The sequence below is a fragment of the Arthrobacter sp. KN11-1C genome (assembly GCF_052180225.1).
Classification (GTDB): domain Bacteria; phylum Actinomycetota; class Actinomycetes; order Actinomycetales; family Micrococcaceae; genus Arthrobacter.
The window spans coordinates 4383736-4438708 of sequence record NZ_CP197467.1 but is presented as its reverse complement, the minus strand read 5'-3'; the positions used below and the strand labels follow the sequence as shown (position 1 = coordinate 4438708).

Sequence of the window (54973 nt, the reverse complement as noted above, 5' to 3'; positions counted from 1 at the left end):
GAGTAGTCGGCGGCGGTCACCATGGAGGCGGGCACGACGACGACGCCTGAGCCGGCAGCGGCAAGCTCACCGCCCGTCGTGAAGAGCTCGAGGGTTCCGCCGTCGGCCGTTGTGATGTTCTCGCGCGTCATGCTTCGAGCCTAACGGAGCCGCAGGATTCCGTCAGTCCTTGAAGTAGCTGGAAATGTCCGCCACGAGTTCCTTGACGGCGGCAGGGATGGAACCGTGGAAGCCTTTTGGCGACACCACCAGCGTGCTTCCGGGGACGGCTGCGTACAGCCGTTCGGCGGTGACCTTGTAATATTCCGGGCTTTTGCTGCCCACCATGAACCGGGTGTTTCGAGGAAGCACCGAGAAATCCCGGGGGAGCGCGGCTTCGTCGTAGGCCGCTTTGAGTTCGGCGACGCCGGTTGGCATGAGTTCCTTGAGGACCTTGTTGACCTTCGTATGGGAAACGAGCGCCATGAGTCCCGCCAGAATGGGCTCGGGGATCCGCGCCAAGGCGGTGCCTGGCTGCATGCCCCGCTTCATCCGGGCCAGGGCATGGCCCACCTTCCCGCTATCGACGGATCGGGCAAAACCGTCCAGCCAGCCTGTGTCCACGCTCCCGTCGATGTTCACGGCGGCGTCGTACACGGCAAGCTTGTCCGGCTCGTAACTTGTTCCAGCAAACTCCTGGACAGCGTTCAGTGCCACGGAGCCGCCGAGGCTGTGGCCAAGGAGGTTCCTGGCGCCGGTGGCGTCCATGATGCTGCGGACGTCGGCAATCTCCGTGGCCATGGAGTAGTTCGCGGGCAGCTCCGTCGAACTGCCGCGACCCCTGCGATCGTAGACGTCGACTGCCCAGCCTTCGCCGAGTCCCTTGGCCAGGGCCATGGAAAAGGGTCGGTAAATGAGTGCGGTCAGGAAAGCGCCGCCAACCAGCACCACGCGCCGCTCCCCGGGCGCATCCACCGCGCCGTAGCTGTACAAGGCGAGCTTGCCGCCGTCGGGCGTAGGGACCTCACGTTCTCTCACCGCTTCATCCTAGGGTGAAGGCGCCTTCGCCGTTCCTTGTGCGAGGTAGCGGGCAATTCTCACTGCGAGCTGCTTCCCCGGACGGAGGGGCCCTTCGTGGAACTGCAAGGGGACCACCGCGAAGTCGACCACCGGAACGGCAGCTGCGAGCTCCCGGGCGATTTCGGCAAAGTATGCGGGGCTCCACCCGCCACTGAGCATCAGGGTTGGCGTTTTCAGTTCCGCATAATCCTGGATATGCGAGTCGGTGTCGATGATCGCCCGCATCTCGAGCACCGCCGTCGGCAGCAGGTCCCTCATCTCGGATCCCAGCCTCGTCTTGGCGGAGAGGATGCTGATCATCCGCAGCGCCCCGAGCGGCAAATACGAAATCGGGCCGGCCGTGCCGAGCCCCTGGACCAAATGCGCCCACCCATGGTCGAGTTGGCCGGCAGTGACGGCTGCTTCCAGTTGCGGCCGCCAGCGCTCGTTCAAGTTCCCGGAGAGGGAAACCGCGGCGTCGTAGGTGACGAGGCGGGAAATGGGCGCCCGCAAGGCTGCCTGGAGCGCGACGAATCCGCCATAGCTATGCCCGACAACATCCGTGGATCCGCTGGCTTCCATCACGGAAATCAGGTCGCTGGTCTCCGTCGCAGCGGAGTAGTCGGCGGGCTGCGGTGCCGAACGGCCACGGCCGCGCCGGTTGTAGGAATGCACCGGCCGGCCAAGCAGGACGCTGAGGTTCCGGGCGAATGGCCAGTAGAGGGAATCGGTCACCAAGGTGCCGTGAACAAGCACGACGCCGGGCGCCTCCGTATCGCTCGAGGCGCCGGGAATCGACCCCGCGGCCGTCGGTCGGAAGGAGTGCACCTCGAGGTGGCCGCCGTCGTCGTCGGTTTCAACTGTCCATGTCTCCACAGCCCGAGTCTATGTTGCCGCAGGGGCGGGAGGGGAAGATAGGGAACTCTAAGGAATCCCCGGTAAACTTGTGGATTGTGACTTCCGCAAACACCCCATCCCCACACACCGCCGAGCCCGCAGACGCCAGCGAACAGATGCGCATCCGCATGGAAAAGCGCAGCAAGCTGATCGAGCGCGGCACCGAGGCCTACCCGGTGGGTGTTGAGCGGACGCATTCCCTCGCCGAGATCCGCGAGAAGTACGCCCATCTGCAGGCTGACGAGACCACCGGCGACATCGTGGGCATCACCGGCCGCGTGGTGTTCGTGCGCAACACCGGCAAGCTCTGCTTCGCCACCCTCCAGGAGGGCGGTGTGGATGGTAAGGGCGTGCGCCTGCAGGCGATGCTCAGCCTGGCGAACGTCGGCGAGGAAACCCTCGCGGACTGGAAGGCGCTGGTAGACCTCGGAGACCACGTCTTCATCAAGGGCGAAGTCATTTCCTCCAGGCGTGGCGAGCTCTCCGTCATGGCCGATTCCTGGTCCATGGCCTCCAAGGCCCTGCGCCCGCTGCCGGTCCTGCACGCCGAACTGAACGAGGAAACCCGCGTCAGGCAACGCTACGTGGATTTGATGGTCCGCGACGAAGCCCGCGAAATGGTCTACACCCGCGCCGCAATCACCCGCTCGGTTCGCGACACCCTGGACCGCCGCGGCTATGTCGAGGTGGAGACCCCCATCCTGCAGCTCGTCCACGGCGGTGCCACGGCCCGCCCGTTCGAGACGCACATGAATGCCTTCGACCAGAAGATGACGCTGCGTATCGCCACCGAGCTCTTCCTCAAGCGCGCTGTGGTGGGCGGAATCGACCGCGTGTACGACATGGGCCGCGTCTTCCGCAACGAAGGCGTCGACTCCACGCACAGCCCCGAATTCACCACCTTGGAATGCTACGAAGCGTGGGCGGACCAGTTCGTCATGGCCGAGCGCATGAAGGAAATCATCCTGAACGTTGCCGACGTCGTGGGCACCCGCACCATCCAGACTGACGCGGGAGAGATCGACCTCGACGGCGAATGGGCTTGGGTCGCTGTCTACCCGGGGCTCTCCGAGGCGATCGGCGAGGAGATCACTCCGGACACTACGGTGGCGGAACTGCAGGCGATCGCCGCGAAGCACGAGGTCAAGGTGGACCCCAAGTGGGACGCCGAAAAGCTCGTGGTCGAATTGTTCGGCGAGATCGTCGAACCCACGCTGCTCAACCCGACCTTTGTCTATAACTACCCGCCCTCCGCGCAGCCGCTTGCCCGCCCGCATCGGGAAGACGGCCGCCTGATCGAGGCTTGGGACCTCATCATCGGGGGCATGGAACGCGGCACGGCCTTCTCCGAGCTGATCGACCCCGTCATCCAGCGCGAACGCCTTACGGAGCAGTCGCGCCGTTCGGCCGCCGGCGATGTCGAGGCCATGCAGCTGGATGAAGACTTCCTGCGCGCCCTTGAGTACGGTGCTCCGCCCATGGGCGGCATCGGCTTGGGCATCGACCGTCTGGTCATGCTGTTCACCGGAGCAGGCATCCGGGAAACCATCTTGTTCCCACTCCTCAAGCCCGAAGGGCACTGACCATGGAATACATTGCCGTTCTTGCACCGTCCGTCGTTGTCGGACTTCTCTTTTGGTTTGCCATGAAGGCTATCTTCAACGCGGACAAATCAGAGCGCCAAGCAGAAGCCCGCGCCCAGGAAGAAGCTGGATTCGGAATTGCCAAGCCGGCGGACGACGGCTCGACGCCTGCCAAATAGCTCTTTCTCCGGCCGCCCCGGGGATTTAATAGTGCCTTGCCGGTGTCTTTGACTATCTCTTTGGCTGTCCCTTTGACGGCGTGCCATCCGCTGGACGATAATCGTTAATTAGTAGTCTAGCTATTCTGCATATCCGGCCCCTCCAAAAGAGAGTCTTTTCATGGCACAGAAAGTCAAAATTATCCTCGTTGACGACCTGGATGAGGGCTCCGCGGATGAAACTGTCCGCTTTGGCCTTGATGGCGTCAGTTACGAAATGGACCTGTCCAGTGCCAACGCTGGGAAGCTCCGGGACGCACTTGCGCCATTTGTAGCCAAGGCGCGCAAGACATCGACCGGCCGTGCAACGCGTAGCCGCGTTGCCTCAGGGAGAAACCAGGACTCCGCGCAGATCCGTCAATGGGCGCGCGAGAACGGTTATACCGTAAACAGCCGTGGCCGTATTCAGGCCGAAATTCAGGAAGCGTACCAGAAGGCCAATTCCTGACACCAAGTATCAATACCCCGGCCCTAGGGCCGGGGTATTGTCATTTAACCGCCTGTTTAGGAGGTTAACGGTGTCGTGCGCCACTATTCCCCGGAAGGCTTGGAACCGACTGGGAATGCCCGGTGGGCAATCGCGACGCTTGCTGAGAAGAACGACAGCGGCAGGCCGGCCCGCGCGGACGGCGGCAGAAGGGCCGCCCCATGGTGGAAGCCCCGGATCTGGTCTCCGCCGCGACCCCGGGGTCCACGGGCGAGTCGGGTGAACTTATTCCCGGTGCGGCCATGTTTCCCCTGTGGCGAACACGCCCCAAAATTCCAGCGTTGCCACGTAGCATCAAAGTACGTCGTAGCTAGGAGTGTGGCGAAATGTTTGAGAGATTTACGGACCGTGCCCGTCGCGTTGTTGTGCTTGCCCAAGAAGAGGCACGCATGCTCAACCACAACTACATCGGTACCGAGCACATCCTCTTGGGTCTGATCCACGAGGGTGAAGGCGTTGCCGCCAAGGCGCTTGAGTCCCTGAGCATTTCGCTCGATGGCGTCCGCGAGCAGGTACAGGAGATCATCGGCCAGGGCCAGCAAGCCCCGTCCGGCCACATCCCCTTCACCCCGCGTGCCAAGAAGGTACTTGAGCTCTCGCTCCGCGAAGCCCTGCAGCTCGGCCACAACTACATCGGTACCGAGCACATCCTGCTCGGCCTCATCCGTGAGGGTGAAGGCGTTGCCGCGCAGGTCCTCGTCAAGCTTGGCGCCGACCTCAACCGCGTCCGCCAGCAGGTCATCCAGTTGCTCTCCGGTTACCAGGGCAAAGAAACGGCCGGTCCCGGCTCAGGCCCCGGCCAGCAGGAAGGCACCCCGGCCGGTTCGGTGGTGCTGGACCAGTTCGGCCGCAACCTGACCCAGGCCGCGCGGGAGAACAAACTCGATCCCGTGATCGGCCGCGAGCTGGAGATGGAACGCGTCATGCAGGTCCTCTCCCGCCGCACCAAGAACAACCCGGTGCTGATCGGTGAGCCCGGCGTCGGCAAGACCGCCGTCGTCGAGGGCCTCGCCCAGGCGATCGTCCGCGGAGACGTCCCGGAGACCATCAAGGACAAGCAGCTCTACACGCTTGACCTCGGTTCCCTGGTGGCCGGTTCCCGTTATCGTGGTGATTTCGAAGAGCGCCTGAAGAAGGTCCTCAAGGAAATCCGCACCCGCGGGGACATCATCCTCTTCATCGACGAAATCCACACGCTCGTGGGTGCCGGCGCTGCCGAGGGTGCCATCGATGCAGCCTCCATCCTCAAGCCGATGCTGGCCCGTGGTGAACTCCAGACCATTGGTGCCACCACTTTGGATGAGTACCGCAAGCACATCGAGAAGGACGCCGCGTTGGAGCGCCGCTTCCAGCCGATCCAGGTCAAGGAGCCTTCCGTCGCGCATGCGATCGAGATCCTCAAGGGCCTGCGTGACCGTTACGAGGCGCACCACCGGGTGACCATCACCGACGGCGCCCTTGCCTCTGCCGCAACACTGGCTGAACGCTACATCTCGGACCGCTTCCTGCCGGACAAGGCGATCGATCTGATCGACGAAGCCGGCGCCCGGTTGCGCATCCGCCGCATGACAGCTCCGCCGGAGCTCAAGGCCATGGATGAGCGCATCGCCGAGGTGAAGATGGAGAAGGAATCGGCCATCGACGCCCAGGACTTCGAAGGTGCTGCCTCACTGCGCGACAAGGAGCAAAAGCTCATTGCCGAGCGGGCCGAGAAGGAACGCAACTGGAAGTCCGGCGGCATGGACGATATCTCCGAGGTAGACGAGGAGCTGATCGCCGAAGTTCTCGCGAACTCCACCGGCATCCCGGTCTTCAAGCTCACCGAGGAAGAATCCAGCCGCCTGCTCAAGATGGAAGACGAGCTGCACAAGCGCGTCGTCGGCCAGGACGAGGCCATCCGTGCCCTCTCCCAGGCCATCCGCCGCACGCGTGCAGGCCTCAAGGACCCCAAGCGTCCGGGTGGCTCGTTCATCTTCGCCGGACCCACCGGCGTCGGCAAGACCGAGCTCGCCAAGGCGCTGGCGGAATTCCTGTTCGGTGAAGAGGACGCCCTCATCACGCTGGACATGTCCGAGTACTCCGAGAAGCACACGGTTTCGCGTCTCTTCGGTGCCCCTCCGGGCTACGTCGGCTACGAAGAAGGTGGCCAGCTGACCGAGAAGGTCCGCCGTCGTCCGTTCTCCGTGGTGCTGTTCGACGAGGTGGAGAAGGCCCACGCCGATCTCTTCAACTCGCTGCTGCAGATCCTGGAAGACGGCCGCCTGACCGACTCCCAGGGCCGCGTGGTGGACTTCAAGAACACGGTGATCATCATGACCACCAACCTGGGCACCCGCGATATCTCCAAGAGCGTGGCGACGGGCTTCCAGTCCGGCACGGACACCACCACCGGTTACAACCGGATGCGGGCACGGGTCACGGAGGAGCTCAAGCAGCACTTCCGTCCCGAGTTCCTCAACCGCGTTGACGACGTCGTCGTGTTCCCGCAGCTCACGCAGGACGAGATCATCGAGATCGTGGACCTGTTCGTTACCCGCCTCGAGGGCCGCCTCAAGGATAAGGACATGGGCATCGAGCTCACCACGGCCGCCAAGGTCCTCCTTGCGACCCGCGGTTACGATCCCGCCATGGGTGCCAGGCCGCTGCGCCGGACCATCCAGCGCGAGATCGAGGACCAGCTCTCCGAGAAGATCCTCTTCGGCGAACTGCACCCGGGCGACATCGTGGTGGTCGACGTGGACGGCGAAGGCGACGAGGCAAAGTTCACCTTTGCCGGCAACGCCAAGCCGCGCATCCCGGAGATCGCTCCGAGCGCCTAGGCTCCGGTTCGGCCGAGTCCCAGCTCAAAGACCCCGCCTGCTCCCGAAAGGAGCAGGCGGGGTTTTTGCGTTCCGGGGTTCGCAAGATCTGAAATGAGTGTTTCACTCTTAGTGAACCTTCTGTGATCTGCGGCACATCTCGTGTTGAATCAGAGCATGGATTCGAATGCCTCAGAGACCCCGAGCACGCAACCCGAAACTCCTTTCCACGATCTCGACCACTACCTGGCCATCCCCCGGGTCGGTGGCCTGGCTCTCAGCGCCGACGGAAACCGCCTGGTCACTACGGTTTCCACCCTCAATGCCAAGGGCACTGAATACGTCACTGCCCTCTGGGAGCTTGATCCTTCCGGAAAGAAGCACGCCCGTCGCATCACACGCAGCGCCAAGGGAGAGACCGGCGCCGTGTTTGCCTCCAACGGCGACCTCTACTTCACCTCGGCCCGGCCCGATCCGGACAGCCCCGAAGCGGATCCCGTGAGCGCTTTGTGGCTCCTTCCTGCCGACGGCGGGGAGGCCCGGGTGGTGCACTCCCGCGCCGGAGGCGTCGGAGGCGTCATGACCGCGTCGGCCGCGGATGCCACCTTCGTGACGGCGTCGGTCCTCGCCGGTTCCACGGATGAGGAAAATGACGAGGAGCGGCGCAAGAGCCGCAAGGACAACAAAGTGGCGGCCATCCTGCACACCGGCTACCCGGTCCGCTATTGGGACGCAGATCTGGGCCCGGCGCAGCCCCGGCTGTTTGCCGTGGAAAGCGGAGAGGCGGCTGGATCCGGCAAGCCCGCCACGGTGGACGCTACCGCGCCCCTGAAGCTGCGCAACCTTACCCCCGATGTCGGCGCCAGCCTCCGCAACACCCACGCGGTGGTCAGCCCGGACGGCAAGACGATCTATACGAGCATGGCCAAGCCGCTCGCCAAGGCCGACACGCGCTTTGTGCTCGCCGCCGTCGACGTCGCGACCGGCTCGCTCAAGGTACTCCTCGACCACGAGGGAATGAGCTATTTCCCCGGCCCGGTCAGCCCCGACAACAAGATGCTCTCCGTAGTCAGCGAAAGCGACAGCACCCCGGAGCGGGCGCCCCAGGTCAAACTCCACCTCTTGAACGTCGGAGCCGGGGATACGTTTGACTTCGAGCCCCTCGCGCCCGCTTGGGACCGCTGGGGCAATCCGGGGGCGTGGCTTCCGGACGGGAGCTCGCTTCTCGTCACAGCCGACGACGACGGCGCCACGCCGGTCTTCCGGGTCGCCGTCGCCGACGGTACGGTCACCCCGGTGACGCATGACGCGGCGGCGTACACCGACGTCGTGGTTTCCCCGGACGGACTGAGCGCGTATGCGCTGCGCAGCTCGTATGAATTCCCGGCTGAAGCCGTCCGGATCGACCTCGCCTCGGGCGACGTCGAGCGGCTCCCCGCCCCGGCAGAGCGCCCCAGGATCAAAGGCTCGTTCGAGCGGGTGGAGACGAGCGCGGCCGATGGTTCGAGGGTGCCGGCGTACCTTGCGCTCCCGGAAGGCGCGTCCGAGGCGAATCCGGCGCCCTTGCTGTTGTGGATCCACGGCGGGCCGTTGGGCTCGTGGAATGCCTGGACTTGGCGATGGAATCCGTGGCTGCTCGTGTCGAAGGGGTACGCCGTGCTGCTGCCGGACCCCGCACTATCCACCGGATACGGCCAGCAATTCATCCAGCGCGGTTGGGGCCAATGGGGCAAGGCGCCGTTTACGGACCTCATGTCCATCACCGACGCAGTGGTTCAGCGGCCGGACATTGACGAGTCCCGGACGGCAGCCATGGGCGGGTCATTCGGTGGATACATGGCCAACTGGGTGGCCGGGCACACGGACCGCTTCAAGGCGATCGTGACGCACGCCAGTTTGTGGGCCATGGACCAATTCGGGCCCACCACGGACGCCTCGCAGTATTGGCTCAAGGAAATGACCCCGGAGATGGCAATGGACAATTCGCCCCATCTCCACGTCGCAAAAATCACCACCCCCATGCTGGTGATCCACGGTGACAAGGACTACCGGGTACCGATCGGGGAGGGCCTGAGGCTTTGGTACGAACTTCTTTCCAGTTCCGGGCTGCCCGCCGACGAGAACGGCGAGACCCAGCACCGCTTCCTGTACTTCCCCGACGAGAACCATTGGATCCTGCAGCCGCAGCATGCCAAGGTCTGGTACGGCGTCGTGGAGCACTTCCTGGCCAGGCAGGTCCTGGGACAGGAGGTTCCTGTTCCCGAGGACCTGGGGATTTAGGCGCGCTTCGCCTCGTAAGATTGGGGCTGTGACTTCCACCATCAGTATCCGCCCTGCCCGCACCGGCGATGTTGCCGCGATCAAGAGGCTTGTAGCCCCGTTGGCAGAGCAGCGAATCCTGATGGCCAAGGAGACCGTGGCCTACTACGAGAGCCTTCAGGAGTTCCGGATTGCCGAATCGTCAGACGGCGAGGTGATCGGCTGCGGTGCCTTGCACGTCATGTGGGAGGACCTGGCCGAAGTGCGCACGCTGGCGGCGGACGACAATTGGCGGGGCAAGGGCGTGGGCCACGTCCTTGTCCAGCAGCTCCTTGAGGACGCCCGCGCGTTGGGCGTCGCCAGGGTCTTCTGCCTGACGTTCGAGGTGGACTTCTTCAAGCGCCACGGGTTCGAAGTCATGGCGGACCAAACCGCCGTCGACCCCCAGGTCTACTCGGAATTGCTGCGGTCACATGACGAAGGCGTGGCCGAGTTCCTCGACCTGGCCCGTGTGAAGCCCAATACGCTGGGCAACACCCGCATGATCAAGGTCCTTTAGCTCCGGTTTCTTCCCCCGGTTCCTCAATGTCCGAGCCTCGAGTCTTTACGTATATCAACTTGATGGATAAACTAATCGAGGCTCGGTTGCGGCGAGCCAACCATACTGTGGAGGCGAGAAATGAAGTACCACGTTATGTTTCCGGACTTTTCAGGTTTCCAGATCGACATGCCGCGTGCCGGCTCCACACCGGAGTCGCGCAAGCAGGGAACCGGAGGGTGCATGCGGTCCGCGTGCACGGATCTTTGGCCGGACTCGATGGCCAAGGACGCAAAAGCCCAGGACTTCAGCATCGGCCGTTTGACGGCGGGTGGACCGCCGCACTGAACAGGGTCATAGGGACGTTTTCTTGAAGGGACAGCCATTGGGGGCTGTCCCTTTCGCGTTTCCGGTTCCGGACTTTCCACATGAGGCCCATTCCCCTACCGTGCCCGGGGCGCTGGTAGTAGGGTCAAATCACCTACCAGCAACGCCCCAGGAGCGCGCCATGAAAAAGCTCATCAACGATCCCCGCTCGGTGGTGGACGAGTCTGTAGAGGGATTCGGCATGGCCCATGCCGACCTCGTGGACGTCCATACGGACCCCATCTTCGTCGTTCGAAAAGGAGCGCCCGTGGCCGGCAAGGTGGCGCTTGTCTCGGGAGGAGGGAGCGGCCACGAGCCGCTCCATGCCGGCTTTGTGGGGCACGGAATGCTCGACGCCGCCGTACCGGGCGCCGTCTTCACCTCGCCCACCCCGGACCAGATCATTCCGGCCACCGCGGCCGTCGATTCCGGCGCCGGCGTCATACACATCGTGAAGAACTACACCGGTGACGTGCTGAATTTCGAGACCGCGGCAGAGATGGCCCAGGCGGAAGGAATCAGCGTCCGTTCGGTGCTCGTCAACGACGACGTTGCTGTGGAGGACTCCCTGTACACGGCAGGTCGGCGCGGCGTGGGTGGCACCGTGCTGGTCGAAAAGATTGCCGGCGCCGCCGCGGAGCGCGGGGATTCCCTGGAAGCTGTCGCGGGTGTGGCGGAGGGCGTAGTCCGCAACGTGCGCACTATGGGCGTCGCATTGTCGGGCTGCACCGTGCCGCATGCCGGGGTACCCAGCTTCGAACTCGCCGAGGACGAAATCGAAATCGGCATTGGCATCCACGGTGAACCGGGCAGGCACCGGATCGCCATGGAGGGCGCCGACGCCATCACCAGCCGCCTATTGGACCCTGTCCTGGGGGACCTCGGGATCAAGTCCGGCGAAGAAGTGCTGCTCTTTGTCAACGGCATGGGTGGTACGCCGCTCAGTGAGCTGTACATCGTCTACCGCCGGGCGGCCCAGATCCTCGCGGAAAGAGGAGCCAAGGTGGAACGCTCACTGGTGGGCAACTATGTCACATCGCTCGAGATGCAAGGCTGCTCCATCTCCGTGTTGCGGCTCGATGACGAACTCACTGCCCTCTGGGATGCGCCCGTCCACACTCCGGCACTGCGTTGGGGGATGTGACAGTGGGCCTGGGGGTCGAGTGGGCGGTCCAATGGTTGACGCTCTCTGCACGGCTCATGGCCGAACATCGGGAGGAACTGATTGCCTTGGACCGTGCGATAGGCGACTCGGACCACGGCGAAAACATGGATCGGGGATTCCAGGCCGTCATGGAGAAGCTCGCACAGACTCCACCCGAAACACCCGGCGCGGCCCTGAAGCTGGCCGCGATGACCCTGATGTCCAAAGTGGGCGGGGCAGCGGGACCGCTGTATGGAACCGCGTATCTTCGGGCGGCCACGGCGCTGGGAGAAAACGCGGACCTTGATGCCGCCGCGCTCGCCGGAGCACTCACTGCGGCTCGGGACGGAATTGTTGCCCGCGGCAAGGCTGAGCTGGGTGACAAGACCATGGTGGATGCCTGGTCTCCGGCTGTGGAAGCGGCGGACGAGGTCCTGGAAGCCGGTGGAGATGCCGTGGCCGTTTTGGCTGCGGCGGCCGAGGCTGCCGAGGTCGGTGCGGTTACGACTGATCCTCTGGTAGCCCGCAAAGGCCGCGCCAGCTACCTCGGCGAACGCAGCGCCGGTCACCGCGATCCTGGGGCTGCGTCCTCTGCTTTGTTGTTGCGCGCAGCCGCTACCGCCGCGGGTTTCCCTGAGGGATCAGCTGAATGACGGTTGGCTTGGTGGTGGTCTCGCACAGCCGGAAGATCGCGGAAGGCGCGGTGGAATTAGCCGCACAGATGGCCCCTGATGTGAGGTTCTACGCCGTTGGCGGCACGGACGACGGCCGGATTGGAACGGACCTGGAGAAAGCGATCGCCGCATTCGAGGCAGGACTTGCGGAGGCTGCCGGGGATGGCGTGGTGGTTCTGACGGACCTCGGTTCTGCCGTCATGACGGCGGAATCAGCGGCCGAGTTCTGCAGCGACGCGGACAAAATCCTCCTTGCCGATGCTCCGCTGGTGGAAGGCCTGGTTGCAGCGGCGGTGGCCACCCAAGGTGGCGCTTCCGCGGCCGACGTGAAGGCCGCCGCGGAGGCGGTTCGGTTCGGTCCGGAGCCCGCTATTGATACGCGGGGATCCGCTGAATCGCAAGGCACGCGCGAACCGGAGGAAAGCGGCGAGTTCGAACTCATCAACCCGATGGGAATGCACGCCAGGCCCGCGGCGAAGATTGCGGGCGGACTGGCCGGCATGGACGTGGAAGCAACAGTAAACGGCGTCGACGGAACATCCATCATGGAACTCATGAGCCTAGCCGTGGGCAAGGGCGGCAAGCTCAGGATCGAGGCTTGGGGCAAGGATTCATCGAAAGCCGTGGATTACGTACGGCGGTTGGTGGAACAGGGATTCGGCGAGATCTGACCCGGCGCCAGGGTTTGACGACGCCCAGGTGTGACGCCGCATGAGGTGTTCAGGACTGCCGCAGGCCGTGGGCATCGAGCAGGAGGCTTGCCGTGATGGCGGTCTGGCACTGCTCGCCCCAGGGTTTGGCGGTTCTTGGCGTGAAGTTGATTGTCCTGACCGGCAAGGTCCCGCCGTTTGTGTCCGTGCCGGTCACTTCGGCATCGACGGGCGAGGACGTCAGTGTTCCCATGTTCAGGAAGCCGTAGCGGGTGCCATCCGGTGACGTGACGGCAGAGCATGAGCCCTCGGGTTCAGGACTGCAGGATTGCGGTACCGATACGCTGCCCGGGCGCAGATCCACATCGCCCTCGCGGCATTTCCCGTCCTGGCATGCCTTCAAATGGACGGTCCTGACCGTTGGTGCGTATTCTGCCGTGATTGTCAGGGACACCACAGGTGCCATCGCAATTGCCGGGCAAACGGTGACTTGAGGTTCGCATCCCGACCAGAGCGCCGCCGTCGTGGTCAATGCGATGGCGGCCCACAACCTGCGCATATTTTGAGGATAATCCCGCACCCGCGGCCCGGAACGACCTGCTTGCAACTGGCAGGCACATCGTTACCGACTCCCGCGGATCGTTGCTGCTCCGCGACCTCACGGGAAAGTCACGGCCGGCTTTCGGCCGGTGTCGGCCGGGCGCGGGGACTAGGACGGCCGGAAACATTAGGGTTCTTTGCATGACTGAACACTCGGACGTGGAGGCCACCCGCGCCGCCTACAACACGGTAGCTGCCGATTACGCGGAACTCCTGCGCAACGAGCTCGACGGCAAACCCTTTGACCGGGCCATGCTGGGTACCTTTGCCGAGCTCGTGGAGTCCGCGGGAGGCGGGACGGTTGCCGACCTCGGTTGCGGCCCTGGACGGATTACTGCGCACCTGCATTCCCTTGGCCTGGCGGCTTTCGGCATCGACCTGTCGCCAGAGATGGTGACGGTCGCTCGCCGGGACCACCCCGGCCTGCGGTTCGATGAAGGGTCGATCGAAGCGCTGGAGCTCAAGGACGACACCTTGGGTGGGATCGTCGCCTGGTATTCGATCATCCACACGCCGCCCGCCCGTTTGCCGGGGGTGTTCGCGGAATTCCACCGGAGCCTCCGGGACGGCGGCTTGCTGCTGCTCGCGTTCCAGGCCGGTGACGAGCCGAGGCACCTGGGCTTCGCCTATGGCCACGAAATCGACCTTGATGCCTACCGCTTGCCACCAAAGCGCATCACCGAACTCCTCCTTCAGGCCGGCTTTGCCGTGGAAGCGCAGCTACTCCGCGAACCGGACGACAGATACGAGAAGACCCCGCAGGCGTACCTTCTGGCCCGCAAACCGGCCAGACCGTAGCGGAACCAGCGCAGACGGAAGCCTAGGCCGGGAGCCGCAGCCCGCCGTCGTGCATCTCGGCCAGACCGTCGCGCAGGAGCCCCTCGAGGGCGCGTTCCAGCTGTTCCGGGGCCGAGTTCAGGCGGTGCAGGGCAGCCAGCGGCACGGCCGTACCCTCGCCGTCGAAGCCGAGGTCGGCCGCGGGGCGTTCGAACAGTTCCGGGGCTACCGGCGAATCGGCCACGCGCAATACGGCCATGACGGCACCCCGCAGCTGCCGGTCCGTGCCGTGCCACGCCTGGCCCTTGGGCGTGTACGTCGGGGGTGGCTCACCGGCCGCGAGCCATGCGCAGGAGTCGCGGACAGGGCAATCCAGGCACTTGGGGGAGCGGGCGGTGCACACGAGCGCTCCGAGTTCCATGACGGAGGCGTTCCAGCGGACGGAGAGCCCGACGTCGTCGGGCATGAGCGATTCGGCAAGGCGCATCTCCGACGCGGTCAGCGACGGAGCCGGCAACGCAAGTCCCGAAACGAGCCGGGCATGCACTCGCCGGATGTTCGTGTCCACCACGGTTTCGCGGCGCCCGAAGGCAAAAGCGGCCACAGCCGCGGCCGTATAGTCGCCGACGCCGGGAAGGCTCAACAGCGATGCGTGCGTGTCCGGCACGCTGCCGCCGTGCTGCTCCACGATTGCGACGGCGGCCGCGTGCAGCCTCAGCGCGCGGCGGGGATAACCGAGCCTGCCCCAATGTCGCACGGCCTCACCCGAGGGCTGCATGGCTAGATCCGCAGGTTCCGGCCAACGTTCCATCCAGTCTTCCCACACCGGCAGCACGCGAACCACCGGAGTCTGCTGCAGCATCACTTCGCTGACCAGGATGCCCCACGGGCTGCAGTCCGCCGACCTCCACGGCAACACGCGGGCCACTTCGGAAAACCAGCGGTCCATGGACTGGTGCAGATCCGTGAGGTGATGGGTGCCGGCAAGTTCAGCGGCGCCAGGCAGTGACATGGAGATCCTCGCTGCAGTTCGTGGCGTGCCCTGGTGGCGGCCGATTCCTGCCATCCACTGTAGTGGAGTCGCGGGGATGACGTAGGTCACACTGGCTCCGATCGGGCCCCGGCGGCGTGGTGCGGCGCCATCCGGGCAGTGCGTTGCCTAGCCTAGAAGCATGGTCAACAAGGGCAAGCAACCGCCGAGGGCGCGCACGTCGCCTCCGGCGAAAAACGCTGCCCGGACCGCAGGCGCCAACGGTTCTGCAAATAGGGCCCGTCCCCAAAGGCGACGGACGAGCCCAGCTGTTTACCGGCGTCGGAGGCTGGTTGTTTTCGGTGCGCTCCTGACAGTCCTGGCGATGCTGGTTGCGGGGGTCGCGGCCATGAGCTCATCCCTCGCAAGCAAGGCGGATTCCGGCTCGTCCAACCCCCAGGCGGTCGGAGCCACCCCCGCGAGCCAGACGCCGTCGGCGGATCCGATTGCGGCCACCACAACGCCCACGCCCACCCCGGTGTGCGATCTCAACCTGGTGACGGTGACGGCGTCCACGGACCAGCCTGCCTATGCGGCCGGGCAGAACCCCGTGCTGAGCATGAAGATCACCAACGGCGGAGCAGCACCGTGCCAGGTCAACGTCGGCACGTCCCAGATGGAGTTCCTGGTGATGAGCGGCGAGGACCGGATCTTCTCCTCCAAGGACTGCCAGGCGAAGGGCGATGACCTCGTGAAGCAGATCGATCCGGGCAAGAGCGAGATCGCCAACTTCCCGTGGCAACGCAACCGGACGACCGAGGGCTGCGGCGTCATCTCGGCCAAACCGGCCACCGGAACCTACACGTTCAAGGCCGTCCTGGGAAACAAGGCGAGCACGAAAACCGTCTTCCAGCTCGGCTAGAGGAACCTGTCGAGCAGGCTGGCTTCGGCCATGCGGCTGAGCCCTTCGCGGACCGTCCGGGCGCGCTGGTCGCCGATGCCGTCCACCGTCATGAGGTCGTCAATAGTGGCGGCCATGAGGTACTGGAGTCCGCCGAAATGCTCCACCAAGCGGTCGGCCACGGCTTTCGGAACCGACTTCAACCCGGACAAGAGGCGGTAGCCGCGCGGCTGCACACCGGCGTCGAGCACGTCCATGCCCCCGGCGAAACCGATGATCCCGGCAATCTTGCTGAGGTCGATCAGCTCCGTGGGGCCAAGATCCAGGAGGGCCTGCACGGCGCCGTCGATGTCTTCCGGCGAGGCATTGGCGCCGGCGTAATCGCGGATGATCACGTCGCTGCCCGGGCCGCGGCCCGTGGTGAGCTCTTCCAACTGCAGTGAAAGCAACCTGCCGTCCTCACCGAGCTCCAAGACATACTGTGCGATTTCCTCGGCGATGCGCCGGACCATTTCCTGGCGCTGGAGGGTGACAGCAACGTCCCGGACGGTGACCATGGCCTCGATTTCGAGGGCCGACAGGGCACTGGTGACCTGGTCCAATCGGGCGCTGTAGCGTTCGAGGGTCGCGAGAGCCTGGTTGGCGCGGGCCAGCACCTTCTCGGAACCCTCAAGCACGTGCCGCAGGCCGTTGACGTAGAGGGCGATGATTTGCATGGACTGGCTGACCGAAATCACCGGTACTCCGGTCTGGATGGCCACGCGCTCCGCGGTCCTGTGGCGTGTTCCTGATTCCTGCGTCTCGATGCTGGAGTCCGGCACTAGCTGGACTGCGGCACGAAGGATGTTCCCCGCGTCCTTGTCGCAGATGATGGCGCCGTCCATCTTCGCGAGCTCACGCAGCCGCGTCGGGGAGAAATCGATGCCGATCTCAAAACCGCCGGAGCAGATGGACTCGATGGTCCGGTCCGTTCCCAGCACAATGAGTGCGCCGGTGCGCCCGCGGAGGATGCGTTCCAGGCCGTCGCGCAACGGCGTTCCGGGGGCCACCCTGCCCAGAGTCGCCTTGAGCGAATCTTCGGGGCTCCGAGCCATAGGTGTTCCCTTCAAAGGTGCACGCAGGCGCGCCCGCAATTGTGCCGGTTTTCAGCAATGAGTCGACGGGATCAAAATGCTAGGTTTCCCGCAAGCTCAATGATAGAGGTATAGACCGGCAACAACCGCACGGGCAAGCCTTAAAGTGCCCCAAAGAGGCTTATGTGGCGGGTGCTTCGAAACGCGTTCGACGGCGGATGCCTTACCGCCACTTTGGACTCGGTCGCCGGGGTACCGCTTTGGCCCCGGGGACTGTCGCGGGGCCTCACGGAGCCGTCCGAAGTCGCGCGAGCCGCTCAAGGTCGCGCCGCACGCTCTGCAGCGCGGCTTCCCGGGCCGCAGCCCTCCCCGCGTCCGGATGCGATTGCCTCGCGGGAGCGTGGGTTGCGCCGGTACCGGCGTCCTGGTGGTGTGCTTGCCGGGGCCAGGCCGGGGCGGCGGTGGAGTTCGCTTCTGCGAACCCGATGGAGTCCGCCGGCTTGAACCCGGCAGGGTTCGCCGCGGGGGAGGGGTCGAGGGGATCGTAGAACAAGTCATTCCCTGGTTTCATTGATGCCCTGTTCCTTTCATGCCAAGCCGGCAGCTGGGGTGTTTTCCTGGCGAACGGCCCCAACGCGGGCCGGACATGTCCACCATTGACTCAAACTATCGGCAGGTCATTTCGGTGGTTTGTGCACCTCGTTTCGATCCTGTTAAGCGCCGGCCGTGGGACCTGCCTCCGGCGTGGGCTCTGCCTGCGATAAACTTGGTATCTTGGCTGCGCACAAATCGTGCCGCTTCCTGAGCTGGCTTCCCGCCGGCGCGGGGCCCGTATCCAGCCTCCAATCCACGTTCGGCCCGTCGTTCCAGTGCGGGCAACGCCCCGATCGCAGCGAAAGTAGCACCGTGTCCCAAGAAGTCCTGAGCCCCGCCCGAGTCCAGGAAATTCACCATGAGGCCTCCCGGCGTCGGACCTTCGCGGTCATTTCGCACCCTGACGCCGGCAAGTCCACGCTCACGGAAGCCCTCGCGCTGCACGCCAAAGTCATCGGCACCGCGGGTGCGTCGAGCGGCAAGGCCAACCGCAAGGAAACCGTTTCCGACTGGATGCAGATGGAAAAGGACCGCGGTATTTCCATCAGCTCCGCGGCATTGCAGTTCTCCTACCGGGACACTGTCATCAACCTGCTGGACACCCCGGGCCACGCCGACTTCTCCGAGGACACCTACCGCGTCCTGGCCGCCGTCGACTGCGCAGTAATGCTGGTGGATGCCGCCAAGGGCCTGGAAACACAGACCATGAAGCTGTTCGAGGTCTGCAAGCAGCGGAACCTGCCGATCATTACGGTGATCAACAAATGGGACCGTCCAGGCCTGGATGCCCTCGCCCTGATGGACGAGATCACCGAGCGCACCGGACTCCAGCCCATGCCTTTGACGTGGGCCGTGGGCATTTCGGGCGACTTCCGCGGAGTCTGGGACCTGCGGAACGACCGCTTCGCGCGGTTCGCACGCAACAACGCCGGCGCCAACATCGCCATCACCGAGTACTTCACCCCGGAAGAAGCGGCTGAAACCCAGGGCAACAACTGGAGCGACGCCGTCGACGAAGCCGGATTGGTGATCGAATCCAACCTCGAATTCAACGTGGAGAGCTTCCACGCCGGAACGGCAACCCCGATTCTCTTTAGCTCGGCGGCCCTGAACTTCGGGGTCAAGGAGATCCTGGATGCCTTGGTGGATTTCGCGCCTCCGGCCGCACCGCGCCCCGACATCGACGGCGAACCCCGTTCCGTTGATGCTCCCTTCGCCGGGTTCGTCTTCAAGGTCCAGGCCGGCATGAACAAGGCCCACCGCGACCACGTTGCGTTCATTCGCGTGTGCTCCGGCGTTTTCGAGCGCGGCATGGTGGTCACGCAGACGCGCACCGGGAAGTCCTTCGCCACCAAGTACGCCCAGCAGGTTTTCGGGCGCGAACGGGAAGTCATCGACGAGGCCTACCCGGGGGACGTCGTGGGCTTGGTGAACGCGTCGTCACTCCGTGTGGGAGACAGCCTGTTCCTGGACGAACCCGTGGAATTCCCCGCCATTCCGCTCTTTGCGCCCGAGCATTTCCAGGTGGCCAGGTCCAAGGACCCCAGCCGTTTCAAGCAGTTCCGCCGCGGCATCGAACAGCTTGAGCACGAAGGCGTCATCCAGGTGCTCCGTTCCGACGTCCGGGGCGATCAGGCACCCGTGCTCGCCGCCGTCGGTCCCATGCAGTTCGAAGTGGTGGAAGACCGCATGGCCCACGACTTCAACGCCCCAATGCGCCTGGAGCGGCTCCCGTACTCGATGGCAAGGATCTCGACGGCGGACGCCATGCCGACGCTCGCCAACGTCCCGGGCGCTGAGGTGCTGTTGAGGTCCGACGGCGAATACCTCGCGTTGTTCAACGATGTCTGGGCTCTCCGCCGCATCGAGAAGAACCACCCGAAGCTCACGCTGGTCCCGATCGGCACGCACAACCCCGCGAAATAGTTTTCCTCTGGACATGCCCCTCGTATCAGCAGAGGACTGGACATGCTCCCCGTCGCGCACCGGACATGCCCCTCGTTGCACCCGAGGACTGGACATATTGGGTATATGTCCAGTCCTTGATTCGTGCAGGGGGCATGTCCCAGCGGGAAGGGGTTAGTAGGCGGGCGGATTCGAACAGGGGGCATGTCCCGTGGGACTTGGGTTTGGTGTGGGCGTTCAGTAGCTCACTTGGCGTTTGAGCTTGTTCCCCAGCCCCAGCATGGCCAGGCTCACCACGAGGAACCCCACGGCGATCGCTACTGCGAAAACCGCCACTCCACCCCAACCGCCAGCGCGCACAGGGTCGATGAACCAGTAGGCATACCAGTTCACGAAAGACCCGCGGATCAGGCTATAGACGAGGTAGGCAACCGGGTAGAGCAGCCAGTACCAGAGGTGCTTGACGGTCAGCCTGGAGCGCGGAGGCTGGAAGAGCCAGTCGGCCACCATGACAACCGGCATGAGGTAGTGGACGACGAAGTTGACCCAGGGGAGCAAGGAGCCGAGGTCCTGTCCCGCGAGGAGCGCGCCGAAGACGAGTCCCACGACGGCCATGGCGATCGTGGCAGTGCCCCGGGTGGCGTCGTCGAGCTCGCTGGGCCGCTTGCCAATCATCACGCGGTAGCTGCTGATCAACAGCACCACCGACGCGAAGATGTTGGACAGGTTGGTGAAGTAGCTGAAGAAGTTCCACGGATCGAAGCCCAGGCCGATGTGGACCGTGAGCTGCGTCCCGACGGCCGCAAGGGTCAGGAGGGCAAAGAAGAGGCGTCCCCCAATGAGCACATTTCTTTTGGTCATAGGGACAGTCTTCCGGTGAACGCGCCCAACCCGCTCGCCCGACACTCCGGGCCAAGCTGTCAGATGCCAGCCCGCTTGATCCACCCAGAATTCCCTTGGACATGTCCCTCCCTTGAGTTGAGGACTGGACATAGTGGGATTATGTCCAGTCCTCGGCTCAAACAGGGGGCATGTCCAGTGGTGGCCCGCTAGGTGATCAGGAGCTCCAAGGCCTCTGCCAGGTGTGCGACCTCGCGGACCGAGAAACCCTCCGGGACGGGCCCCGGTCCGTTGGGGCTGGCGGGCACCACCGCGTGGGTGAAACCAAGCCGCTGGGCCTCGTGGATGCGCTGGTTGATCCCCGGAACCGGCCGGACCTCGCCGGCCAGGCCAACCTCGCCGAAGGCAATCAGCCGCTGGGGCAGTGCCTTGCGCGCCTTTGCCGAGGCCACGGCAAGCGCCACCGCCAGGTCGGTTGCCGGCTCGCTCAGTTTCACGCCTCCGACAGTGGCCACGTAGGAGTCGTCCTTGTGCAGGACGCAGCCAGCGCGCTGTTGAAGCACGGCGAGGAGCATCGCGACACGCGAGCTGTCCAGGCCGCTCGTGGCCCTGCGCGGCTGCGAGCTGGCACTTTCGGCCAGGAGCGACTGGACCTCGGCCAGCAGCGGGCGCCGCCCTTCCATGGTCACGGTGATGCAGGTGCCGGACACCGGCTCGCGCGTCCGCGACACAAAAAGGCCGCTCGGATCGGCGAGGCCTTCGATGCCGGTTTCGTTCAGGTCGAAACAGCCGACGTCGTCCGTGGCGCCGTAGCGGTTCTTGACCGCGCGCAACAGACGCAAGCGCGAATGGCGCTCGCCTTCGAACTGGCAAACAACGTCCACCAAGTGCTCCAGGAGTCGAGGACCGGCAATGGAGCCATCCTTGGTCACGTGGCCAACCAGCAGGGTGGTCATGTTGCGTCGCTTTGCGGCTGCGATGATGGACGCCGCGACCTCCCGGACCTGTGAAACGCCGCCGGCGCTGCCTTCGACGTCGGCGCTGCTGAGTGTCTGCACTGAGTCGACGATCAGGAGCTTCGGCTCAAGCTTCTCCACTTGCCCCAGCGCCTGTCCGAGGTCCGTTTCCGCCGAAAGGTAGAGGGTATGCGCCACGGCGTCGATCCGTTCCGCACGGAGCTTGACCTGGGCCGCCGATTCCTCGCCCGTGACGTAAAGGACATCCTGGCCCGTGCGGGCGAACTTCGCCGCGACATCCAGCAGGAGGGTGGATTTCCCGACGCCGGGTTCCCCCGCGAGCAGGATCACAGCGCCGGGAACCAGCCCTCCACCCAGGACGCGATCAAGTTCGTCGACGCCGGTGGGCAGGAACGCGGCCGTGGTCCCGTCTACCTCGGCAATCCGGCGGGCCGGCTCCAAAACTGTTGTTGCCGCCGTCGTGCGCGCAACTGTGGCGCCGGATTCCTCTACGGTGCCCCACGCCTGGCATTCACCGCAGCGGCCCACCCACTTGACCGTGGTCCACCCGCATTCGGCACATTTGTACGCGGGTGTCTTGGAGGTGCGTGAGGTCTTGGAAGCCATGCGTACAAGGCTAGTGGAGGGGTAGGACAGTCACGTGCGCCTCACTGCAAGGGAGGAAGCACGTCCCTTGCTTCCCGGGGATCCATGCCCGCGGCTTCGAGCAGGTCCACCATGAGCGGACGGAAGAGCATCACCACTGTTTCGCCCTCGAGCTTCTGCACATGCAGGATCTTGGGGTGCAGCCGGGTGGCAATGTCTGCCAAGTCTTGCCGCGCGCCGCGCAGGTGGGCGCGGCGCGCGCCGTCGTGCACCTCCGCGAGGCCCAGCGACAATTCCTCGACGGCGGCGGAAGTGTCCTGCAGGACCTCCGAAATGCTGTCCGTAGCCTCGTCCGTCAACGCTGCATGGTTGATGGCGCTCGTGAGCCTTCGCGCGAACACCCGGCCGTTGCGAAGGGCGAGGTCGATGGAATCCAGCGATTCCTCCAGCATGGTCAATTCGTCGCGGTGCCGCCGGTACGCCGGGGCGAGCGTGGCCACTTCTCCGGACGCCTTGAGGGATTGGCGCATCCGGTCCACGAGGGGCTGGCAATTCCGGCCACGGATGAGCGCATGCCAGGCCTGGGTCGAGTCGCTGTTGATCAATGCGTCGGCACACTCACGGAGGACCTCCGAGAGTTCGTGGAGGAGTTTGCGGACGTCCTGGCGCGGCTCCCGTCGCGGATCCTTCGGTACCAGCATGGTGACGAGCAGCGCGAAAACCCCGCCCACCACGGCGTCGATGCTGCGGGTGAACGGCCCCCCGGCCGGCGCGGGCAGCAAGACCACGAGAAGCGATTGCAGGCCAAGTTGGGTGGTGAAGATGGTGCCGCTGTCCAGGAACCGGGCCAGCAGGATGGAGAAGAGGAGCACGACGGCGGCTTGCCAGATTCCCGAACCCAGCCAGTGGAGCAGCAGATCGCCGATGACGATCCCGAGGGTGCAGCCAAGCCCGACCTCCACAACCCGGCGAAGCCGCGGATCCCGCGAGAAGCCGAGCGCGATCAGCGACGAAGTCGCGGCGAAAAGGGGTCCTGAGTGCCCCAGGATATATTCGGCGAACGCGTAGGCACCCACGGCGCAGACGGTCATCTGGACGGCCGGAACCAGCGAGTTCCGGCTGCGGACGAAACCGGTGCGCAGCCGCGCCCGCAGGAATTTCTTGCCTGTTGAAAGTCCTTGTGGGGCGGTCATGGCTCAAGTCTATTCAGGAGCGGCGTGCGGGGTGCGGCACGCCGAGGGAGCCGCAAAGTGAGGGGCATCACTTAATCCCTCATGGCGCGCCGAGCGCAAGGGCGACGCTGCACTTGTAAGCCAATGGTCCACAGCCGTTCACCTTCCGTTCACTTTGCACCGCCGATCCCTTTACCTGCGGCTCATAACGTCAATAAAGGTACAAACACGTACGCAAATCTTTCGTATGCCGACTTTCTCCCTCGGCACGCATCAGAGAATCCCTGGAAGGGGTACATCCCAGTGAAGGCAACTCGCTTCGGCCGCAACGCGGCAATCGCGGTCCTCGCAGTCGGCGCCCTTGCGCTGACCGCTTGCGGTTCAGACAACGCAACCGGCGCCCCGGCAGCTACCCAGAGCCCCGCAGGCGTCAAGGTCACCGGCACCCTGACCGGTATCGGCTCCTCGGCGCAGGGCGCCGCAATGGACGCCTGGAAGACCAACTTCGCTTCCGCGAACCCGGGTGCCACGGTCCAGTACTCCCCGGACGGCTCGGGCGCAGGCCGCAAGGCCATCCTCGACGGCTCCGCACAGTTCGCAGGCTCTGACGCCTACCTGACCGACGCTGAGCTGGCCAGCTCCAAGACCAAGTGCGGCACCGATGGCGCCATCAACATCCCGGTCTACATCTCGCCGATCGCCGTAGCCTTCAACATCCCGAACGTCAAGGACTTGAAGCTCGACGCCACCACGGTTGCCAAGATCTTCCGCGGCCAGATCACCAACTGGAATGACCCGGCAATCGCCGCCCTGAACGCCGGCGTTACGCTGCCGGACCTCAAGGTCACTCCGGTCAACCGCTCTGACGACTCCGGAACCACCCAGAACTTCACGGACTACCTGGCATCTGCCGCTCCCTCCGTCTGGACCGACAAGGCTGCTGGCCTGTGGCCTGCATCCTTGAAGGGCGAGAACGCCAAGGGCACCTCCGGCGTCGTCAAGACCGTCACCGACACCCCGGGTGCCGTGACCTACGCCGACGATTCCGCAGTTTCCGGCAAGCTCGGCACCGCGCAGATCAAGGTTGGCTCGGACTTCGTCAAGATCTCCGCCGACGCTGCCGCCAAGGCCGTTGAACTGGGCAAGCCCGTTGCAGGCCGCCCGACCGGCGACCTTTCCATCAAGCTCGACCGCACCACCACGGATTCCTCGGCCTACCCGGTCGTCCTGGTTTCCTACCACGTCGTCTGCACCACCTACGACAAGCAGGCAACCGCTGACCTGGTCAAGGCATTCGAGAGCTACGTAGTCTCCGACGCCGGCCAGCAGGCCGCTGCCGGCTCCGCCAAGTCCGCTCCGCTCTCCAAGGCGCTGCAGGACAAGGCGAAGGCTGCTGTCGACTCCATCAAGGCCAAGGCCTAAGGACCACAATGGAGTAGTGGTGCTGCGGACCGCGGCACCACTACCCTGAATATCGAGGTTCCCTGTCCCGCGCTGGTGAAACATCACCGGGCGGGGCGGGGAACTTGGCCATTTTTGAGTGAATCTGAAGGATCGTGAAGTGACCACCAACTCCTTGACCACTTCCCAAGGTGCCGGACGCACCGGGGACAAGGTCTTCTCCGGAGCCACCCTGGCCGCGGGATGCCTGATCCTCGTGGTTCTCTTCGGCGTCGCACTTTTCCTTGTCATCCAGGCCATCCCGGCGCTCGTGGCTCCGCCCTCAGACATCCAGGGCGGCCAGGGCTTCTTCGCCTACATCGGGCCTATCGTGGTGGGCACCCTGATTGCCGCAGCCATCGCGCTTGTGATTGCAACCCCCGTCGCCATCGGCGTCGCCCTGTTCATCTCGCACTACGCGCCCCGCAGGCTTGCCTCAGGCCTTGGCTACGTGGTGGACCTCCTCGCGGCCATTCCTTCCGTGGTCTACGGCGCCTGGGGTGCGGCATTCCTTGCCCCCCAGATTTCGCCGGCTTACGGCTGGCTGGCCACCTACATGGGCTGGCTGCCGATTTTCCAAGGCCCCGCCTCGGCTACCGGCAAGACCATACTGACCGCGAGCATCGTCCTCTCCGTCATGGTCCTGCCGATCATCACTTCCTTGTCGCGTGAGATCTTCCTGCAGACCCCGAAGCTCCACGAGGAAGCCGCCCTGGCCCTCGGCGCGACCCGCTGGGAAATGATCAAGATGGCTGTTTTGCCGTTCGGCCGCCCGGGGATCATAAGCGCCATCATGCTGGGCCTCGGCCGTGCACTTGGCGAGACCATGGCCGTCGCACTGGTCCTGTCCTCCGGAGCCCTGACCGCAAGCCTGATCCAGACCGGCAACCAGACCATCGCCGCGGAAATCGCCTTGAACTTCCCTGAAGCCAGCGGACTCAAGGTCAGCACGTTGATCGCAGCGGGCTTGGTATTGTTCGTCATCACCCTGGGTGTCAACATGATTGCACGCTGGATCATCTCCAGGCACAAAGAATTCTCGGGAGCCAACTAATGACTGTCACAGCCCCCGTAGCGCGTAAACGCTCCGCACTGACCAAGGGCCAGTTGCCCTCTTTCGCACCATACGTCGTCCTGGCCATCGCCCTGGTTCTCGGGGCAGCGATCCTTGCCTTGATCGGCTTCAACGCCTTCGGCTGGGGCCTCGTGTCCGCCATCCTCTTCGCGATAGGCCTGGTCGGCTGGAGCGCAGTGGTCGAAGGCGGCCGCAAGGCGCGCGACAAGCTCGCGACGTGCCTGATCGTCGGTTCGTTCCTAGTGGCCCTGCTGCCCCTGATCTCGGTGATCTGGACCGTTCTCGTGAACGGCATCCCGGGCATCATCACCCCCGGCTTCCTGACGACATCCATGAACGGCGTCACAGGTTCCCTCGACAACAAGAGCGTCGACGACGGCACGAAGGTCCTCGGTGGTATCTACCACGCGCTCCTGGGCACCGTGCAGATCACGCTGCTCGCCGCGGTCATCTCGGTTCCGGTGGGCTTGCTGACCGCGATCTACTTGGTGGAATACGGCAACGACCGGGCCCTCGCCCGCGCCATCACGTTCTTCGTCGACGTCATGACCGGTATCCCGTCCATCGTGGCAGGCCTCTTCTCCGCAGCATTCTTCTTCGCCGTGGTCGGCCCCGGCACCAAGACCGGTGCGGTTGCCGCCGTCGCGCTTTCGGTGCTGATGATCCCGGTGGTGGTCCGCTCCAGCGAGGAAATGCTCAAGATCGTCCCTAACGAGCTCCGCGAGGCGGCCTACGCGCTGGGCGTCCGCAAGTGGCGCACCATCCTCAAGGTGGTCATCCCGACGGCGATTTCCGGCATCGCGTCCGGCGTCACCTTGGCGATCGCCCGCGTGATTGGCGAGACTGCGCCGATCCTCGTCACCGCTGGTTTCGCCACCACCATCAACAACAACGTGTTCGGCGGCTGGATGGCCTCGCTGCCTACGTTCATCTACACGCAGATCCTGAACCCGACCTCGCCGTCCAACCCGGACCCGTCGAGCCAGCGGGCATGGGGTGCCGCCCTGGTCCTGATCATCCTGGTGATGCTCCTGAACCTCGGCGCCAGGCTGATCGCCCGGATCTTCGCCCCCAAGGCCGGCCGTTGAGCCGCCAGGCCACACGCACACTTCCAACCACAGCACCGAAGGAACACCATGTCTAAGCGGATCGACGTCAAGGATCTGAACGTCTACTACGGCAGCTTCCTGGCTGTTGAAGGCGTCAACATCAACATTGAAGCCAAATCGGTGACGGCATTCATCGGCCCGTCCGGTTGTGGAAAGTCCACCTTCCTGCGCACCCTCAACCGCATGCACGAGGTACTGCCCGGGGCACGCGTCGAAGGTGAAGTCCTGCTCGACGGCGACAACCTCTACGGCCCCGGAGTGGACCCCGTGACGGTCCGCACCCAGGTTGGCATGGTCTTCCAGCGGCCCAACCCTTTCCCGACCATGTCCATCCGTGACAACGTGCTGGCCGGCGTGAAGCTGAACAACAGGAAGATCAGCAAGGGCGCGGCCGACGCGCTCGTGGAGAAGTCCCTGCGCGGCGCCAACCTGTGGAACGAGGTCAAGGACCGCCTCGAGAAGCCAGGCTCCGGCCTCTCCGGCGGCCAGCAGCAGCGGCTCTGCATCGCCCGTGCGATCGCCGTGGAACCGCAGGTCATCCTCATGGACGAGCCCTGCTCCGCGCTGGACCCCATCTCCACTTTGGCCGTCGAAGACCTCATCAACGAGCTCAAGGACGAATACACCGTGGTAATCGTGACGCACAACATGCAGCAGGCTGCACGTGTTTCCGACAAGACGGCGTTCTTCAACATCGCCGGCACCGGGAAGCCGGGCAAGCTCATCGAGTTCGCGGACACCACCACCATCTTCAACAACCCGTCCCAGAAGGCCACGGAAGACTACGTCTCCGGCCGGTTCGGATAGTCCCCAGCGCTACCCATCGATTGCTGAGCAACTGCCGTTTTGGATGTCCAAAACGGCAGTTTTGGAGCAATCGATGCGAAAAGCCCGACGGCGACGGTCACCTTCCGAGGTGACTGCCGGCGTCGGGCTTTTGCGTGCCTGGACGACCCCTCAAGTCAGTGCGAAAGCGGCGAGAGCGCCAGCCCGACGACGAACGCCACCGCGGCGGTAACGATCGGCGTCGCGACCCAGAAGCCCAGGATGCGCAGCACCATCCGGCGGTTGGTGACCGAGAAGTTCTGGTTGGTTCCTGCGCCAAGCACTGCCGACGTGACCGTATGCGTGGTGGAAAGCGGCAAGTGGAATCCGATGGCGCCGACGAACAACATCAGCGAGGTCAGGCTCTGGGCTATGAATCCCCGCATGGGGTCTACCCTCGTGAGCTTGTAGCCCAGGGTGTACGAGATGCGCCAGCCGCCACAAAGCGTTCCCGCCGTGAGCATGACAGCCGTCAGCAGGATGACCCAGATCGGGAGGTCGTTGGGGTCGGACACCCCGGCCGCAACGGCGCCCAACAGGATCACCGCTACGGATCTCTGCCCATCCTGCAGTCCGTGGCCGAAAGCGACGGCAGCGGCCGAGACGGACTGTGCATGGCGGAAGCGGCTATGCACCACGTCGGGCTGGGTGTAACGCGCGGCCCACGTGACAGGCCACACGAGCAGGTAGGCGCCGAGGAAGGCAATCACGGGGGACAGCAGCAGCGGCAGGACCACTTGTGCCAGCAGGATACTGTCTGCCCCGTTGATGGAGCTGCCTCCCATCACGGCGCTTGCGGCTCCTGCGCCCACCAGGCCTCCCACCAAAGCATGGGTTGACGAGAGCGGCACACCGCGCCACCAAGCGTAGATTCCCCAAAGGATGGCACTGCACAGCCCTGCGGTGAGCACAGTCAGGCCGCTCATTCCCGAGGGGAGGACCACCCACGACTGGCTGAAAATCATTGCGAAGCCGCCGCTGAGCAGCACGCCGGCAAAGTTGAAGACAGCCGCCAACACGACGGCAACGGACGGAGTGAGTGCACGCGTCCGCACGGAGAGCGCGACGGCGGTGGAGACGTCGCGGAAGCCGTTCAGGAATGCGAAGCCAGCCGCCAGCACCACCACAAGGGCGAAGAACGCGACCGCCACCTCATGCTTCCTTGACGATGATGCTGCCTACCTGGGTAGCGACCCGGCGCATGTCCTTGGTGACGTCCACCAGTTGGTTGGCTACGTCGCGGTTCCTGGAAAACTGGGTGGACTTCATGTCGCGGAGCATCTCGGCCACCCAGGTCCTGTGGCTGCGCTCCGCACGCTTCGCCAGCCGCAGGACCTCGATCCAGTAGTCCTCGAGTTCGTCCAGATCGTCCAGCTGGCGCATGGCATCGACCGTGAGTTCCGCCTGGCGGCTGATGATCTCCAACTGGTCCGCCGCGCGCTTGGGCACCCGGTCCAGTTTGTAAAGGGCTACGAGCTCACCCGCGGCATCCAGCTTTTCCATGGCCTCGTTGAGGAAACGGGAAAGCGCATACATGTCTTCGCGGGGGAGCGGGTTCACGAAACTCGTGCGCATATGGGTCAGGAGGGCGAAATGCAGATCCGTGGATTTCGCCTCGTGCTCGTGCATCTCCTCCACAAGCCGTTCGTGCTCCGCGACAGGGGCACCGAAGATCTCAGAAAGCGTCCCGGTTGCCTCAAGAATCTGTCGGGCCATTTGCGACAACAACTGCAAACCGGCGGGTTCTTGAGGGAAGAGACGCAGCTTCATTTGGCTTCCGGTAGGCGGGAGGGATGGGGATGGGGCGGCGTCTTCGCCGAAGGGCATAAAAATGGTGCCGAACCGGATACGCCTCTCGGCGGTAGGCCGCTCGAAGCGGCTATAAGTTGAAGCCCGGGGGTTTCGCGGTTCGACACCAGTTTCAGTTTTCTACGTCGTCCGAGCTAAGTCAACATTGACAGCTGGCGGTCGGGGTGGTTGTGACGGCCCGTCGCCCTTATATTTCACGTCAGTCCAGCTCGCCGAGGCGCCATGCATTGGCCGCATGCTCGAGATCTTCCGCGGTTTTCACGAGCTGGTGGGAGTTCCGGGTCAGCTTGCTTGCATGGCCTTCGTTGGAATGCTCGGCGCTATCCGCCAGCGTGGCTTGGCCGAGCGCGACGACGCGGCAAAACGCGGCTGAGCGTTCCAGCGCGACGTCGAAATCGCCGTCGAACGCTCCCGAAAGGATGGCATCCGCCATCTGCTTCATCTCGTCGGCTCCCGGCGGCTCGGCGGCCCCCGCCACAACGTGCGACACCTGGGCGGTGTCCCGGCCGGCCTTGAAGTACACGGAAATGCGCTCGGAGTTCTGCATGGTGGCCGCGCGCAACGCATAGAGCCGCCACAAGGCGCCGGGCAAGGACCGGGCGGGACTCTCGGCCCACATTTCGGCGATGGCTTCGAGGCCTTGCTCGTCGGCGAGCTTCACGAGGCGCCTGGTGATCTTGGGATCATCACTGTCCCTGCCTCGGCGCACGAGGGCCTGGGCGGCAAGGTGCGCGGCTTCGGACACCCGCGCGGGGTCCGCTCCACCGGCAAAGGGCTCGAAGTCAACCGGCGCGAAGGGTTTCGGCTTGTGGTGCCTATTTGCTCCGCCGTACACAGGAGGTCCCGATTGTTCGCTCATGCCCCAACGCTACTCCTGTGTTTTCGCTCGTGCACTCTTGACTGAAGCCTGTTGCGTCCTCCCCACTTTTGAATCCGCCGGGGCGCCGACACGCCGTTGTGGCCGGGTGTCGTCGTTGGGGGTGGGGTCAAAAGTGGGGAGAACGCTACGGGAGCCGGTGCGGGGCGTTCCTTCCTGACCTTCTTTGAATCCGTAGCTGCCGCGACACGCCGTTCCTGCCGCGCGCCGTGGTCGGGGTTTGGTTCAAAAGAGGTCAGGACGGCGCGGGTGCGGCCCGTGTCAAAACGGCCTTGAGCTTGAGGTACAGTATTTATGGCTGTTTCTACAGTCGGCAGGGGCCTTTAGCTCAGTTGGTAGAGCATCGGACTTTTAATCCGTGGGTCGTGGGTTCGATCCCCACAGGGCCCACCCAGATACCCCCGGAACCGCGCGGTTCCGGGGGTTTACTTGTGCCAGGCGAACTACGGCGTCGCCCACGTGGCCGGGTGGCGGCCGAGAGGTCCGGCCTGCTGCGACCAGCGCGCGGGGACGCCGTCGATGCGTCCTGGAAGAGGCACACGTTGCGCCGGCCCCCAGTCAGTGGTGGTTGCGGTCAGGGTGAAGTCCTTCGGAGCAGCTATGGCCAGGTGGTCGCTCGGCGGGGTCAGCGAGTACAGCAGGTTGGCCGTGCCGATGAGTGAGCCCTGGATGCGGGCCGTCACCGAGTGCGTGAAGTGCCGGGTCAAGGCACGGGCGACGGCCGCGCCCAAAAGCCAGCCGGTCGCGTGGTCGAGCGCCTGGACGGGAAGCGGGGTCGGCTCGGCTTGGCCCGCGGCGGTCGCTCCGTCGTAAGCAATCCCGCAGCTCATCTGGACCAGGCTGTCGAACCCGCGGCGATTGCGCCACGGGCCATTCCAGCCGTACGCGTCCAGGCTGGCGATGATCAGGCCGGGGTTCACGGCGATCAGGGACGCGTCGTCGTAGCCCAAACGTTTCAGGGCGTCGGCCCGCAGTCCCGACACGAGCACATCGGCACCCGCGAGCAGTTCCTCGAATATCGCGCGGTCGCTTGGGGCAGTGAGATCCAACGCGGCGGTACGTTTGCCGAGCGTCGTCTCAGGCAGCAACGAGGGCACCTCGTCAAAGCCCGGCGGGTCGATCCGCAGCACGTCGGCACCGTAACCGGCGAGGAACTTGGTGCACACGGGTCCTGCGATTACCCGCGTCAGGTCCAGCACGCGCACCCCGTCGAAGGGCGGTTGCCCGACGGCGTTCGGCGTCCCGGAGCCCGATGAGGGGCGTTCGACGACGGTCATCGGCAGCGCGTCCGCCGTCGCCATCCCCGGAGCCGAAGCGAGCCATTGCCCGCGGTTGTGCATGACGGCGGCGCATCCGCCCGCCTCCACGATCGCCGTCTCCAATTCTTCGGCGCGCAACCCTGCCACCGCGGCCTGAACTGTGTCGCGGTCATGGGCGCCCAGTACGCGCTCGACGGCGGCGCGGTGGCTCGCGTAGTTGGTGTGGAGCCGGATCCAGGCGTCGGCCGCGCGATAGTTGCCGGCGATGGGGTCCCACAACGGTGGCCGGGTCCAACCGATCGGGGCGAACAGCCTCTCGGACGCGAACGCCGCGCAGGACTCCCGGCTGTCCACCGTCACCGCCCGCGGCCCTGACTGGCGGCGGGCTGCGAGGAACTGCTCAGCGGCCAATGTCGCGACGGCGACCGCCCCCGTCGCGAGTCCTGTCACGTCGAACGCGGATGGAAGGACCGTTCGTGGTCCCGTCGTAGTTAATTGCGTGGCGGACCAATCCGCATCATCGGCGCCGATTGCGTGCCACATCCGGGAGGCCGCATCGGCGAAGCTGTCGTTCACACTCACCATTCTTGACGGGCCAACACGAAACGAGCAATGGCAGCCCGATCCAACGCCTCCTGCCCAAGTAGGCGTTCAACTGCCAGACTGTTCCTCATGCAAGCGCTTTTGGACGGACTCCTACACACCAGCCCGGTCGTGATCGCGTGCATCGTTTTTGCCCTCGTGTTCGCTGAGGATGCGATCTTTGTGGGCTTTGTGATCCCCGGTGAAACGGCGGCGGTGGTCGGCGGCGTGATCGCAAGCCGGGGGCTCTTCGAATTGTGGGCCATGATCCTCATTGTGGTGACTGCCGCGATCACGGGAGACACCGTGGGCTACGAGATAGGCAAGCACCTCGGCCCGCGGGTGATGGCCCTGAAAATCCTGGACAAAAGACGCACCCAACTGCAGAAGGCCGAAGACTTCCTCAAGGACAAAGGCGGCGTGGCGGTGCTCCTGGGCAGGTTTACCGCCTTCTTTCGTGCCGTCATGCCCGCGCTTGCAGGACTCAGCCGCATGCCCTACCGGCGCTTCGCGTTCTGGAACTTCAGCGGCGGCATTATCTGGGGGTCCTTGTTCGTGACGCTCGGCTATGTGGCCGGAAATTCGTACGAAGAAGTGGCGCGCGTGGTGGGCCGGGGTGCTGCGGCTGTGGTGGCGGTCATCGTGGTGGCGATCCTGCTTGTGTGGCAGCTCAGGAAGCACCGCGCCAAGAAGGCGTGATGCCGAAGAAGCGCGGAAACCCCGCCGAAACCTCAGGGCTTTAGGCTGGTCACAATTCGTTTGGGAGGGGTGGTGAAAGGTCGAACTGGATATGTCTGACGTTTGGCGTTATAACCGTAGTAGCTGCCCCGACGTCCTCGGCTTTATCTGAGCCTCGAGTGATCTGATGTCCGCTTCTGCAGCACAGAACTTTTAGGAGAACCGATGCATCTTTTGCCCCGTGAGCAGGAAAAGCTCATGATCGTGGTGGCGGCCGACCTCGCCCGCCGCCGGCAATCCCGCGGCCTGAAGCTCAACTTCCCCGAAGCCGTGGCGATCATCAGCTACGAACTGATCGAGGGCGCCCGCGACGGCAAGACCGTTGCCGAACTGATGAGTTACGGGACCACCCTGCTTCGTCGCGAGGATGTCATGGAGGGAGTGCCCGAGATGATCCATGACGTCCAGATCGAGGCCACTTTCCCTGACGGCACCAAGCTCGTCACCGTTCACGATCCGATCCGATAGGAGGCCAACATGATTCCCGGTGAATACCGTCTCCAATCGGAGCCCATTGCTTGCAACAGCGGACGCGAGGCAATCGCCGTCGAAGTCGTCAACCGTGGCGACCGTCCCGTCCAGGTGGGTTCGCATTACCACTTTGCCGAATCGAACCCCGCGCTCGATTTCGACCGTGAAGCTGCCTATGGCCGCCGCCTGGACATCCCCGCGGGAACGGCCGCGCGCTTCGAACCGGGCGATTCCAAGACCGTCAGACTCGTGGCCCTTGCGGGCAGCCGCGAAGTCTACGGGCTGCGGAACGCCGTCAATGGTCCCCTTGACGCGGACGCCGGAAAGAACGACGGCGGTGCTGCCGCCTCCACCGAAGGGCCCGCTGCCACCGAAGGACCCGGGGCCAGCAAGGAAGGGACAGCCCAATGAGCTTCGAAATTTCGCGCAAGCAGTACGCAGACCTCTACGGCCCGACGACGGGCGACTCCGTCCGCCTGGCGGATACCGAACTTTTCCTTGAGATCGAGAAGGACTACACGGTCTACGGCGAAGAGGTCATGTTCGGCGGCGGCAAAGTGGTCCGCGACGGCATGGGGCAGAACGGCCAAGTGACCCGGGATGAGGACGTCCCGGACACCGTCATTTCGAACGTGGTGGTCCTCGACTACACCGGAATCTACAAGGCCGACGTGGCGCTTAAAGACGGCCACATTTTCAAGATCGGCAAGGCCGGCAATCCCCAGATCGCCGACGGCGTGGACATCGTGATCGGGGCCAGCACCGAGATGATCGCCGGAGAGGGCAAGATCCTCACCGCGGGCGGAGTGGACACCCATATCCACTACATTTCACCGGACCAAGTCCCCACGGCCCTGTGCAGCGGCATCACGACCATGGTCGGCGGTGGCACGGGGCCCGCAGAAGGCACCAAGGCCACCACCATTACTCCCGGCAAATGGCATATTTCACGGATGCTGCAAGCCGCGGAAGGACTGCCGATCAATATCGGCCTTTTCGGCAAGGGGCACGCCTCTGCAATCGAGCCGCTGGCCGAGCAGATCCGCGCGGGCGCAGTGGGCCTGAAAGTCCATGAGGACTGGGGTGCGACGACGTCGTCGATCGACATGTCCCTGCGCGTAGCCGACGAATACGACGTCCAGGTAGCCATCCACACGGACACGCTCAACGAGTGCGGATTCGTGGAGGACACCATCAAGGCCATCGACGGCCGCGTGATCCACACTTTCCACACCGAAGGCGCGGGCGGCGGGCACGCCCCGGACATCATCAAGATCGCCGGATTGCCGAACGTGCTCCCGGCATCCACCAACCCGACGCTCCCATACACGCGGAACACCATCGAAGAGCACCTGGACATGCTCATGGTTTGCCACCACCTCAACCCGGACATCCCGGAAGACGTGGCGTTCGCCGATTCCCGCATCCGGGCCGAAACCATCGCCGCCGAAGATGTGCTCCAGGACCTGGGCATCTTCTCCATGACCTCCTCGGATTCCCAGGCCATGGGCCGTGTGGGCGAAGTCGTCATCCGCACGTGGCAGGTGGCCGACGCCATGAAGCGGCAGCGGGGCGTCCTCAAGGACGCGTCAGGTGCAAGCCACGGCGCTCCGAACGGCTTGGGCGAGGAAAGCGACAACTTCAGGATCAAGCGCTACATCTCCAAATACACCATCAACCCCGCGATTGCGCAGGGCATGGCGGACTCCATTGGCTCCGTGGAAGTGGGCAAGTTCGCCGACCTCGTTCTTTGGAATCCAGCCTTCTTCGGTGTGAAGCCGGAGCTGGTCCTCAAAGGCGGGCAGATTGCCTACGCGCTCATGGGCGATTCCAACGGCTCCATCCCCACTCCGCAGCCACGCACCATGCGCCCGATGTTCGCCACCCACGGCAAGGCGTTGCAGCAGTCCTCGATCACCTTCCTGTCGAAGGCCGCCATCGACGCCGGCGTCCCGGAAGAGCTTGGCCTCGAACGCGTCATCCGGCCCGTGTCCGGTATCCGGAACTTGCGCAAAGCGAACCTGAAGTTCAACGGCGAGACGCCCGATATCGCCGTCGACCCCGAAACCTACAAAGTGACGGTCGACGGCGAAGACGTCACCTGTGAGCCTTCCGACGTGCTGCCCATGGCCCAGCGCTACTTCCTTTTCTAGATCGCCGGAGGAGAACACATGATCATCGAAAAGATCCTCGGCAACCTGCACGAACTGCCCGACCCCGAACAGTACTCAGGCCACCACAAGGAGAAGGTCGTCCTACCCAGCGCCCAACTGGTCAAACGCATCCAGCGCGTCACCACGGACCACGGGAAAGAACTCGGCATCCGCCTCCCGGCCGGATCCGGCGACCTGCGCGACGGCGACATCCTCGCCGTCGAGGACGCGAACCTGATCGTGGTATCCGTGCTGCCGAGCGACGTCCTGGTCATCGCCCCACGCAGCATCCACGAAATGGGCGTAGTGGCGCACTCCCTCGGCAACCGGCACCTGCAGGCGCAGTTCTTCGACGGCGACTCCGAGTATGGGGCCGAAGTCATGGTGTGCCAGTACGACCACACGGTCGAGGACTACCTCAAACACGTCGGTGTGCCTTACGAACGCCAGGAACGCGTCATGCCGGTGCCTTTTCGCCATGCTGAACATACGCACTGAGCCTGTCCCTGCGCGGCGCTATCCGCGCGAGGTGTCGCGTTCGGTCGCCTTTGCTTCGGCAGGTGATAGGGGCCGTGCCCGCTTCGCGGTGCCCGCCACGCCGCGGCCCCTATCACCTGCCTCCGCCTTGTACGTCACCACAGCCGCGCTCGTGCGAGGCACCTCATGAACGCGGCTTATCAGCTCGCGCTTCAGCAATTGACTGACTCTGCGTTGCCTACCGGGGCGTTTGCTCATTCTTTGGGGTTTGAGACGTATATCGAGCGGGGGGTCGTGGCTGATGAGGGGAGTTTTGGGGTTTGGCTGGCTGCGTTTGTGGGGCAGCAGTTGACCTATTCCGATGGGTTGGCCATTCGGTTCCTGTATGACGGGGTGGGTGTGGGGGAGCTGGATGCTCATTTGAGTGCCCAGCTCTTGCCTCGGCAGTTGCGGGAGGCCAGTACCAAAATGGGCGGGCGGCTGATCGAGATCGGGACCGAAGTCTTTCCCTCGGCCGAGCTGGAGGCGTACCGGACTCTGGTGACCACCGGCCGGGCTGCCGGTCATCAGCCGCTCGCGTTCGCCGTCGTCGCGCGCTCGCTCGGGGTGCCGTTCGAAGAAGCGCTGGCCGCGTACCTTTTCGCGGCCGTCACCTCCCTGACGCAGAACGCCGTGCGCGCCATCCCGCTCGGCCAGAACTCCGGACAGCGGCTGCTGCGCAAAGCGCACGACGACGTCGCTGCCGCCGTCGAACATGTCCAGCACCTCAGCTGGGACGACTTCGGAGCCGTCAGCCCCGGCCTGGAAATTTCGCAGATGCGGCACGAATGGCAACGTGCGCGCATGTTCATGAGCTAGAACCATAGGAGGACACATGTCTGAACCCATCAAGATCGGCATCGGCGGACCGGTAGGTGCCGGCAAAACGCAGCTCGTGGAGCGCCTGACCCGTCACATGAGCCGGGAAATCTCCATGGCCGCCATCACCAACGACATCTACACGATCGAAGACGCCAAAATCCTCGCGGCCAACGGCATCCTGCCCGAAGACCGCATCATCGGCGTCGAAACCGGCGGCTGCCCGCACACTGCCATCCGCGAAGACACCTCCATGAACACGGCGGCCATCGAGGAACTCAAGAAGCGGCACCCCGACCTGCAGGTCATCTTCGTCGAATCCGGCGGCGACAACCTCTCCGCGACGTTCAGCCCCGAGCTCGTGGACTTCTCGATCTACATCATCGATGTCGCCCAAGGGGAGAAAATCCCCCGCAAAGCCGGCCAAGGCATGATCAAGTCGGACCTCTTCATCATCAACAAGACCGACCTCGCCCCATTCGTCGGCGCAGACCTGTCAGTCATGGAACGGGACTCCAAGGAATTCCGCGGCGACAGGCCCTTCTGCTTCACCAACCTGAAGACCGACGAAGGGCTCGACAAGGTCATCGCATGGATGCGGCACGATGTCCTGATGCTCGACCTGGCCCAATGAGTGGGCCTGTCAGCGCCACGGCGGCTGAGTCGCTGGGCTCGCTTGCAGGCGCTACTTGCGGCGCTTCGCCAGATATAGAGGGCCGTGCCCGCTTCGCGGTGCCCGCCACGCCGCGGCCCTCTATATCCGGCTCCGCTGCTGCTGTTGCCTCACCTCGGGGTCACCTTGCGCTCGTCGTGGGGAAGCGTGCTGGGCGGTCCGTGGCCGTGCAGCAGTTTCATCAGGGTGCCTTGCGGGTTTTGAGGCCGCATTACTTGGATGAGAGCGGGCAGGTTTGTTATGTCATGGTCAATCCGGGCGGGGCGTATTTGGGGGCGGATCTCTACGTTGTGGAGGTGGAGGTCGAGGCGGGGGCTTCGTTGCTTTTGACGACTCAGTCGGCGACGAAGATCTATCGGACTCCGAGCTCGTTTGCCGAGCAGCGGATGACCATCCGGCTGGGGGAGGGCGCGGAGCTGGAGTTGGCTCCCGACCAGGTCATCGCCTACCGGGAGGCCAGCTATCGGCAGGACACGCACATTACTGTGCATCCGACGTCGAGCCTCATCATGGCGGAAGTCATCACTCCCGGCTGGTCGCCGGACGGCGCTTCTTTCAAGTACCGGGAACTGCGGCTCCGGAACGAGATCCAGGTGGAGGGCGACGACGGCGCGGAGCTACTGGCGCTCGACAACCTCCTGATCCGGCCGCCCCTGGGCGATGTGACGGGGATGGGCTTCATGGAGGGGTACAGCCACTTGGGTTCGCTGGTTGTAGTGGATCCGCGGGTTGACCAGGCGCTCGCCGATGAACTGCATCGGTTGACCGCAGGGTATGACGCGTACTCTGGCTTGTCCCTGAGTCGAAGCCTCGCGGGCACAACGGGCCTGGTCTTGCGGTCTCTCTCGAACAGCACCGAGGAACTGAATCGATTGCTGGGCGCCTGTACCGTCCTTTTGCGCGAACGCTGGTACGGCAGGGCCCCGCTGAACCTCAGGAAGTACTGATGACCTCACTCGCGGAACTCGCCTCGATGTACCGCCGGCGTGAGCATCTCCCGATGAAATCGCGCCTCGCGTTCATGTTCGGCTCGGTCGTCCTCCTGCACCTTGCCGCCGTCGTGCTCTTGTTGGTGGGTGGCGCCGGTGGCGGGCAGCCGCTGGCGCTGGGCCTTGTGCTGACGGCCTATGTGGCCGGTATCAAGCACAGCTACGACTGGGACCACATCGCCGCGATCGACAATTCCACCCGAAAATTCGTCGCTCAGCGCAAGGACCCCGTGAGCGTCGGCTTCGCCTTCAGCCTGGGCCACAGTTCCGTCGTAATCCTGGCGGGTGTGATGGTGGTCGGCGGCGCCAGCCTGGTGGGCCAGCTTATGGAGGACGGCACCACCGGGCACCTCGTGCTGGGGCTCGTCGGCAGCGGTGTCTCCGGGATCTTCCTCCTGGCCATGGGCATCTTCAATGGGTCGGCGTTCCTCCGTACGATGCAGCTGTACCGCGCCGCCCAGGCCGGTGGCGCGATCGCCGTCGACGACCTCGAAACCAAAGGGTTCATCGCGCGGCTCCTGGCCAAACCGCTATCCAAGGTCCAGCGTCCGCGGAACATCTACGTGATCGGGTTCTTGTTCGGCCTCGGATTCGACACCGCCACCACCATTGGGCTGCTGGTGCTTACGACGGCGGCGTCGCTCGCGGGAGTGTCCGTTCTTGCCCTCCTAGCCTTGCCGCTCGCTTTCACCGCGGCAATGACCCTCTGCGATTCCGTCAACGGCGTCGCCATGATGCGCATGTACAAGTCCGCTATCCATGATCCCCAGCGCAAGCTTGGATTCAACGCCATCGTTACCGGCATCTCGGCTTTCTCGGCGCTCTTCATCTCGGTCATCACGCTGGGTAGCTTCCTCAACGCGGCCTTCGGGTTGCGCGATCCGGTCACCACCTGGCTGGGCGACATAGATCTCGGCGACGCCGGGCTGGCGCTGATTGCGCTGTTCGCCGTCGTATGGGCGGTCGCGGCCCTGCGGTTCCGCGCGGCGCGGCGCCGCTGAGGGTTCGGCGCCGCTGCTGATGGTTTTGGCCTGGGCGCCGCAAGGCAACCCGGACGCTCGCTCACATATACCGGGAAACCTGACGACGCTCGCTCACCTTTGAGGCACTTTTGACGAACGCTCCTGCATCTATGTGACCCGGCGGGCCGCCGGCGAGGGTTGGCGAGTGTGCTACTGCTTGGACTGTAACCATTCCAAGAGACGATCCAACGGCCACGTCGTGATGATGCGATCCGCGGGCACACCGTTGGCTTCTGCCCGCTCCGCGCCGTATTGCAGGAAATCCAGCTGGCCGGGGGCGTGGGCGTCACTGTCGATGCTGAAGAGGCAGCCGGCGTCGAGGGCGATCTGAATCAGTTCGTCCGGCGGGTCCTGGCGTTCGGGCCGCGAATTGATCTCGACGGCGACTGAGTGTTCCGCGCACGACGCGAATACCTTTTCGGCGTCGAACTCCGATGGGGGCCGGGTTCCGCGCGATCCCTTGACCAAGCGGCCGGTGCAGTGCCCGAGGACATTCGTGTACGGGTTTTCGATGGCGGTGAGCATGCGCCGGGTCATGGGCCGTTTGTCGGACCTGAGCTTCGAGTGGACACTGGCCACCACGACGTCCAGTTGGCCGAGCAGTTCAGCGGACTGGTCCAGTTCGCCGTCTTCTAGAATGTCCACTTCGATGCCGGCCAATAATCGGAACCCAGACTCCTGGCCGTACCGCTCGTTGATCCCGTCGACAACGGTGAGTTGCTCCATCAAACGCGCCGGGCTGAGCCCGTTGGCGATCGTGAGGTTGGGGGAGTGATCGGTCAGGGCAAGATATTCCCGGCCGAGTATACGAGCCGCGTCGGCCATGACCTCGATCGGCGAGCCGCCGTCCGACCAGTTGCTGTGGCTGTGCAGATCGCCCCGGAGCTCGGCGTTCAGCGTGTGCCCGCCGCCGGCCAAGGGTTCGGCGCCGCGACGGCGGAGGTTCTCAAGGTAGTCGGGAACAGCGCCGCTCAGGGCCTGGCTGATCACCTCGAAGGTCCGGCTGCCGATTCCCTTGGTCCGCTTGAGGCGGCCATCCTTGACCCGGGCAGCCAGTTCCTCTTGGCTCAGACCGGCGATGACGTCCGCGGCCCGGCGGAACGCCTGAACCTTGAAGCTGTCCGCGAGTTCCCGTTCCAGCCAGAAGGCGGTTTCGTTGAGCGCGTCGATGGCGTCCATGGCTCAATCATGTACCACGACGCGCCGATACGTATGTGAGCGAGCGTTTTCGGTTTGGGCGGTTGTTTGTGAGCGAGGGTTCGGACCTCCCGACGCCCGCTCACGTATGTGGGTGTTTCGACCGACGCTCGCTCACGTATGGGGGTGTTTCGGCCGACGCTCGCTCACGTTTATGGGTGTTTTGACCGACGCTCGCTCACATCATGTGAGCGAGCGTCAGGGTTGGGGGCGTCATCCAGTCGGAATTACTGGGACGGCCCGCACCGCCCTGCAATAATCGGAACCAGTTGCCTCGCTCGAGTTGCACGCGGGGCGGTATGCACCTTCGGACGAATCACATCGCAGACGAGGCGGACATGACCAACACCCCCATCCAGCAGGACACCGAGCCCGCGGCGATGCCACCCGCTATGAACGACGCCATTGACCAGGACCTGCTTCACCGGCTTGCTGATGCTCATGGTGTCGGGACGTCGTTCCATGGCTGGGATGGGTTGCAACACGACGTTTCGCCCACCACGTTGATCCAGGTACTGGGCGCCCTCGGGGTCGCTGCCCATTCCAACGAGCAGATCGAGGCTGCCCTCGTGGACGCGGAAGTGGCGCCGTGGCGGCGGATGCTGCCGCCCGCCGTCGTCGTCCAAGAGGGAACGACGGCGGCTGTGCACGTCCACGTCCGCGACGGTTCGCCGGCCCGCCTGACGATATCGCTCGAGGACGGAACGGAACGTGCCGCCATCCAACAGGAAGACTGGGCTCCGCCGCGCGACGTGGACGGACTGCCCACAGGCCGTGCCACGTTTGAGGTGCCCGCCGGGTTGCCGCTCGGCTGGCACTCGCTCACGGCCGAGTCCGACGGCGTGACGGCCAACGCTGCGCTCGCCGTGGTTCCAGCAACGTTGCAGACGGCAGCGCAGCTCGAGGAACGGCGGGGCTGGGGACTCGCCACGCAGCTGTACTCGGTGCGCTCGAAGCGCTCATGGGGTATCGGGGATTTCGCGGACTTGGCCGATTTGGCATCGTTGGCAGGGGCGCGCGGGGCCGACTACATCCTGGTCAACCCGCTGCATGCCGCAGATCCGGTGCCTCCCGTTCAAGCGTCGCCGTATTCTCCATCCACCAGACGATTCTTCAACCCCCTCTACATCCGGGTGGAATCCATTCCCGAGTTGGCATATGTAAAGCCTCGCAAGCGCGCAACGGTGGACCGGCTTTTGGATGATGTCCACGCGCTCAACAAGGACGCGGAGCGGCTGGACCGGGACCAGATCTTCGCCGCGAAGCTCGCTGCCCTGGAACTCCTTCACACGGTCAAACTTTCTCCGGCCCGGCAGCGGGCCTTCGAGGAGTTCTGCCGTGAGTCCGGCGCGGGCCTGGACGATTTCGCCCTTTGGTGCGCTATCCGTGAGGACCGGTCGCCGGACGATCCTTTCTGGCAGGACCCCGAGGCCACCCTTGGTTCGCCCGAGGTTGAGTCGCTGCGTCAGGCCTTGGCTGATCGGATTGGTTTCCACCGCTGGCTCCAGTGGATCTGCGATGAGCAGCTCGAGTCGGCCCAGGCCGCGGCGAAGCGTTCAGGGATGAGGCTGGGCGTGGTGCACGATCTCGCTGTCGGGGCGGACCTGAGCAGCGCCGATGCGTGGACCCTGCGCAGCAGCTTCGCGCCGGGCGTGAGCGTCGGCGCACCGCCGGACATGTACAACCAGCTGGGCCAGAACTGGAACCAGCCGCCGTGGCACCCGGTCCGTTTGGCTGAGGCAGGCTACGCGCCCTTGCGCGCGATGCTCTCAACCGTCCTCCGCCATGCCGGTGGAATCCGCGTGGACCACATCCTGGGGCTGTTCCGCTTGTGGTGGGTTCCCGCCGGCAACTCCGCCCGCGACGGCGCCTACGTCCGCTACGACCACGAGGCCCTCGTCGGTATCCTCGCTTTGGAAGCGCATCGCGCAGGCGCGGTGGTCATCGGCGAAGACTTGGGTGTTTTCGAGCCCTGGGTGCGGGACTACCTTGCGGCACGCGGCATCCTGGGCACGTCGATCCTCTGGTTCGAGTACGACGGCGACTCGCCCCTCCCGCCCGAACGTTACCGAACGCGGGCCCTCGCCAGCGTCAACACCCACGACCTCCCGCCGACTGCCGGGTATCTCGCCGGCGACCACGTGGAACTCCGGAACCAACTGGGCTTGCTTGAACGAACCGTGGCCGAGGAACGGGCCGAGCACGAGGCCGGCTTGGACAAGATGATGGGGTTGCTGCAGGAAAAGGGCCTCTTGCCGGCCGACGGAAAAGCGCTTGGCGAGGAGCAGGTCATTGAGGCGCTGCACCGCCTGCTCGCTCTCGCGCCCTCGGTCCTCTTGGGCGTTGCGTTAGTGGACGCCGTAGGGGAGCGGAGGGTGCAGAACCAGCCGGGAACGACGTCGGAGGTCTACCCCAACTGGCAAGTACCGCTCGCCGACGACCACGGCCGCGCGGTACTCATTGATGACCTTGATGCCAACCCGCGGTTCAACTCCCTGCTGGCGGCCGTGGACGAGGCTGTGCGGGGATAGCCCTCCCACGACGCTCGCTCACCTTTGGGCCTTTTCCCTTGAACGCTCGCTCACTTTGATGAGCGAGGGTTCCCGATTTTGGCCGGATTTGTGAGCGAGCGTCGCTGTTTTGCCCCTCAGGGGGCTATAACCAAAGCGGTGGGTGAACCTACGCTCAGTTGCTCGCGGACGTCGCCCGGGATGCCGGTGGAAGGGTCCAATGCGAACGTGGTGACTTGGTTGGAACGCTCGTGCGCCACATGGAGCCAGCCGTCGCGGACCAGGTGGTGTCGGGGCCAGTCACCACCACTGGGCACGTCCGCCAAGGGCCTGAGCCGGGTTCCGCTGCCTTCGACGGCGAGTACCGAGATCCGGTTCGAGCCGCGGATGCCCGTGTAGACGAAGCGATTGTCCGGGGACAGTGCGATTTCCGCTGCTGCGTCGCCGTCCGCGGCTCCACCCGCCGTCGCAGGACCGCGACGGTGGAGCGCAAAGCGGCCATCCCCGCCGGGCAAGAGCACTGCCACCTCGATGGAATATTCGGTCAGGACGAACACGGCGTCGGCGGAGGGGTGCTGGACCAAGTGCCGCGGACCGCTGCCCATGGGGAGGGCCACTTCGTGATCCTTGAGCAGGCCGCTGTCCGGGAAGTAGTTCCATACCCGCACAAGGTCGAATCCGAGATCGGTGGTCATGATCCGGCCGTCCTCAAGCATGAGGCTTGCGTGGGCGCGGCTCACCCGGGGCCCGCCCGTGGCGATGTCGATGCCGCCGTCGACGCCGGCGTACGGGTCCTTCGCCGCCGGCGCGGCAAAGCGCGAGGTGATGCCGCCGTCGTCGTCGAGCCCGTACAGCAGCACGTTGCCGTCGCCCCAACAGTTGACCACGATGAAACGGGCGGAAGGGTCGACCGCGACGTGGCAAGCCGCAGCTCCGGCAGGCCAAGCGTCGCCCAGAGGCTCGAGGCCGAACAGCCCGGTCCGCCGGTACGCCCGGACCGTCTGCGCGGTCTCGGCCACCGCGTAGACCACCGGGAGGGTGGGGTGGACGGCAAGGAACGACGGCGACGGTGCTTCGATGACGGTGCCCAGCCAACTCAGGCTGCCATCTTCACGCGCGGCAATTGCCCCGATTCCCTTTCCATTCCCGTCGCCGTCCGCGGTATATGCGCCCGCCCAGATGAGCGTTCCGTCGATGTTCTCTGCCATGCCGTCCTCAGTGTCCCTGTACGTCCGAGTCAACACCGGCATCGGCACCCGCGTCCAAAGTGGCGATCGCGGACAAGTCGTCGTGGTCCAAACTGAAGTCGAAAACGTCCAGGTTTTCCTTCATGCGCAGCGGATTGGCGGACTTCGGGATCGCCACAAGTCCCTCCTGGACGTGCCAGCGCAACACCACCTGGCCGGGAGTCTTCCCGTGTTTCTTCCCGATCGCGGCCAACACCGGGGCATTCAGGAGATCTCGGCCGGCCCCCAACGGACTGTACGACTCCGTGGCGATGCCATGGTTGCCGTTGAACGCGCGCTCATCGATCCGGGTGATGGACGGCGAGATCTGGATCTGGTTGACGGCCGGCACCACCGAGGTTTCCTCGAGGAGCCGCTCGAGGTGCGAGGGCTTGAAGTTGGACACGCCGATCGAGCGCACCTTCCCCTCAGCCTGGAGCCGCTCGAAAGTCTCCCACGTGGACACGAATTCATTCCGTTGGGGAAGCGGCCAATGGATCAACAAGAGGTCCACGTAGTCCAGCCCGAGCCGCTTGAGGGATCCCTCGAGCCCCTCGACGGCGCGATCGCGGCCCTGGTGGGTGCCGTCCAGTTTGGTGGTGATGAACAGTTCCTCCCGCGGCACCCCGCAGTCACGCACGCCCTGCCCGACGCCGGCCTCGTTACCGTAGCGGTACGCCGTGTCGACGTGCCGGTAGCCAAGCTCGACGGCGGACACCACCGCCGTGGCGACCTGGGCGTCGTCGAGCGGCCAGGTTCCGAGGCCGATCTGCGGAATGGCATTGCCGTCATTGAGCCTGACGGTCGGAGCAAGTGCCATGTTCCTGTCCTTTCGGTTGCTAGATCGGCCTCCGCGCCCATTGGACCAGTTGATCGCTGAGTTTCATGAAATCCTGGTCCACGTGCTTGATGCCTGGATGTTCATCATGCCACCGGACGATCTCCCGCGCGCCCGCGGCGAAGGGAATTTCTGCCCGATACCAGGGCACCAGCGTTTTGATCTTGGTGTTGTCGAAGACCACGGAATGGGACCTGTCCCCGAGCAGCCCGGGTCCAAGCTCCGGGGAGTGCGCGGCGATGGTGTCTGAGGCGATGTGCACCAGTTCGGGTTCCGGCACCCCTGCCGCTGTGGCAAAGAGCCGGTAGACCTGGTCCCACGGGAGTGCTTCGTCCGAGGTGATGGTATAGCTTTCACCCACGGCCTGCGGACGGCCGAGGAGGCCAACGAAAGCGACTGCGAAGTCATCCGTATGGGTGAGGGTCCACAGCGAGGTGCCGTCACCATGGACTATCACAGGGAGGCCTTCCCGCATCCGATGGATATCCGTCCAGCCACCCAGAAGGGCGATCCGCGTGCGGTCGTACGTATGCGAAGGCCGCACGATGGTGACGGGGAAACCCTCTTCGCGATAGGCGCGGATCAGCAGGTCTTCGCATGCGATCTTGTCCTGCGAGTACTTCCAGAACGGGTTCCTGAGCGGGGTCGACTCGAGGATCGGCAAGTGTGCGGGCGGCTTCTGGTAGGCCGAAGCGGAACTGATGAACACGTACTGACCGGTCCGGCCGCGGAACAACTCCACGGCGGCGGCCACATGCTCCGGCGTGAAGGAAATGAAGTCCGCGACGACGTCGAACTCGCGTCCGTTCAGCACCTCCGCCACCTCGGCGGGGTTGCGGATATCCGCCTGGAGCAGTTCCGTGCCCGCAGGGGCCGGCCTTTCCGAGCTCAGTCCGCGATTGAGGACCGTGAGCCGGTGACCCAGCGCGACGGCGCGCTCCGCCGCCGCCGCGCTGATGGTCCCGGTCCCGCCGATGAACAGCAGGCGCAACGGTGCCGACGTCACCACGCGTAGTCCTCGGGCGCGGTCCGGTGGCCCGGGAAGATGTCGTCGAGCCGCTTGAGGGCGTCGGCGTCGAGGGTGACATCCGAAGCCCTGATGGCAGCATCCAGTTGCTCCTGCGTTCGGGGACCCACGATCGGTGCGGTCACGGCCGGTTGGTGCAGCAACCAAGCCAAGCCCACGTCGCCGGGTTCCTGGCCAAGGTCGTCGGCGAAGTCCTCGTACTGGCGGATCTGGTCTTCGTGCTTCTTCAGCGTTTCGGCCGCGCGGCCCTCAAGGCGACGGACGCCGTCGCGCTCTTTCTTGAGCACCCCGCCCAGAAGGCCACCGTGGAGCGGCGACCACGGGATGAGCCCGAGGCCGTACTGCTGGGCCGCCGGGATGACTTCCAGTTCGACATTGCGGGTGAGCAGGTTGTAGATGGACTGCTCGCTGACGAGTCCGTTGTAGTTGCGCCGCGCCGCCGCTTCCTGGGCCTGGGCGATGTGCCAGCCAGCGAAGTTGCTGCTGCCGGAATACAGGATCTTCCCCTGCTGGACCGCTACCTCGATGGCCTGCCAGATCTCGTCCCACGGCGTGTTCCGGTCCACGTGGTGGAACTGGTAGACGTCGATGTAGTCGGTCTGCAGGCGCTTGAGGCTGGCGTCCAAGGCGCGCCGGATGTTGAGGGCGGAGAGCTTGGACTCGTTGGGGCGGTCCGTCATGGTTCCGTAGAGCTTGGTGGCCAGGACGACGCGCTCGCGGCGCTCGCCGCCCTTGGCGAACCAGCGGCCAAGGATTTCCTCGGTCCATCCCCGGTGCTGCGCTCCGCCGTAGACGTTGGCGGTGTCGAAGAAGTTGATGCCGGAGTCCAGCGCGGAATCCATGATGGAGTGCGCTGCGGATTCCTCCGTCTGCGGGCCGAAGTTCATGGTTCCGAGGCACAAGCGGGAGACGCTGAGGCCTGAGCGGCCCAAGTGGGTGTACTGCATGGTTTCGGTTTCCTTACGCTGTGGTGGGTTTTACATCTGGCTGAAGGACGCGACGGCGGGGTCGGCGCCGAGGCGGGCACCGCCGTCGAGCGCGCTGATGGCTGCCAATTCGTCCGGGGTGAGCTGCAACGTCGCCGCCGCGAGGTTTTGGCGGATCCGTTCCGGCTGGACTGACTTGGGGATGACGATGTTGCCTGTTCCGAGGTGCCAGGCCAGCACGATCTGCGCCGGGGTGGCATCGTGCGTCGCGGCGATCTCGGTGACTGTTGGCGATCCCAGGTCCGCGCCCTGTCCCAGCGGGCTGTAGGCCTCGACGGCGATCCCGTGCGAGCGGCTCTTCGCCGCCAATTCCCGCTGTTGGAAGGTCGGGTGCAGTTCGATCTGGTTGACGGCTGGAACGACGTCGGCCGACGCCAGGAGTGTATCGAGGTGTTCGGGCAGGAAGTTGGATACCCCGATTGCCCGGGCGCCGCCGTCGGCATGGATCTTCTCCAGGGCTTTCCACGCGGCCACGAACAGGCCCTGGGACGGGACGGGCCAGTGGATCAGGTAGAGATCGATGACGTCGAGGCCGAGTTCGCGGCGGCTGTGGTTGAATGCCGCCGCGGCACGGCCTTGTTCGCCGTTGCGCAGTTTGGTGGTGATGAAGAGTTCTTCCCGGGCGATGCCGGATGCCTTGATTGCCGCGCCGACGCCGGATTCGTTCCGGTACGCCGCGGCGGTGTCGATGTGCCGGTACCCGGCTTCAAGGGCGTCCTCCACGGCCTTCTGGGTCTCGGCAGGGGGAACTTGGAAGACGCCGAAGCCGAGCTGGGGGATGGTGACCGAGTTGTTCAGGACGAGCCCGGGAACGGTGGAATTCTGAGCGTTGGACATGTCCGGCCCTTTCGTCGCTGGTGGGTGGATTGCCTAACTGGCTTTTTCGAGCCTATGCACTTTCGGCACAACAATCAGTAGTTTTGACGCCCCCTGTTTTTCCTAGGACTCGCAGTCCTACCTTGGCCGTAGAAACAGGCCGCCAGGGAGGGAAGAATAGAGACATGGGTCAAAGTGCCGAGTTCGGAAAGTTTCTCAAAGCCATGCGTTCCCGGATGTCGCCGGAGGATGCAGGGTTGCCGGAAGCGTCCGGCGCGCGCCGTGTTCCCGGGCTGCGTAGGGAAGAGATTGCGCGTTTGGCCGATGTGAGCACGGACTACTACACGCGCCTCGAACAGGGACGCCACATCCATCCGTCCCGGGCAGTCCTTGAATCGGTGTCGAGGGCTCTTCGCTTGGACTCAAGCGAGCACACCCACATGATGGACCTGCTGGAGCACTGCGCGTCGACTGCCAAGGTGCCGACTCCCGTCCCAAGGGTGCGGCCGGCCTTGCGCCAACTTCTGGACGCCGTGGGCGATGTTCCGGCGCTCCTGCTTGGCCGGCGCAGCGACGTGCTCGGAGCCAATCGCATGGCGGTCTTGCTGTTTGCAGACTTCCCGTCCATGCCTCCCGCTGAGCGGAACCTCACTCGCTGGCTGATCCTGGACCCGCAGGCACGTGAGCTGTTCCGGGACTGGAAGACGGTCGCCGCGGAAGCCGCCGGTTCCCTTCGTGCAGATACCGGCCGGCACCCCGACGATCCCCAAGCCAACCAACTCGTGGGCGAACTCGCCGTGAACAGCGAACATTTCCGCCAATGGTGGGCCGGGCATCGAGTGGCCGCCCGCTCAGCCGGGACTGTCCGCCTGCACCACCCCACCGTGGGGGATGTTGAACTGAACTTCGAGAATCTGTCCCTCCCGCAGGATCCGGACCAGGTCTTGAGGGTTTACTCCGCGAAGGCGGGTTCGCCGTCGGACGATGCCTTGAAGTTGCTGGGCAGCTTTGGAGCCGGAACGGCGTTTGCTGCGGGAACGACGACGAGTGCGGAGCTGTCCGAACGCCACGCGATGGACGAGAGCTGAGCGAGTTTCAGCCAAAAGTGTTCCACGTCACTGTGCTGCTGCATAGTGAATTAGTGTGATTTTGTCTAAGTGCCCATTGGGCGGCTTTTGAATGGCGTTTACGCTGAATCCAGACCTTTTCGCATATCAAGGATGGAATTCAACGATGAAACGCATCGCGCTGCTGAGGGAGCGGGCAACCACCGGGTCCGCGGGATCCACGGGCTCGCATTGCCCGGCATCCGGCCAGTGGAGCCCTGAAGGCGAACCCCACCTGGTGCGCACTTTCTTCGAAGGCCACGTCTTCCCGTCCCACAACGGCGCGGCGACGGTCTGGCGCCGCCAGTACCTGGCCCCCGAGTCCCGATGAGCCCCGAAACCCTGGGCGCGTGGGGCCCAAGCCACTTCACGACGTCGGCACAGCGGCCCGCTGGAGCGGCACTTCGCCTGCCGCCGTCGAAATGGTCGGAACTAAGCCGGGGCGAAACCGTCTGGATCCACGAGGACAAATGGGGTTTCGACGCCGGTCTTGTGGACGATGTTTCCTCCGACCACGAATTCCTGTGGATCGAATTTGCCGGCCGTGGCCGGCGACTCCTCTGTGGCGGTGACCCCGTCCAAGTCTGGACCCGCGGGTGAGTCCAGCCTCGCAACCAATGGCCGCCAACCTTTCCACAGAAAGGTTGGCGGCCATTGTCGTTTTGGGGGTTGGCGGGCTAACGCTCGAGGCGGAAGCCAAGCTTGATGGTTACCTGCCAGTCGGCGACGGCGCCCTCGCTGAGGTGGCCGCGGATTTCCTTGACCTCGAACCAGTCGAGGTTCCGGAGGGTCTGGCTAGCCGCCGCAATGCCGTTCCTGATGGCGGCGTCGACGCCCTCGGACGAGGTTCCAACAATTTCCGAAACGCTATATGTGTGGTCAGCCATTCTTGCTCCTCATGATCGTCCTTGATGCCTGAACTGCGGGCCTGGCAGGCCGTGAAAGCAGACTAGCCGACGCAAGGCCGGCGGACTAGGGGGTTTGGTCCCCTGCCGACGCTCGCTCACGTATGACGCGAAACGGCGGAACGCTCGCTCACCTATGACGCCCTTCCGCGGAACGCTCGTTCACCTATGACGCGAAACGGCGGAACGCTCGCTCACATGATGTGAGCGGGCGTTGGGGGCGGATTCAAGTGGTCGTTGCAACACGTCCTTATGCTGCTGATTCTTCCAGAATGTGTTGGAGGGCTTGTGCGGGGGTTTTCCAGCCGAGGGTTTTGCGCAGGCGTCCGTTGAGGCCGGCGGCTGCGTAGTCGAGCTCCTCGCGGGTCACGGCTGTCAGGTCCATGCCTTTGGGGAAGTACTGGCGCAGGAGTCCGTTGGTGTTCTCGTTCGTGCCGCGTTGCCAGGGTGAGTGCGGGTCGCAGAAGTAGACATCGGCTCCGGTGGCGATCTTGACGCGTTCGTGGATGCCGACCATTTCCGCGCCCTGGTCCCATGTCAGGGACCGGCGCAGCACCTCGGGCAGGGTCGGCAGGGTGTCCTGGATGGCGGCCAGGACCTGTTCCCCGGTGTGTCCGTGGGGCAGGTGCAGGAGCATCACGAATCGGCTGGTGCGTTCCACGAGCGTCCCGATCGCCCCGGTGCCGGGGGTACCGATGATCAGGTCTCCCTCCCAGTGGCCGGGAACCGCACGGTCATCGGCTTCGGCCGGGCGTTCGCTGATCAGCAGCTCTTTCGGGACCCGGGGCCGGCGCATCCCGGGGCGTCTGTTGGGTTGCCGCACCGCCCGGCCGGTGCGCAGGGCCGCGGCGAGTTCGGCCCGCAGGCCCCCGCGTCCCTGGATGTAGATGCACTGGTAAATGGTCTCGGGGCTGATGCGCATGCTTTCATCATCGGGGAAATCGATCCGCAGCCGGGCACTGATCTGTTCCGGGGACAACCGTTCCCGGCAGCTCAGCATCCCGGCGACGTAAAGGGCCAGGGCCGTGTTCACCGCTAGTTTCCGGGCCTTGGGGCGGCGGGCCTGCTTCTGCGCGCGGCTCTGCGCCGTGGAGGCAAGATAGGGGCGCCTTCCCCCGTTGCGGATGTTCCGGTCCAGTTCCCGGCTGATCGTGGACGGGCTCCGGCCCAGACGACGGCCGATCTCCCGCATCCCGCACCCCTGCGCCCGCCACACGGCGATCAACTCACGCTCATCGAAGGACAAGAACCGCCCGCACGCGGGCTCAATCGAAGGATCCACCCCACCATGCTGACGGACAATCCTGCTGGCAGTTCCTTCCGAGAACCCCGCAACCCCTGCCGCGGCCTCATCAGAAAACCCCGAGGACCGGGCCGCCCAGAACACCCGCACCACCTCACGCAACACCTCAGGCCGACCAACACCCACCACAACACCCACCAATCACTCAGGTGTTGCAACGACCCCCTGAACCCACCGGGGAAATGGCCGATATATGTGAGCGGGCGTTCGGAAGAACGAGGGGAGCGAGGGGAGAGCGGCGGCCTAGACCTCCAGGACGTAAGTCCTGAGGTCGTCGAGGGTCTGCTGCATGTGCGCGTCCATGGCTTCCCGGGCACGGGGGGAGTCGCCGGCTTCGAGGGCTTTCAGGATGGCCCGGTGATGTACGATCGCGTGCCGTTGGATATCGGGGATTTGCGCGGTCTGGGTGCGCCGGGTTTCCAGGACGCGGTGCAGGGGTTCGAAGAGTACGGCCACGAAGACGTTGCCCGAGGCGCGAAGGATCACATCGTGGAAGCCGAGATCCGCCTCGACGAACGCGCTTAGGTCGTTGGAATCGTAGGCCTTCTGCATCGCGGACACGAGAACCTGCAGCTGCTCGATTTCTTCGGGGGAGACCCGTGACGCTGCGAGTTCGCAGGCGCCGGTCTCAAGCATGCGGCGCAGCTCGACGAGCTGGATGGCCGCTGCGCCGTCGTTCTTTCCTTCCGAAGCCGCACGCAACACGGCTTCAAGGGATGCCCAGCGGTTGAGCGGGTTGACGAACGTTCCCCGGCCGCGCTCCACGCTGAGGATTCTCTGGGCCTCGAGGGTTTTCATGGCCTCGCGGACGGTCATGCGGCTGACTTCGTGCTTGGCGCTCAGCTCGAGTTCGCCGGGAACCACCGTGCCCGGCGGAAATTCGCCCGCGACGATGCGGTCCAGCAGCTCGTCGGCGACGATGCCGACCAGCGACTTGCGTGCCATGGTGCTCCGTTCTTAGATGTCCGACATCTTACGCTGGCAGTTGCCGGGTTTCGTTCCAAAACGAGCCCAGCGCCAGGGCACAGGCATGCGGTTGCTCCCAATGGACGCTATGCCCGGCGTCGGGGATCGCCACAAGCGTCCGCAGGGGGCTGGCCGCGACGAAGGCTTCCGCCTGGTGCAGTGACCGCAAGCGGTCCCCGACGCCGGCAATCACCAGCGTTGGCGCCGTCACCTTCGCGGGGACACCGGCAGCCACTCCGGCCATCGCCGCGAGGCCACTGGGTCCCAGGACTTCGAAGGGCAGTTCAAATCCTTGACTCAGCAGGCGATGGTCCTCGGGGGACAACGTGCCAAACCAGGCCTTCATGCACTTGGTGCGAGTCGCGTCGTCGATGAAACCTTGCCGTAGCTGGGATTCGAGCATCGATTTGAAGCCTTCGTTCGGCGGAGCCGGAACCATGCCGATCAGGGCCACGCTGGCCACAAGCCCCGGGTGCCGCGCGGCCAGGGTCAGCGCCACGCTTCCGCCCATCGAGTGGCCTGCAATGTGGACCGGTGCCGCATTCCTGGCGGCGACTGCAGCGACGGAATCGGCCGCCGACTCCAAGGTCCACTCGAAGCCCGGAGGCAATACATCCCCGCGGTGATACCCGGGCAAATCGACGATCCAGACGGTCCGCCCGGCGTCGAGCAATTCGGTGGCAAGCGGCTCCCAATAGGCGGATGTCGAGGCCCAACCGTGCAGCAACAGGACGGGAGGCTGGGGCGGAAAGTCAGCCTTGTCGGCTGCCGCTGGAAGGCGCATGTCCACATGTAATGCCGCGACGGCGGGAGGCTCTTGAAGCATGCGCCAAGCATAGTGAGGCGCGGCTGGCAGCTCGAAGCGACTCAGGGAGGCTACGATCAGCACATGATCGTGGCCTCCCTGATTTTCGCCCTCACTGCCGGCTTGTTGCACGTCTACATCTTCAGCATGGAGTCCATCACGTGGACCCGTCCGGCCACGTGGAAGCGCTTCAGCGTCGCTTCCCAGTCGGACGCCGAAACCACCAAGCCCCTCGCGTACAACCAGGGCTTCTACAACCTCTTCCTCGCCATCGGGGCGCTCGCCGGGATCGTCATTGTTGCGCTTGGCCATCCGCAAGTGGGCTGGACTCTCGTCTTCTCCTCGTGCGGCTCCATGCTGCTGGCGGCAATCGTGCTTGCCTTGAGCGGCAAGAAGTACCTCCGCCCCGCGGTTCTCCAGGGCACGACGCCGCTACTCGCCGTCGGGCTCGGCATCCTCGCCGTGACGCTCGGCTAGAGACATGAGCGAGCGTTGGCGAAAGTGGCGTCAGATGTGAGCGAGCGTCCTACGAGGCAAACGCTCGCTCACGTATGTGCCCTCCAATCCCGTCGCTCGCTCACTTATGCAGGCTTTTGGCGTGACGCTAGCTCACCCGTCAACACCCTGAACCCCAATTCCGCATTGAATCCATGGATCTCCCGCGTGTCCAGTGCCGACATGAAGGCCAGGATCTCCTCCGTGATCACCTGCCCGGGAACCAAGACAGGGAATCCGGGCGGGTACGGGGTGACGAAGGAAGCAGACACCATTTCCTCTCCCGCAACGACCCTCCGTGCGAGTTCGGCCGCGCTGAAGTATTCGCAGGATCCGGCCTTGTAGCTCTCGAAGTAGGCCGCTCGCATATTGCCGTCCGGCGTCTGCGCATCTACCCGGAATCGTTCGGCGAAGCGGCTGAAGTCCGGCAAGGGCGGCGGCGTGCTGGTCAGCGCGGCGACACGGGCACGGCGGGCCCGCTGGCCGAGGCCGCTCATGCCGGATTGCTCGTCTTCGAAGGTCTCGGCCAGCTTGACGAGGACTTCGACGAGGTAGGCAACGGCACTTCGCGAGGTGCCGATGTTGGTCATGAAGAGGACGCTGTTCCTTGACGTCTTGTTGACCTGGATCCCGTATTTGTCCATCAGGAAGTCGTGCTTGAAGGTATCGCCGTCCACGCCGGTGAGGCCGATGTGCAGGGTCAAACGGCTCGGATCAACAACGAATTCGTCCCGCTCCCAGGCTTCCGACATGGCCGCCAGCCCGTCGCGGAGCGGCATTTGCCGGCTGGATTCGCGGTACTGAGCCGGTATGAGGTCCTTGGTGCCGAGGACGCGGAAGTACTTCCTCAGCAAGGGATGCCTCGCCACTGCCTGGGCGATGCTGACCGCGAGATCCGCCTGCCGCTGCACAAGCTCGTAGCCTTCGAACTCGACCTGCCTCCGTCCCATGTCCAAGGAAGCCAGGATCTGGTAGTTGGGCGAAGTGGAGGTGTGCGTCATGTACGCCTCCCGGAAGCTCTCCTCATTCAACTGGCCGAAGTCCTGGTCGTGGATGTGGATCATGGATCCCTGCCGGAGCGAGGTCAGGGTCTTGTGGGTGGACTGCGTTGAATAGACCCTCACGCGGGCCTTCGCCGGATCGGGCAGCAGCCTCGTCTTCAGGAGCAGCTCGTCGTTGACGGGCCCGACGCCGGAACCCGGCCCGCCGTCGTCGGGCTCGCCGCCGCCGTTGTGACCGGAGCTGGCCGCCGCAAGCGCGCGCAACTGCTCGGCATGGCGCCGAGCGTAAGCGGGATCCGCAAACTTTGCCTCGAGTGACCGGGCCGAAGCCATGGCTGTGCGGCGGCGGTAGATGTGGTGGAAGCCCGCGAACGCGAACCAGGCCTCAT

General features: G+C 64.6%; 56 protein-coding genes and 1 tRNA gene (2 of these 57 running past the window's edge). 32 read left to right on the top strand and 25 right to left on the bottom strand.

Translation table 11 applies throughout. The annotated features are described in order from the left end of the window. The 3 genes in view from ACSBOX_RS20810 to ACSBOX_RS20800 are tightly spaced (at most 31 nt apart) and all read right to left on the bottom strand, a layout consistent with a single transcriptional unit that may run on beyond the window. Positions 1-131, bottom strand: partial view of an alpha/beta fold hydrolase gene (locus ACSBOX_RS20810; RefSeq protein WP_442544161.1) — the 5' end (the start) only. 703 nt of this gene lie to the left of the window's left edge; only the first 131 of its 834 coding nucleotides appear in the window; its start codon is at positions 129-131; its stop codon lies off the left edge, out of view. A 31-nt stretch (positions 132-162) separates the two neighbouring features. Continuing rightward, a complete protein-coding gene (locus ACSBOX_RS20805; RefSeq protein ID WP_442544160.1) occupies positions 163-1017 on the bottom strand; it encodes an alpha/beta fold hydrolase in 855 nt (284 codons plus the stop codon). Between the two features lie 9 nt (positions 1018-1026). Next, positions 1027-1914 (bottom strand): alpha/beta fold hydrolase, encoded by an 888-nt coding sequence (locus ACSBOX_RS20800; RefSeq protein WP_442544159.1) that lies wholly within the window; start codon positions 1912-1914, stop codon positions 1027-1029. A 77-nt stretch (positions 1915-1991) separates the two neighbouring features. On the opposite strand from ACSBOX_RS20800, the gene lysS reads away from it, so the two are divergent. The 10 genes from lysS to dhaM all read left to right on the top strand — a co-directional run bounded on the left by lysS (position 1992) and on the right by dhaM (position 12673). Further along, on the top strand, positions 1992-3518 hold the full coding sequence (gene lysS / locus ACSBOX_RS20795; RefSeq protein WP_442544158.1) for a lysine--tRNA ligase: 1527 nt from the start codon (positions 1992-1994) through the stop codon (positions 3516-3518). A gap of 2 nt (positions 3519-3520) precedes the next feature. After that, positions 3521-3697 (top strand): hypothetical protein, encoded by a 177-nt coding sequence (locus tag ACSBOX_RS20790; protein WP_171983451.1) that lies wholly within the window; start codon positions 3521-3523, stop codon positions 3695-3697. 160 nt (positions 3698-3857) lie between these two features. Beyond that, the gene (locus ACSBOX_RS20785) at positions 3858-4184 is read left to right on the top strand and encodes a histone-like nucleoid-structuring protein Lsr2 (protein WP_078106968.1); all 327 of its coding nucleotides are present in this window, start codon (positions 3858-3860) and stop codon (positions 4182-4184) included. 365 nt (positions 4185-4549) lie between these two features. Next, a complete protein-coding gene (locus ACSBOX_RS20780) occupies positions 4550-7042 on the top strand; it encodes an ATP-dependent Clp protease ATP-binding subunit (protein WP_078106967.1) in 2493 nt (830 codons plus the stop codon). 156 nt (positions 7043-7198) lie between these two features. Further along, positions 7199-9301 carry a prolyl oligopeptidase family serine peptidase gene (locus tag ACSBOX_RS20775; RefSeq protein WP_442544157.1) on the top strand — a complete coding sequence of 701 codons (2103 nt, stop codon included), beginning with the start codon at positions 7199-7201 and terminating at the stop codon, positions 9299-9301. A gap of 28 nt (positions 9302-9329) precedes the next feature. Further along, a complete protein-coding gene (locus tag ACSBOX_RS20770; RefSeq protein ID WP_442544156.1) occupies positions 9330-9839 on the top strand; it encodes an amino-acid N-acetyltransferase in 510 nt (169 codons plus the stop codon). Positions 9840-9959: 120 nt separating this feature from the next. Then, positions 9960-10166, top strand: a complete 207-nt coding sequence (locus ACSBOX_RS20765) for a hypothetical protein (protein WP_442544155.1) — start codon at positions 9960-9962, stop codon at positions 10164-10166. Between the two features lie 160 nt (positions 10167-10326). Then, entirely contained in the window at positions 10327-11328 is a 1002-nt protein-coding gene (gene dhaK / locus ACSBOX_RS20760) for a dihydroxyacetone kinase subunit DhaK (protein ID WP_442544154.1), read from the top strand. A 2-nt stretch (positions 11329-11330) separates the two neighbouring features. After that, positions 11331-11981 carry a dihydroxyacetone kinase subunit DhaL gene (gene dhaL, locus ACSBOX_RS20755; RefSeq protein WP_442544153.1) on the top strand — a complete coding sequence of 217 codons (651 nt, stop codon included), beginning with the start codon at positions 11331-11333 and terminating at the stop codon, positions 11979-11981. Then, positions 11978-12673 (top strand): dihydroxyacetone kinase phosphoryl donor subunit DhaM, encoded by a 696-nt coding sequence (gene dhaM, locus ACSBOX_RS20750; protein WP_442544152.1) that lies wholly within the window; start codon positions 11978-11980, stop codon positions 12671-12673. Before dhaL ends, dhaM begins: the two co-directional genes overlap by 4 nt. 49 nt (positions 12674-12722) lie before the next feature. Here dhaM and ACSBOX_RS20745 read toward each other — a convergent pair whose 3' ends face one another. Beyond that, positions 12723-13211, bottom strand: coding sequence for a hypothetical protein (locus ACSBOX_RS20745; RefSeq protein WP_442544151.1), 489 nt, complete (start codon positions 13209-13211; stop codon positions 12723-12725). A gap of 182 nt (positions 13212-13393) precedes the next feature. Here ACSBOX_RS20745 and ACSBOX_RS20740 point away from each other — a divergent pair, with 182 nt between their 5' ends. Beyond that, on the top strand, positions 13394-14050 hold the full coding sequence (locus ACSBOX_RS20740) for a class I SAM-dependent DNA methyltransferase (protein ID WP_442544150.1): 657 nt from the start codon (positions 13394-13396) through the stop codon (positions 14048-14050). Positions 14051-14072: 22 nt separating this feature from the next. On the opposite strand, the gene ACSBOX_RS20735 is transcribed toward ACSBOX_RS20740, so the two are convergent. Further along, complete coding sequence (locus tag ACSBOX_RS20735; protein WP_442544149.1) at positions 14073-15041, bottom strand: A/G-specific adenine glycosylase; 969 nt, start codon at positions 15039-15041, stop codon at positions 14073-14075. A gap of 160 nt (positions 15042-15201) precedes the next feature. Between ACSBOX_RS20735 and ACSBOX_RS20730 the strand changes: the two genes are divergently transcribed. Beyond that, positions 15202-15921, top strand: a complete 720-nt coding sequence (locus ACSBOX_RS20730) for a hypothetical protein (RefSeq protein WP_442544148.1) — start codon at positions 15202-15204, stop codon at positions 15919-15921. Here ACSBOX_RS20730 and disA read toward each other — a convergent pair. Both disA and ACSBOX_RS20720 read right to left on the bottom strand, forming a co-directional pair. Then, positions 15918-16994 (bottom strand): DNA integrity scanning diadenylate cyclase DisA, encoded by a 1077-nt coding sequence (gene disA, locus ACSBOX_RS20725; RefSeq protein ID WP_442544147.1) that lies wholly within the window; start codon positions 16992-16994, stop codon positions 15918-15920. The two genes, ACSBOX_RS20730 and disA, sit on opposite strands and share 4 nt — an antisense overlap. A 265-nt stretch (positions 16995-17259) precedes the next feature. Further along, positions 17260-17544, bottom strand: coding sequence for a hypothetical protein (locus ACSBOX_RS20720; protein WP_442544146.1), 285 nt, complete (start codon positions 17542-17544; stop codon positions 17260-17262). Between the two features lie 335 nt (positions 17545-17879). On the opposite strand from ACSBOX_RS20720, the gene ACSBOX_RS20715 reads away from it, so the two are divergent. After that, positions 17880-19493: a peptide chain release factor 3 gene (locus ACSBOX_RS20715; RefSeq protein ID WP_442544145.1), complete on the top strand. Its 1614-nt coding sequence runs from the start codon at positions 17880-17882 to the stop codon at positions 19491-19493. A gap of 216 nt (positions 19494-19709) precedes the next feature. Here ACSBOX_RS20715 and ACSBOX_RS20710 read toward each other — a convergent pair whose 3' ends face one another. The 3 genes from ACSBOX_RS20710 to ACSBOX_RS20700 form a co-directional block, all read right to left on the bottom strand. Continuing rightward, the gene (locus ACSBOX_RS20710) at positions 19710-20333 is read right to left on the bottom strand and encodes a Pr6Pr family membrane protein (RefSeq protein WP_442544144.1); all 624 of its coding nucleotides are present in this window, start codon (positions 20331-20333) and stop codon (positions 19710-19712) included. A 188-nt stretch (positions 20334-20521) separates the two neighbouring features. Then, positions 20522-21895 (bottom strand): DNA repair protein RadA, encoded by a 1374-nt coding sequence (gene radA / locus ACSBOX_RS20705; protein WP_442544143.1) that lies wholly within the window; start codon positions 21893-21895, stop codon positions 20522-20524. Positions 21896-21936: 41 nt separating this feature from the next. Further along, positions 21937-23067 (bottom strand): FUSC family protein, encoded by a 1131-nt coding sequence (locus ACSBOX_RS20700; protein ID WP_442544142.1) that lies wholly within the window; start codon positions 23065-23067, stop codon positions 21937-21939. 282 nt (positions 23068-23349) lie between these two features. Here ACSBOX_RS20700 and pstS point away from each other — a divergent pair, with 282 nt between their 5' ends. The 4 genes from pstS to pstB all read left to right on the top strand — a co-directional run bounded on the left by pstS (position 23350) and on the right by pstB (position 27477). Further along, entirely contained in the window at positions 23350-24468 is a 1119-nt protein-coding gene (pstS, locus tag ACSBOX_RS20695; RefSeq protein ID WP_442544141.1) for a phosphate ABC transporter substrate-binding protein PstS, read from the top strand. Between the two features lie 139 nt (positions 24469-24607). Next, complete coding sequence (pstC, locus tag ACSBOX_RS20690) at positions 24608-25540, top strand: phosphate ABC transporter permease subunit PstC (RefSeq protein WP_442544140.1); 933 nt, start codon at positions 24608-24610, stop codon at positions 25538-25540. Beyond that, positions 25540-26649, top strand: a complete 1110-nt coding sequence (gene pstA, locus ACSBOX_RS20685; RefSeq protein ID WP_442544139.1) for a phosphate ABC transporter permease PstA — start codon at positions 25540-25542, stop codon at positions 26647-26649. Before pstC ends, pstA begins: the two co-directional genes overlap by 1 nt. Before the next feature lie 48 nt (positions 26650-26697). Next, positions 26698-27477 carry a phosphate ABC transporter ATP-binding protein PstB gene (gene pstB, locus ACSBOX_RS20680; protein ID WP_078106948.1) on the top strand — a complete coding sequence of 260 codons (780 nt, stop codon included), beginning with the start codon at positions 26698-26700 and terminating at the stop codon, positions 27475-27477. Between the two features lie 155 nt (positions 27478-27632). Here the strand turns inward: pstB and ACSBOX_RS20675 are convergent, their stop codons facing one another. From ACSBOX_RS20675 to ACSBOX_RS20665, 3 genes are all read right to left on the bottom strand, one after another. Then, entirely contained in the window at positions 27633-28646 is a 1014-nt protein-coding gene (locus ACSBOX_RS20675) for an anion permease (RefSeq protein WP_442544138.1), read from the bottom strand. A gap of 1 nt (position 28647) precedes the next feature. After that, entirely contained in the window at positions 28648-29265 is a 618-nt protein-coding gene (locus ACSBOX_RS20670) for a DUF47 domain-containing protein (RefSeq protein ID WP_078106946.1), read from the bottom strand. Between the two features lie 238 nt (positions 29266-29503). Then, entirely contained in the window at positions 29504-30163 is a 660-nt protein-coding gene (locus tag ACSBOX_RS20665) for a hypothetical protein (protein ID WP_078106945.1), read from the bottom strand. A gap of 335 nt (positions 30164-30498) precedes the next feature. Between ACSBOX_RS20665 and ACSBOX_RS20660 the strand changes: the two genes are divergently transcribed. Beyond that, positions 30499-30571: transfer RNA gene (locus tag ACSBOX_RS20660), tRNA-Lys, on the top strand. Between the two features lie 53 nt (positions 30572-30624). Here the strand turns inward: ACSBOX_RS20660 and ACSBOX_RS20655 are convergent. Beyond that, on the bottom strand, positions 30625-32016 hold the full coding sequence (locus tag ACSBOX_RS20655) for a CoA transferase (RefSeq protein WP_442544137.1): 1392 nt from the start codon (positions 32014-32016) through the stop codon (positions 30625-30627). Positions 32017-32112: 96 nt separating this feature from the next. Between ACSBOX_RS20655 and ACSBOX_RS20650 the strand changes: the two genes are divergently transcribed. The 9 genes from ACSBOX_RS20650 (at position 32113) to ACSBOX_RS20610 (ending at position 39382) form a co-directional block, all read left to right on the top strand. After that, entirely contained in the window at positions 32113-32721 is a 609-nt protein-coding gene (locus ACSBOX_RS20650; RefSeq protein WP_442544136.1) for a DedA family protein, read from the top strand. A 204-nt stretch (positions 32722-32925) separates the two neighbouring features. Further along, on the top strand, positions 32926-33228 hold the full coding sequence (locus tag ACSBOX_RS20645) for an urease subunit gamma (RefSeq protein WP_078106942.1): 303 nt from the start codon (positions 32926-32928) through the stop codon (positions 33226-33228). Between the two features lie 9 nt (positions 33229-33237). Further along, entirely contained in the window at positions 33238-33642 is a 405-nt protein-coding gene (locus ACSBOX_RS20640) for an urease subunit beta (RefSeq protein WP_442544135.1), read from the top strand. After that, positions 33639-35384, top strand: a complete 1746-nt coding sequence (ureC, locus tag ACSBOX_RS20635; RefSeq protein ID WP_442544134.1) for an urease subunit alpha — start codon at positions 33639-33641, stop codon at positions 35382-35384. The genes ACSBOX_RS20640 and ureC overlap by 4 nt, the downstream gene beginning before the upstream one ends. 18 nt (positions 35385-35402) lie before the next feature. Continuing rightward, the gene (ureE, locus tag ACSBOX_RS20630) at positions 35403-35882 is read left to right on the top strand and encodes an urease accessory protein UreE (protein ID WP_442544133.1); all 480 of its coding nucleotides are present in this window, start codon (positions 35403-35405) and stop codon (positions 35880-35882) included. A 165-nt stretch (positions 35883-36047) separates the two neighbouring features. Next, positions 36048-36719 (top strand): urease accessory protein UreF, encoded by a 672-nt coding sequence (locus tag ACSBOX_RS20625; protein WP_442544132.1) that lies wholly within the window; start codon positions 36048-36050, stop codon positions 36717-36719. A gap of 16 nt (positions 36720-36735) precedes the next feature. Beyond that, a complete protein-coding gene (gene ureG / locus ACSBOX_RS20620; RefSeq protein WP_442544131.1) occupies positions 36736-37353 on the top strand; it encodes an urease accessory protein UreG in 618 nt (205 codons plus the stop codon). Continuing rightward, a complete protein-coding gene (locus ACSBOX_RS20615) occupies positions 37350-38339 on the top strand; it encodes an urease accessory protein UreD (protein ID WP_442544130.1) in 990 nt (329 codons plus the stop codon). Before ureG ends, ACSBOX_RS20615 begins: the two co-directional genes overlap by 4 nt. After that, positions 38339-39382 carry a HoxN/HupN/NixA family nickel/cobalt transporter gene (locus tag ACSBOX_RS20610; protein WP_442544129.1) on the top strand — a complete coding sequence of 348 codons (1044 nt, stop codon included), beginning with the start codon at positions 38339-38341 and terminating at the stop codon, positions 39380-39382. Before ACSBOX_RS20615 ends, ACSBOX_RS20610 begins: the two co-directional genes overlap by 1 nt. Positions 39383-39553: 171 nt before the next feature. Here ACSBOX_RS20610 and ACSBOX_RS20605 read toward each other — a convergent pair whose 3' ends face one another. Next, positions 39554-40582 carry a PHP domain-containing protein gene (locus tag ACSBOX_RS20605; protein WP_442544128.1) on the bottom strand — a complete coding sequence of 343 codons (1029 nt, stop codon included), beginning with the start codon at positions 40580-40582 and terminating at the stop codon, positions 39554-39556. A gap of 410 nt (positions 40583-40992) precedes the next feature. Here ACSBOX_RS20605 and malQ point away from each other — a divergent pair, with 410 nt between their 5' ends. Continuing rightward, on the top strand, positions 40993-43131 hold the full coding sequence (gene malQ, locus ACSBOX_RS20600) for a 4-alpha-glucanotransferase (protein ID WP_442546080.1): 2139 nt from the start codon (positions 40993-40995) through the stop codon (positions 43129-43131). A gap of 116 nt (positions 43132-43247) precedes the next feature. Here malQ and ACSBOX_RS20595 read toward each other — a convergent pair whose 3' ends face one another. Genes ACSBOX_RS20595 through ACSBOX_RS20575 form a run of 5 tightly spaced genes read right to left on the bottom strand, consistent with a single transcriptional unit; the run spans position 43248 to position 48024 of the window. Continuing rightward, on the bottom strand, positions 43248-44318 hold the full coding sequence (locus tag ACSBOX_RS20595; protein ID WP_442544127.1) for a lactonase family protein: 1071 nt from the start codon (positions 44316-44318) through the stop codon (positions 43248-43250). Positions 44319-44325: 7 nt separating this feature from the next. Continuing rightward, a complete protein-coding gene (locus ACSBOX_RS20590; RefSeq protein WP_442544126.1) occupies positions 44326-45156 on the bottom strand; it encodes an aldo/keto reductase in 831 nt (276 codons plus the stop codon). A gap of 19 nt (positions 45157-45175) precedes the next feature. Beyond that, positions 45176-46183: an SDR family oxidoreductase gene (locus ACSBOX_RS20585; RefSeq protein ID WP_442544125.1), complete on the bottom strand. Its 1008-nt coding sequence runs from the start codon at positions 46181-46183 to the stop codon at positions 45176-45178. Continuing rightward, positions 46177-47148 carry an aldo/keto reductase gene (locus tag ACSBOX_RS20580; RefSeq protein WP_442544124.1) on the bottom strand — a complete coding sequence of 324 codons (972 nt, stop codon included), beginning with the start codon at positions 47146-47148 and terminating at the stop codon, positions 46177-46179. Before ACSBOX_RS20580 ends, ACSBOX_RS20585 begins: the two co-directional genes overlap by 7 nt. 30 nt (positions 47149-47178) lie before the next feature. Beyond that, complete coding sequence (locus ACSBOX_RS20575) at positions 47179-48024, bottom strand: aldo/keto reductase (RefSeq protein ID WP_442544123.1); 846 nt, start codon at positions 48022-48024, stop codon at positions 47179-47181. Between the two features lie 164 nt (positions 48025-48188). On the opposite strand from ACSBOX_RS20575, the gene ACSBOX_RS20570 reads away from it, so the two are divergent. The 3 genes from ACSBOX_RS20570 (at position 48189) to ACSBOX_RS20560 (ending at position 49709) form a co-directional block, all read left to right on the top strand. Beyond that, positions 48189-49091: a helix-turn-helix transcriptional regulator gene (locus ACSBOX_RS20570; RefSeq protein ID WP_442544122.1), complete on the top strand. Its 903-nt coding sequence runs from the start codon at positions 48189-48191 to the stop codon at positions 49089-49091. A 145-nt stretch (positions 49092-49236) separates the two neighbouring features. After that, a complete protein-coding gene (locus tag ACSBOX_RS20565; protein WP_442544121.1) occupies positions 49237-49440 on the top strand; it encodes a hypothetical protein in 204 nt (67 codons plus the stop codon). Continuing rightward, positions 49437-49709, top strand: coding sequence for a hypothetical protein (locus ACSBOX_RS20560; protein WP_442544120.1), 273 nt, complete (start codon positions 49437-49439; stop codon positions 49707-49709). The genes ACSBOX_RS20565 and ACSBOX_RS20560 overlap by 4 nt, the downstream gene beginning before the upstream one ends. Positions 49710-49786: 77 nt before the next feature. Here ACSBOX_RS20560 and ACSBOX_RS20555 read toward each other — a convergent pair whose 3' ends face one another. The 4 genes from ACSBOX_RS20555 to ACSBOX_RS20540 form a co-directional block, all read right to left on the bottom strand. Then, complete coding sequence (locus ACSBOX_RS20555) at positions 49787-49996, bottom strand: dodecin (RefSeq protein WP_059388369.1); 210 nt, start codon at positions 49994-49996, stop codon at positions 49787-49789. A gap of 268 nt (positions 49997-50264) precedes the next feature. Then, a complete protein-coding gene (locus ACSBOX_RS20550) occupies positions 50265-51458 on the bottom strand; it encodes an IS30 family transposase (RefSeq protein ID WP_442544119.1) in 1194 nt (397 codons plus the stop codon). 102 nt (positions 51459-51560) lie between these two features. Next, positions 51561-52262 (bottom strand): FadR/GntR family transcriptional regulator, encoded by a 702-nt coding sequence (locus ACSBOX_RS20545; protein ID WP_442544118.1) that lies wholly within the window; start codon positions 52260-52262, stop codon positions 51561-51563. A gap of 28 nt (positions 52263-52290) precedes the next feature. After that, positions 52291-53109 carry an alpha/beta fold hydrolase gene (locus tag ACSBOX_RS20540; RefSeq protein WP_442544117.1) on the bottom strand — a complete coding sequence of 273 codons (819 nt, stop codon included), beginning with the start codon at positions 53107-53109 and terminating at the stop codon, positions 52291-52293. Positions 53110-53172: 63 nt separating this feature from the next. On the opposite strand from ACSBOX_RS20540, the gene ACSBOX_RS20535 reads away from it, so the two are divergent. Then, the gene (locus tag ACSBOX_RS20535) at positions 53173-53565 is read left to right on the top strand and encodes a DUF1304 domain-containing protein (protein WP_442544116.1); all 393 of its coding nucleotides are present in this window, start codon (positions 53173-53175) and stop codon (positions 53563-53565) included. 104 nt (positions 53566-53669) lie between these two features. Here ACSBOX_RS20535 and ACSBOX_RS20530 read toward each other — a convergent pair whose 3' ends face one another. After that, positions 53670-54973 carry the end of an aminotransferase class I/II-fold pyridoxal phosphate-dependent enzyme gene (locus ACSBOX_RS20530; RefSeq protein ID WP_442546079.1) on the bottom strand. Its footprint extends 1504 nt past the window's final position, so the window shows 1304 of its 2808 coding nt (coding positions 1505-2808); its start codon lies off the right edge, out of view — the gene reads right to left on this strand; the stop codon is at positions 53670-53672.

What these genes read in the sequence shown, in the direction of transcription:
- ACSBOX_RS20790 (WP_171983451.1), top strand. Translation starts at nt 3,521, where the DNA reads ATGGAATACATTGCCGTTCTTGCACCGTCCGTCGTTGTCGGACTTCTC.
- ACSBOX_RS20785 (WP_078106968.1), top strand. Translation starts at nt 3,858, where the DNA reads ATGGCACAGAAAGTCAAAATTATCCTCGTTGACGACCTGGATGAGGGC.
- ACSBOX_RS20780 (WP_078106967.1), top strand. Translation starts at nt 4,550, where the DNA reads ATGTTTGAGAGATTTACGGACCGTGCCCGTCGCGTTGTTGTGCTTGCC.
- ACSBOX_RS20775 (WP_442544157.1), top strand. Translation starts at nt 7,199, where the DNA reads ATGGATTCGAATGCCTCAGAGACCCCGAGCACGCAACCCGAAACTCCT.
- ACSBOX_RS20765 (WP_442544155.1), top strand. Translation starts at nt 9,960, where the DNA reads ATGAAGTACCACGTTATGTTTCCGGACTTTTCAGGTTTCCAGATCGAC.
- dhaK (WP_442544154.1), top strand. Translation starts at nt 10,327, where the DNA reads ATGAAAAAGCTCATCAACGATCCCCGCTCGGTGGTGGACGAGTCTGTA.
- dhaM (WP_442544152.1), top strand. Translation starts at nt 11,978, where the DNA reads ATGACGGTTGGCTTGGTGGTGGTCTCGCACAGCCGGAAGATCGCGGAA.
- ACSBOX_RS20745 (WP_442544151.1), bottom strand. Translation starts at nt 13,211, where the DNA reads ATGCGCAGGTTGTGGGCCGCCATCGCATTGACCACGACGGCGGCGCTC.
- ACSBOX_RS20740 (WP_442544150.1), top strand. Translation starts at nt 13,394, where the DNA reads ATGACTGAACACTCGGACGTGGAGGCCACCCGCGCCGCCTACAACACG.
- ACSBOX_RS20735 (WP_442544149.1), bottom strand. Translation starts at nt 15,041, where the DNA reads ATGTCACTGCCTGGCGCCGCTGAACTTGCCGGCACCCATCACCTCACG.
- ACSBOX_RS20730 (WP_442544148.1), top strand. Translation starts at nt 15,202, where the DNA reads ATGGTCAACAAGGGCAAGCAACCGCCGAGGGCGCGCACGTCGCCTCCG.
- disA (WP_442544147.1), bottom strand. Translation starts at nt 16,994, where the DNA reads ATGGCTCGGAGCCCCGAAGATTCGCTCAAGGCGACTCTGGGCAGGGTG.
- ACSBOX_RS20720 (WP_442544146.1), bottom strand. Translation starts at nt 17,544, where the DNA reads ATGAAACCAGGGAATGACTTGTTCTACGATCCCCTCGACCCCTCCCCC.
- ACSBOX_RS20710 (WP_442544144.1), bottom strand. Translation starts at nt 20,333, where the DNA reads ATGACCAAAAGAAATGTGCTCATTGGGGGACGCCTCTTCTTTGCCCTC.
- radA (WP_442544143.1), bottom strand. Translation starts at nt 21,895, where the DNA reads ATGGCTTCCAAGACCTCACGCACCTCCAAGACACCCGCGTACAAATGT.
- ACSBOX_RS20700 (WP_442544142.1), bottom strand. Translation starts at nt 23,067, where the DNA reads ATGACCGCCCCACAAGGACTTTCAACAGGCAAGAAATTCCTGCGGGCG.
- pstA (WP_442544139.1), top strand. Translation starts at nt 25,540, where the DNA reads ATGACTGTCACAGCCCCCGTAGCGCGTAAACGCTCCGCACTGACCAAG.
- pstB (WP_078106948.1), top strand. Translation starts at nt 26,698, where the DNA reads ATGTCTAAGCGGATCGACGTCAAGGATCTGAACGTCTACTACGGCAGC.
- ACSBOX_RS20670 (WP_078106946.1), bottom strand. Translation starts at nt 29,265, where the DNA reads ATGAAGCTGCGTCTCTTCCCTCAAGAACCCGCCGGTTTGCAGTTGTTG.
- ACSBOX_RS20665 (WP_078106945.1), bottom strand. Translation starts at nt 30,163, where the DNA reads ATGAGCGAACAATCGGGACCTCCTGTGTACGGCGGAGCAAATAGGCAC.
- ACSBOX_RS20650 (WP_442544136.1), top strand. Translation starts at nt 32,113, where the DNA reads ATGCAAGCGCTTTTGGACGGACTCCTACACACCAGCCCGGTCGTGATC.
- ACSBOX_RS20645 (WP_078106942.1), top strand. Translation starts at nt 32,926, where the DNA reads ATGCATCTTTTGCCCCGTGAGCAGGAAAAGCTCATGATCGTGGTGGCG.
- ACSBOX_RS20640 (WP_442544135.1), top strand. Translation starts at nt 33,238, where the DNA reads ATGATTCCCGGTGAATACCGTCTCCAATCGGAGCCCATTGCTTGCAAC.
- ureC (WP_442544134.1), top strand. Translation starts at nt 33,639, where the DNA reads ATGAGCTTCGAAATTTCGCGCAAGCAGTACGCAGACCTCTACGGCCCG.
- ureE (WP_442544133.1), top strand. Translation starts at nt 35,403, where the DNA reads ATGATCATCGAAAAGATCCTCGGCAACCTGCACGAACTGCCCGACCCC.
- ACSBOX_RS20625 (WP_442544132.1), top strand. Translation starts at nt 36,048, where the DNA reads ATGAACGCGGCTTATCAGCTCGCGCTTCAGCAATTGACTGACTCTGCG.
- ureG (WP_442544131.1), top strand. Translation starts at nt 36,736, where the DNA reads ATGTCTGAACCCATCAAGATCGGCATCGGCGGACCGGTAGGTGCCGGC.
- ACSBOX_RS20615 (WP_442544130.1), top strand. Translation starts at nt 37,350, where the DNA reads ATGAGTGGGCCTGTCAGCGCCACGGCGGCTGAGTCGCTGGGCTCGCTT.
- ACSBOX_RS20610 (WP_442544129.1), top strand. Translation starts at nt 38,339, where the DNA reads ATGACCTCACTCGCGGAACTCGCCTCGATGTACCGCCGGCGTGAGCAT.
- ACSBOX_RS20605 (WP_442544128.1), bottom strand. Translation starts at nt 40,582, where the DNA reads ATGGACGCCATCGACGCGCTCAACGAAACCGCCTTCTGGCTGGAACGG.
- malQ (WP_442546080.1), top strand. Translation starts at nt 40,993, where the DNA reads ATGAACGACGCCATTGACCAGGACCTGCTTCACCGGCTTGCTGATGCT.
- ACSBOX_RS20595 (WP_442544127.1), bottom strand. Translation starts at nt 44,318, where the DNA reads ATGGCAGAGAACATCGACGGAACGCTCATCTGGGCGGGCGCATATACC.
- ACSBOX_RS20590 (WP_442544126.1), bottom strand. Translation starts at nt 45,156, where the DNA reads ATGGCACTTGCTCCGACCGTCAGGCTCAATGACGGCAATGCCATTCCG.
- ACSBOX_RS20580 (WP_442544124.1), bottom strand. Translation starts at nt 47,148, where the DNA reads ATGCAGTACACCCACTTGGGCCGCTCAGGCCTCAGCGTCTCCCGCTTG.
- ACSBOX_RS20575 (WP_442544123.1), bottom strand. Translation starts at nt 48,024, where the DNA reads ATGTCCAACGCTCAGAATTCCACCGTTCCCGGGCTCGTCCTGAACAAC.
- ACSBOX_RS20570 (WP_442544122.1), top strand. Translation starts at nt 48,189, where the DNA reads ATGGGTCAAAGTGCCGAGTTCGGAAAGTTTCTCAAAGCCATGCGTTCC.
- ACSBOX_RS20565 (WP_442544121.1), top strand. Translation starts at nt 49,237, where the DNA reads ATGAAACGCATCGCGCTGCTGAGGGAGCGGGCAACCACCGGGTCCGCG.
- ACSBOX_RS20560 (WP_442544120.1), top strand. Translation starts at nt 49,437, where the DNA reads ATGAGCCCCGAAACCCTGGGCGCGTGGGGCCCAAGCCACTTCACGACG.
- ACSBOX_RS20555 (WP_059388369.1), bottom strand. Translation starts at nt 49,996, where the DNA reads ATGGCTGACCACACATATAGCGTTTCGGAAATTGTTGGAACCTCGTCC.
- ACSBOX_RS20545 (WP_442544118.1), bottom strand. Translation starts at nt 52,262, where the DNA reads ATGGCACGCAAGTCGCTGGTCGGCATCGTCGCCGACGAGCTGCTGGAC.
- ACSBOX_RS20540 (WP_442544117.1), bottom strand. Translation starts at nt 53,109, where the DNA reads ATGCTTCAAGAGCCTCCCGCCGTCGCGGCATTACATGTGGACATGCGC.
- ACSBOX_RS20535 (WP_442544116.1), top strand. Translation starts at nt 53,173, where the DNA reads ATGATCGTGGCCTCCCTGATTTTCGCCCTCACTGCCGGCTTGTTGCAC.